Below are 57671 nucleotides of genomic sequence, written 5' to 3' on the forward strand. Positions count from 1 at the left end.
GACGAGTCGATGGAGAGACGGTTGGCGAAGGCAGAGGCACGGATCAAATACCTGACGGCAGAGAACGAGCTCTTAAAAAAGCTAGAGCAGTTAGAGGGGCAGGCGAAACGTACGAACTGACACCAGCAGAGAAATATCAGGCCATCAACACCGTCATCCGCATCGCACAGATTAAGAATCTCGTCTGCCCACTATGTGAGATTGCCGGAGTGAGCCGCAGTGGCTATTACGCTTGGTTGAACCGTGCCGAGGCGGATTCCCTTCGGGAAGAGCATGATTATCTAGATGCGACACTCCTCAAGAAAATCCATGATAGCCACAAAGGCAAAGTCGGTTATCGGGGGCTGTACATGGAGGTGTTCGCTACCCTCGGTTTCCCGATCAACCATAAACGGATTCTTCGGCTGATGCGCAAATATAACATCGTGACCAAAATCCGGAGGATGAACCCTTATCGCAAGCTCTCTCGGGCGACGCACGAGCACCGCGTCGTGCCGAACCGATTGAACCGCGAGTTCCGGCAGGGCGAGCCCGGGAAGGTATTCGTGACCGATATCACCTACCTCCCTATCGCCTCCGGCGAGAACGTCTATCTGTCTTGTGTGAAGGACGTCGCCACACGCGAGATCGTGGCACACCAATTGTCCACGAGTCTTCACATGGACCTCGTCTTTCAGACGATGAAAAAGCTCGAAGAGCATCTCCAAGAGAAGCGACATCCCGAGGCGATGATTCATTCGGACCAAGGCTTCCACTACACCCATCCGAGCTACCAGCGACTCATTGGCGACCTCGGACTGGTTCAGTCCATGTCCCGTCGGGGCAACTGTCTCGACAACGCACCGATCGAATCGTTCTTCGGTCATTTGAAGGACTATGTCACCAACCGTTCGTGCGAATCAATCGAGGAGGTCCGAGAGATGGTCGGGGACTACATCAGCTATTACAACTGCGAGCGCGGTCAATGGAACCTAAAAAAGACGACCCCGAAACAATATCGGGACCATCTGATCGCAGCGTAGAAAACTTGGTCTTTTTATTAAACTGTCCATTTTACGGGGCTCAGTTCAAACTATCCTTCTATCTACTTTATCTCAAGTTGAAATGTATAAAGTTTTTATTAGAAAAATCGTCATTTTGCGTGTAATTGCAGAAAAAGTCATCAAATCCATAAGGACTTGATGACTTTTTATTAAATATCTGTCGTCTTTTTTCTCTCTATAGTAAACAATTTTTCCCCTGAAATAATCAACAATATCCCAATCACGAACTCTAACCCAATGATCCACAAAACAAGATTTGGAACTGCTGAAAATCCATTTTCTCCAATACTACCATATACATCTAACTTCTTGAGCATATAAAAATCAGTTAGGTATATAGATAACCAAAGCTTTGAAAAGCTGGCTAATAGAAAAAGGAAGCCGATTTTTCGCAAAGAAGTACCCCCAATCAATATATATAACAATAATTAATGTAACACTCTTCTATTGAAATTTCCCCGAATTTAAAAAGGATATTACCAACTTACAATTGAACGATAGATTTCGATTTATAGAATACTTTCTCTGACTTCCTACAATTTTTAATGATACTTGAATATAGTTCTGCCTCCATTCAAGAATATCTTCATTTCGAAAACATATAAAAATGGAAATAGATTTCATTGTATATAGTGATTTTTTCTGACTAAGCTGTAAAATAAATATAACGTATACATTTCTTCAAGAAGGAGGTGAATTTATGCAGATTCGTAGAGGAATTCTACTTGTCGTGATTGCGATTGTATACCTTTTACTGTTTACGATCAGCTTCTGGAATATCATCGGTTTGCTGATCACTGTTTTAGGTCTATACTTCTATCTCAAACCGAGATTGCGTAATCCTATCAAACATCCTGTTGTTGTCGTTTGGCTGGGTGTTTTCATCGCTTTGGCAATTTCTATTTACATGGTGGATGGGAGAGAGACGCAAAAGATAGAAGCGGACTCCTCTTCACAAGATACGAAGACGTTGGTTGCCCTCAAAAAAGAAGCGAAAGAATTGAAGGCATCTTTGCAAGACGCAGAACTTAAGCTGAAAAAACAACAGCAAGAAACGAAGAAGCTGAAAGAGAAGTTAACACGCGAGGAAGCGTCACGTCTGCAAGCGGTTGAAAACTATCAGGAAGAAGCAGACAAACGTTCTGCTCTTGAAAGTGAATTAAAGGAAGAAGCGACCAAACGGATTACAGCCGAAGAGAAAGTAAAAGAACTTGAATCATCATTAGCAAGTATCGAGACATCAGAAGGATCAGATAACCTGGCTGATGCAGAAGCATACGAGGATATTCCCGACGAAGAATATGTAGAGGAAGAAGAAGTGGCAACCGATCTTGAGTACGATCCGTATGGCGCAGACCGAGATTGTGGAGATTTTTCAACTCCGCAGGCTGCTCAAGATTTTTATCTGGCTTCCGGAGGTCCTATGGATGATCCACACGACTTAGATCGCGATAACGATGGAAACGCATGCGACTGGAATTAATTTTTTTTACTTTATTTTTTCTGATATATCATGAATGAGCCTATTTCTCTTTTGACTTTGAATACAATTAAATATTTCATTTCTCTTGAAACAATTATCTGACAAGTTTAGGATCCTACTATAAGTAAGCAGTCAAAGTATTAAATATAGTAGAGATTTATCTTCTATTTCATCCAATTTGAGATTAATCCTCACTATGAACATGTCTTGTGTACTTTCATTTTCCTCACAAAGAGGAGGTAGCTGTTTAGCTACCCCCTCTTTGTTTTGCATTTATTATAGTCTATTGTTATCTTCTCGATTTAAATCGGATTTAGTAGCGTTACCTTCATCAATATCTGCTTCCTCACGTCGTACTGTTTCAGAAACTGTTTCTGTGTCACGCACCTTGCGTTTTCCGACGACGATTTCTTCGGAAACCACATCTTCTTTTGAGACGACGACTCGTTCCTCTGTGAGTGGGACGTGGATGGAGTCATTCTCATCCACGAATGCGTCTGTTCCCGACGTATTTTGATCCACTTTGCGTCGCTCTACATAAACTTCTTCACGCTCGACAGGTACTTCAATTGATTGTTCATCTTCCACTACATGCTTACTGACATTTACTTCTCCAGTTTGTACTTTTTCTTTATCAACATTTAGTCGTTCCTCATGCAAGCGGAGACGTTCTTCCTCTGTGTCACTATTCATTCCAGTGACACCCGCCCGATCGGCACCTGATGTGTGATCGTATCCTTGAGTCCGATTTACATCTGCAAGATGATCATTATGATCTTGATTTGCATCTACCCCAGTTCGGTCGTATTGATTTTCGGTTTCACCAGTAAACTGATTGTAACTTTGATTGTGTTTCTCGTAAGTGTCATTATAATCGTTGTCTACATATAGAACCAATTTACCAGTCTCTACTTGCCGACGATATTCTTCCGTTTCATCATGTGTTAAGCCCATTCCTCGAAATGCTTCAGTAGAAGAATCATCTGAAAAGGCAGCCATGAATTTCCCCATAAACCCTTGGTTCTGCTGTTCACCTGCAGTTTCTACATTAACGTTTGTTTGATTCTCTACCATAGAGAAGGAATGTTTATCTTGAGCTACAACATACATGTTTCTTTCATCATACCCTTGTGCTTTTAATTCATTTACTTTACTCAAAACTTCCGCCTGGGTATTAAATACTTCAATGAATGTATTTTCTTTTCTACTCATTTTCTTTTTCCTCCTTATAATAAATTTTCTAAAACGATAATTGACTGGCGAAGAAACATCTTACGTGCCAATATTTAATTTTCCCCTACTTTTTTTTAGGTTAAACATGAACAATCTTTACATCTTTAAGTCACTCAACACTTCTCTTTGTCTATTAAACCTTCTTGAAAACTCATAATAAGTTTTTATACCATCGAAGAAGAAATATAATAATTATAAGGTCAAATTATTTATAGTCCTTGGATGATCAATTATAAAATAAACTTGTACAATAAAATCGAAATGAAGAATAGTAAATCCTCTTCATGATAATTCGGATTAAGTTGTATTTTTCAGTATAAATAGTGTTGATGTTTCAATTTAAAAATTGGAATAATTTCCTTAAAAAAGAATAGTTATAATAGTCCATAGTCGCTTTAATCTTTAAGTTTTAGCTTCCTTTTATGTTTTATAGTGACTTTAGCTTATTAATAAAGAAAAAGATTTGAAAAGAAGCTGATTTCATTATGTAGACCAGCTTCTTTTTCAGAATTTTGCTTTCGTATATAATTAAGTAACACGCTTTAGTTAAACGAAACTAAGCTAGTAGCTAAAATATATGTATCATAGAATGCAGACTATGCTTATGGTGATTTCTAATACTTTGACAACTTAAGATATTTATTTAGTCGCTTGTGGTCTAGGAATGATATCAATGAAGTAGACGGAGATAGCGATGGAAAGGCTTGCGATCAAACCTAACACTTATATTGTAATGAACTTAGTTTTAGCACAGAAACTAAGAGAGAAGTTTTTTCTTTTTTATTAGTCTTAACGATTTAACTAAATGAATAAGATTGGATGGTAATAAAAGATGAATCAAGCTGTAGAAGATATCAATCACTCGGTCACTATTGAAGCTCCTATTGAAGAAGTTTGGGAGCGAATCTCGACCGCTCGTTCTCTATCTCAATGGTTTATGCCGAACGATCTCATTGCACGTCCAGGGTATCAATTTCATCTTCAATCTCCTTTTGGTCCATCTCCCTGCACAGTACTCAGCGTACTGCCAGAAAAAGAATTATCATTTCGTTGGGATGAGGACGGATGGATTGTGACTTTCTCTTTGAGTACAATGAATGACTTGACAACCTTTACCGTGAATCATGGTGGCTGGAAAAATGCTTATGATTTAGTCCCAAAGGCAAATCAACCACAAGGTCAGGTCCGTAATTTCATGTCTCAGGGTTGGTATGGGATGTTGCAAAAATTGAAAAAAACGTTTTAATCAAAGCGTGTACATTTTTTTCAGATAAAGTATAGTCTGTGATTTTAAGACAAGCTCTCTTATAGTTTCCTTAGGCCATTAAGACAGCAATAAAACTAAAGGGAGTGTCGTCGTTATGTTCGATCGGTTTAATACAGAACAGCAACAACAAATCATTCAATCCATTCAAGATTTTTTCTTAGAAGAGCGTGACGAAGAATTATCTGAGTTCGCTGCTGAACGTGTTTTCGATTTCATCAAAGAGTCCATCGCAGTCCATTTTTACAATGTTGGCATTCAGGATGCTCATGCAGCTGTATTAAATCAATTTTCATCATTAGATGATGAATTGTTAACGCTTGAACGTCCATCCTCTAAATAATGACGCTATAGACATCGTTTCATTTTGCTTTAATCAAAAAGCGTGCGCCGGCGCACGCTTTTTGATTTTTGTTATTCACTATTATACAAAACATATTATATCGAGTATTTTTTCTGTAAGTCATTACATCTTACTCATTTAATCTAAACTATATGTAATAAAGAGTCATTTCAGTCGAATGTATTGAATAACTTTGTAGATAAAATAGAAAACGATAATGATAAAAAAGACATTACCTAAAACCCCTAAGAACGAGACATGATCCATTTCCTCCACTCTCCTTTTAGCTTAGCTAAAATGTATAGCTGAATTGACCTGAATTCTAACATACATTGATTTACAAACGAAACCCTTGCTTTTAAATTTCCCATATAGAGTACACATTTTATTTTTATTAAGTATTCGTTTTAATTTTTACGGCGTTAAATGCTTATGCTTTACTACCTAATACATTCTAAAATGGAATAGGTATAATGAATATTTCGCGTTAGTGTATATTTAGCTATTTTTATTGAAAATATGGTAAGTGAAATAATGAAAGTGTGTGGCGATACATCTATTGTGTTTTGCATTCTTGTCGTTATTAAAATGCTTTTTAATTATTTTTTTGAAATAAATCTTATATACTTAAAAAAGGAAACACATAACAAAACTGTTACCATGCTTAGCGTAAAGGAGAATACATTGAAACTTGAACGTTTACTAGCTATTATTTTTAAATTACTTCATCGCTCTACAATTTCGGCTTCTCAATTAGCCGATGAATTAAATGTCTCTCAAAGAACCATTTATAGAGATATCGAAACCATTAGTGCAGCTGGCATTCCTATTACTTCTTATCATGGGACAAATGGAGGTTTTGGTATCATTGAGAATTACAAGTGGGATAGGACATTTTTAGATCCGTCTTCCATGGTCAATGTACTATCTCTAATGAAAAGCTTGTCAGAGCAATTACGTGATCAAGATCTAAAAAGTGCGCTGGAACGTCTATCCATTCTTACGCTAGAAGAACAAAAAAATCATTTACAGATTGATTTAGCTCACCAATCTGTTGCACCTGCTTTATTAATTGATTTACAAAAAAGCATCAAAGAATCAAAGAAAGTTTATTTTCAATACATTAGTGCTCAAAAGGAACAAACTACTCGAGAAGTAGATCCCATTACTCTCCGATATAAATTTCGTACATGGTACCTTTATGCTTATTGTTATTTAAGAAACGATTATCGTGAATTTAAAGTGTCTCATATACTCAATCTTCAAAGACTTACTACATCGATTAATAAAAATCATCCGATCCCTGAAGAGAAACCTTTCGTGCAACCTTTAAAAGAAAGTATAATTCTACGGGTACATCCTGATTTCATTCATTTAGTTTTAAATCATTTTCAACATCAATCGATGGTTCAAGAAACAGATGGTAGTTTTACAATGACGCTTCTATTACCTATACCATTACATGCAGAATGGTTAATTAACGTTTTGTTAAGTTTCAGGTCAGGGGTAGTTGTTATTCACCCCTTATACTTACAAGACGTTTTAAAAACTGAAGCAAAAAAAATAATAAATCTATATGAGGATATATGACAATCAGTTGTCATATATCCTTTTTTATAATGTATGTAGTCAGACAGTTATTACTAAATTCAAAGGAGCGATTTGAATGAATGTTGGAAAAACAATGTATGGATATCACGAGTGGGCAATACAATCGATGTTAGGTCATCTGAGTGGTTTACCGAAAGATGTCTTAAACAATGAGGTAAAAAGTTCTTATCCTTCTATCGCTAAAACGCTTAGTCACATTCTTGCTGTTGATACCATGTGGATTCATATTTTAGAAAGAGTAGAGTTTCAACAAGCGTTGCAGGATGCGATGAGTCAATTACCATTAACTGATGCATATACAATTGAAGAATTTAAATCGGCATTCAAAAATGTCGCAACAGAGTATCAAAGCTTTTTAAATGAAAACTCAGACCTTACTGTGACGTTGGATGTAAATAATTCTTGGTCTGGTTCACGAGAAACAACTTTTGAAGAAATTCTTTTACACGTATCTAATCATGGTACATATCATCTAGGTAATATTACTACCATGCTAAGACAACAAAATGAAACATCACTGATGATGGATTACTCTCTATTTTGGTATGAAGATACGACGGTGACATCCTGAAAGGATATATTAGTTTTAGTGATCAATTAGATATAACTACCAAACAAAAAGCGTGCGTCAGCGTACGTTTTTTTTTGCTTTATATATCTAATAATAATTAAACTCAGGATGAAACTGTATTATGAATTTTATCTATACAACTAATAGTAATACTAAAAAATAAACGTTTCACGTGAAACGTTTATTTTAAAAAGATCTCTAAAAATGTTTATACAGCTATCAATTAGATAAAAAGCGTGCGCCGGCGCACGCTTTTTATCTAATTTCCCACTCCTCTTCAGACATGCTATGCTAGCTATATCGAATTAAGGGGGCGTGCATTATGGACTCTACCTCATCCATCCAACATAGACAACTTGTTGTCTCTCAAGCAGCGAAGACATTGCTCGAGAACGATGTGACCGAACAACTAATCTCCATTAATATCATTGATGTCGAAGCCTATGTCAATCAACTTTATGAAGAATTTTATGAATTTCAAAATGAAGAAGATGTATATACCAAGCTTCGTTATTATTCCTTTAAGAAATTGAAACGGCGCTGGGTACGAGCAGCCGTAAAAAACTATGTTGAGAACAAAGGTCCGATGAAAGAACTACGTGGCCTTCATAAAATGTACCTTGAGTATTGGGACATTGCGGGAAAAGAAGGCTTTCAACGAAAGTTCTCTGCTGATAGTGTTGAGAAGTTGATGCAAGAACACATACAGGAACTTGAAGAATGGGCTGAAAATAATAACTTACTGATTCATACGTATCCGCATTGGGGACAAAAGACGAAGAACCAGCAAACGACAACGATGCGGACCGATATTCTAATGGTTATTGGCGAGGTTGCAAAGGAATTGAAACGTGCGCAACCAAAAGCACACGTTGCCACTTCTACCTCGATTACGGTACCGTTCTTTGGAATCGCTGATCGCATGAAAAATACGACGGAAAAGTTCAATCAAGGAGAGGGTATGTTGACGGACTTATCTCTTGACCTCCATGACTTCTCCGCTGTCGTTCCTAAATACAAACAAGGTATACCGACAAATTTATCGGTTCTCGTCAGTAATGAGTTTCTTGCAGAACTCGACGGAAAAGTCCCGGATCTTGATGCCCGCGATTTCGAAGCCTTTAACGAGATTCTGTCGTATCGCGATGTGACGTTTCAAACGAGTCGTAAAATCGTCTTCCCGATCTCAAAACTTGTCAAAAAGATTTATGGAAACGATAGCGGGAAAAGCTATACCCTCACAACCCAACGTCTTGTAAAACTCGGTTATTATCGCGTAGCTGTTAGAAATGAGGAAGGGGATCTCTCGATCTTTGGTCTCTTCTCCTCTGTTAAAATTAGTAATGCTTCTTCTGTTAAGCGGGACACACAAATTACTGTCACCGTCTCAGAGGAAGTTTATGATGATTTATTAAAACAACAGATCATCAGCATCTATGGAGAACAGATTGAACGATTAAAAGGAACATTCGCTTATCATTTATCCTTTGTACTTCAAAAGGAACGACTTAACTCGTATCAGTTAAACGAAGCAATGCCCGCGAAACGGCATTGGCGTCAGTTTACACACTCGATTCGATTTAATAAGAGTCGAAAAGCAGAAAACTTGAAAGAGCTTGAAACTAACTTGGATCGTATCAAAGAACTTGATTTTATCATTCAAGATTGGCATCGATCCGGTGACTACTATTTCTTATACTTCCATCCCTTGGAACGCTGGGAACATGATGATCGCCGCAATGCCCTTCTCCTATAAGGAGTATCGAGCAGATCAATAGAAAGTAGTCTTCCTCCATTCTTCATAGATTCAAATAAAAGAGCGTATGAGATCATGAATCTCGTACGCTCTTTTGAATACTAGTTATGATTCTCCTTGAAACTATATGATAGTAAATAAGCGTTTTTCCTCGTATGCCTAACCTACGTTGTCTTTGTCGTATTAAATCGAGATTAGCTATCGAGTCATGTTGCCATTGAAAAATATGGTCGCTTTAACAGCAATACAATAACCAAAAATAAGCAGCATCAAGCACTCAGCCATGCTCATGTACACTTCGCTAATCACAATCATATATTTATATAAACGATCATATCAAAAGATTTGTAATGTAGTACCAAGATAGATGTTTGTATTTGAAGTAACAAAAAAAATAGGAACATATATTCCGTTTAATTTTTCTCTTTTTCTTCTTGTTGTAAGAACTCACGTATAATTGAATTTCTCGTTCTCCAGAATATCTATTGATCGTACATGTCGAATCGTGTCGTAAAACGACCATTTTTCAAATTCAGACGTTATTTACCGTACTGAAACAGCACTTTTTCTTAAATTTTTAGCATTTTTGTCGGATTTGACCGTACTCAAACAACACTTTATGTATTTAGGTCGCCGATCACCGTACCAAAACAACAGTTTTGTGATTTTGGTCGTTGTTTCCCGTACCAGAATAACCTTTTTGCAGTTTAGAACACTTTTTAAAAAATAATTTAAAGCGGCTAACTTATCCGTTTGGTCGTCATATACCGTACTCAAACAACACTTTTGGACATTTTAGTCGCTCTATCCCGTACTGAAATGGCACTTTTAATCATTTGGTCGTCATTTACCGTACCAGAATGACATCTTGCATCGTTACATGTATGAATTTACTCAAGAAAATCCTCTAGAAAGCGCATCGTATAAGGATTTCAGAGATTCTGGTCGTTTTTGACCGTACTGAATTGACATCTTTTTTATAGCTGAAAACGGCTTCATATCAACGTTTTTAGAACATTGGTCGTTTTTGACCGTACCGAAACCGCGTTTTGACAGTTCCTTTTCTGAACAGGATACTAGTGATAATAGTTCAGAGTAGGGGAGGTGTAGGTATGTCATTTCAACATGAAAATCGTCATGTATTGGTCGCTAATAAATTACTGATCGCGATGAGCGGCTTAACACGTTGGACAAAACGTCAAGACAGTTTCTTATATGAACAGCATCACTATAACATTCCAGGACCTTTCCTGGCATTGAAGTGGACAAAATCTCGTATTCGTCATTTGTTGACGCTTTTATCGCATTGCGATGATCAAGGTGTTCTTTCATTAGTGGAAAGTGAAGCATTGGCTCACTATGCGCATACGTCAGTTCGATCGTTACACAATAACCTACGCCTTTTTGAATCAATTGGACTTATTCGTTATTCGATTCATTTCTCTGGAGTCGTCACCATTGAACTCGTAGATTATCTCGAAAACTACCGTGATCTTTTTGAAGAAGATGGTACGTATACATCGAAGACCGGTTATACGTCTCTTTGGTGTGGGATGGTGCGCCAACTGATGGATATTGAGCATGTGAATATCCTTCGTGTCGCATTACGTGCTCTTGTACAAGTAGAGCGGGACGTGAATGTTCAGTCTCAGGAGAAAGCGACTTTAACCTATGATGAAGTACGTGGATTCTTACCGCGTTACTGTGGACACCGTTTGGCTGTAAAAGGGATGCTTGATCAACTATCGCAGTTCTTTAATGTGCATTTGGTTGAGAATACGAAAGATTTCTTATCTGCTGTTAAAGAGAATGTCTCGCTTAAGAAGCGCATACATACCGTAACACGTCCTTTAATGTTTCACGTGAAACTCGAAGACCAGATCAACAGTAAGCGTATCCGGGAAGCGGAACGGGCGAGTACGTTGATCAGTTGGTTCGATCTTCGAGAAGTCGCTCGTGACTACGTAGATTTTGATGCATTGGAAGTTCCGCAAACATCGCTGCAGTCGTTAAGTGATACGTACGGATTTGCTGCCTGTGATGCAGTCATTCGTTCGATTCGAAACGATTTCTACCAATACGGGGACCGTCTCGAAGATGCAGAACTCTATCGCCTCTTCTTTGAATCACCAATTCTCTATCTAAATGAACGACTCCGAGTCGTATCGGAAAAATTGGCCATTGCATGATGGTCTATTTGTCATGTTTTTTTTTGAAAATAGTCGTGAAAAGACAACAAATCCGCGTCATTTTAAGTCTTTTTGATTGAATTCATTGTCATGATACTTGTTTTATTGATCCATCCAAGGACAATATGAATATGACATACTATTTAGGAAAAAAAACAAATTCTGTTGTTAAAAAAACTGCTTGTTGAGTTATTTAATCAATAGATTTTGTACGAAATCATTGAATGAATTCATAAAAACCAACACTTTTTGAATTTCTACAAATTATGCTGTTCGTTTACCGAATTGCAAAATATCTTGTTTTTGTTGGTATTGCAGGCTTGAGGCGGTGAAGTCTTTTTCTAATTCTTATTAATTCTTTATTAATCTATTTAATCTCTTCCAATGTGTTGAATCATAATAATCTGGTAGATCACGGTTTATTATGATGAAGAATAAAAATTAAAATAGGGAAAAGCATTTTAAAAACGTATACAAAAACATCTACGTAGGAAAACTTAAATATGCTGTAAACATTTCGATGTCGAAATGTTTACAGCATATTTAATAATGTATACATAAAATTATGTTCATATTATCTTTTGAGTGCTGATAACCATTGAAATTAATAATTTCATGTGCCATGATGAATAAAGAAAGGGGAGAGATGATGAATATTATGACGTTTTACATATCAAAGGGAGGATCTGGGAAAACAACCTGTTCGCTCAATATGGGTCATGCCCTTGGAGAAATCGGGTATCGGACGCTTCTCGTTGACTTAGATCCGCAGGGATCATTAAGTAAGTTAATGCTGAAAGAGTCGGATACGATTCAATACATGACACTGTACGACGTCCAGTCTAAAGGATTAGCGATAGAAGAAATCTTATTTGATGATGAAAAACATAATATTAGTCTTCTTCCCTCCAATGAACGAAATGCACGTTTAATCAATCTAATATCTGAACAAGATAAGATTTTTCTATTAAAAGACTTATTAGCTCCTCTTGCCGATGAGTTTGATTGGATCATTCTTGATTCAGTTCCTTCAATCAATGAATTATCTAAAGTCGTCTTATCGTGCGCAGACGAGGTGGTTATCCCATTCATGGCGAAAAAGCTCGTCTTTGATCAGTTAGGAAGTACGATTCGAACGATTCGACAAGTGAAGAAGTATTATAATGCTTCGCTTGAGCTAACAGGCATTATGCCAGTCGCAATCGATCTTGGTTTAAAAGGGGATCGCGAATACGCAGAGGCGATGGAGCAGTTGGCAACAACAGAACAATTACACGTACTTCCCTCTGTACGACGCGCTGCTTTTATTGAGAAAGCGGCAGATAGCGGAAAGAGTGTTTTACAGTACAAGTCGAAAGAAGGCATGGAACTGGCACAGCCGTTTCGTGAGCTAGCACTTTTGATGACAGGAGGTCCGAAACATGAAAGCGCGGAATAAACAAATTCATAAAGTAAGACCACAAGACCAACATCCTTATCGAAGTGGATTGACTGATCTGAGTTCTGTTGTTCAGAAGTTACCGGTTTCGCGCGATTTAGAAAATCTCGCAGTCGAGATCAAGGAGTTAGCTAAGATTCAAACGATCTCTGTTTTCGAGATTGGTAAGCGCTTGTCGATTGCTAAATCAGAAATGCATGACCAACAAGAATGGCGCACCTTTTTAGAAGTCGTTAACATGTCAAATTCACTTGCTTCCCGATATGTTAAAGCGTTTGACACTCTAGAACCATTTGAAGAACGACTCCAAACGTTACCAGCATCCAAAGTATTCGAACTGATGTATGTCGATGATCCAGAAGACGTTGTACTAAACGGACTTCCGATAGAAGAGGGAAGAAAGTCGCTCGACCAAGCAACTGTCCGAGAAATCCGTGCTGCTCGATCAACGACACCTAAAGTAAAAGTTAAGTCGTTTCAACAACCGGAAGTGACATCGACCGTCCTTTCTACACGAGTTCCTACAGAAACGTCAGAACAGATTCATGTGTTAGCGCGTGCTAAAGGACTCAGCATTAGTGAATACATTTCAAAGATGATCGAAGAGACAATTCAGCGAAACATTATTGAAGATCAGAGTGAGATCGTGGAAGGAGAGAAGGAACAGTGAAAAAAATTGCCTTATATAATCGAAAGGGTGGCGTCGGAAAATCAACAACCACGATTAATCTAGCCCACGCGTATGCTCGACAAGGATTACGCGTTCTCGTCATTGATGCAGATGACCAAGCATCGACGACAAACGGACTAGGCTTAACCGATGATTACGATGGAAAAGTGCTCCTTGATTGTCTGATTGAAGAATACGATCCGTTGTACGCACCGATTGAACAAGTGATTGTTACCTGTGATTATGAACTAGGAACGATTCACTTAGTACCCACGCGTCGCTCTGCTTCTCCTACCGGACTGACGAGTCAGATGGGATATGAATACCGCTTGATTGAAGAACTAGCGCGACTTGAAGACTTATTTGATATTTGTTTAATTGATTGCCCGGGATCAACGTCCGCTTTAAACCCATACGCTCGCTGTGCTCTCGTTGCGCAAGATCGGATCGTCATGCCGGTACAGATGCAGAAATTCTCGATGGATGCTGTCTATACAGCTCCGGAAGAATTAGAAGAAATGAGACATGGATATAAGGAAGATATTCATATCTCAGCATTTATTCCCACAATGGTGAATGCGCGTTCTAAAGGAGATATGACGACCGTTGACGAGTTAAAGGAGTTAGGGGAGGAAGTTGGTATTCCCGTACTGACGACAATTCCATACATCGTAAAAATTCAATCCCTACAACGAGAAGCGCGTCCGGTCCTTGACCATAAGAGCCCAGCGACAGATGCTTACTTACAGTTAGCAGAGGAGGTACTTGCCTTATGAGCAATCGACGTAAAAAAGGACAAGCAATATTCAAAAGCTTTCAGAGCACAGTAGCCGAAAAACCTGCTCAAGAACAGGCTACTGAAGCGTTACGGGAAGAGCAAGTCGAAGCAGTAAAGAAATTTGCTGCGCCTGCGATGTCAAATCCGTATCAGTCGCTTCCAGCTGTCGGCTTATCGCGTGTACTATCAAAACGACTTCCAGAAGACATGGAAGGTATTATTCAGTACTACAATCATATTGATACGATCCAAGCGACAAGTTTTGTTGAGAAGTGTCGTATTCTAGCACATGCAAATGCGTTGTTCCACGGAGAAGAAACAAAAGCTCAATTTAAAGAAGAACAAGGAAACTGGACTGATTTTTTAAATAAAATTGGACAGACTCGTCCACAAGTAAGTCGTTATGTTTCTTTTTGGAATGTATTTGGACCAACAATCTTAGACAAGGCGATTCAAGAAGATTTTAGTGCAACAAAGTTAGCTGAATTATTGACATGGCCAGAGGATCCAAAAATCGCGTTGCTCGAAGAGCGTAAGTATAGGATAAAAGATGGCGAGTTCACGGTCTACGAAATGACACGTGAGCAATTACGTGAAGTTAAAAAAATGTTAAATGAACGGAAAGAACAAAACGTGATTGATGCAACTCCTGTACAGCCAAAACCAGCACGTGTTCATGTTGATTTCTCTGATAAAAATGATCCATTGTACCGAACGCTGAAAAAGCGAGCGCAAGATCAGGGGATAAAGCCCGATCAAATCATTCGAGCAGCATTAGAACAATACTTACGCACGTAATTGGATAGCAAAGACCGTCCTACATCCTAGTAGAACGGTCTTTTTATGATTTCAGCTTAATCGATTACTCATTTTTACTATCGAGAGATGTCTGTGTACGCTCTCGTAAAACAGCAAGCTCAACTTGTTCGTGAAGGCGGCGTTCAAACGATTCTTGATCCCGCTCTGCAATGGTCAACGCTAACGACAGTTTTCGGTTTTCTTCTTCTAACTGCTCGGAACGCTCGGTACGTGCTTTTAGTTCATCAATTCGGTCGGTTAATGCTTTGTTTTGACGATACAATTGATCGCGTTCTTCCTCGAGCTTAGTGATATTTCCTTCCAAATGAAATACTTCTCTTTTTAATGAGGTGACTTCTTCCTTTTTAGATACTTCTAATTTTTCTTGTTGTTGTCTTATCTGAACTAACTCATGTTCTGTCTTTTCCAATTTTACTTTCAGGTCTTCAAGTTCTTGCTGATAGAGAGAAACTTTTTCTATATACTCTGCTTCTAAATCTTCTTTGGCTTGAAGCACTTCAGACTCTAACTTAGTGACTGTATCTAGATGACGAGATTGAATGCGTTGATTTTCATGTTGAAATGTCTCAAGACGTGCAGCCCGTTCTTGAAAGAGAAGCGTGATCTGCTTAATTGAGGCCTCTAATACAGCATCCTCCTCACTGAGTTTAGGATCAATTTCCTTTTGTTCAGCAAGCACAATAAACTCTTCGAAAAGCTGATTGGTTGTAATCTGACGTCCTTTTAATAATTCACCAATTTTTTCAGTGACTTCCTCAGAAAGGCGAAACGACTTATTCTTCATTTCATTAGATGTCATAAATGTACCCCTCTTAACTAAAAATTGTATCGTTATTATAGCATGATTATTTAAGATTAAATTTAAAAAGAATTATTGTATGCAACTAGCAGAATTAAAAAGTAATTAAATATAAAACAAAGAAAATAGAATCCTTTTTTTACAATATTTATTTTCCGTAGAAAATATAGTAAAATAACTTGTGGATACATATTTGTATAATTATTTTAAAGGAGATTAAAAGATTTGAATAAGAAAATATTTAGTACAGAAGTAAATCATGTTGAACACATTTTATGTGTTTTCATTTCTACTATAATTACTGCCATTTTTATTTCATATTTAATATATACAGGACCTTTTTCAGAAATTAATAAGTACTTAAAAAATTCTTTAGGATATAACTTTCATGATGGTTCAATAGCACTATCAATAGATTTGGTTAATTTAATTGGAATTTTATTTCTAATTATCATCTACTATCACACATTTTCTAATTTTATATTGTACAGAGGTGCATCGTATTATATAAGAAATGAGTCAAAAAAAATAATGAAATTTATAAGAAGTAAAAAAACTATTCTATATGCATGTCTAGTCATTATTTATCTAACGTTATTAAATTATTCTTCAAAAGAATTATATTTTAAATTAGCAATTATATACAGTTTTTTATTAATTATCTTTATGATATTCCAATTCCTTTACAGTATGTTTCGTTATAAAAAATGGAGAAAATTCCACTATATTTTTATGATATCGCTTATTATTTCAATTTTATATAACAACTCTTTACCTCATTCGTGGTGGTTTGTTCCTACAGTTCAAATTTATTTTTTTATTTCTTTATACTTAATATTTTTCTTTGGTCAATATTTTATTCCGGCTTTATTATCTGAGTATGATGCTGCTCAAAATGAAAAGCAACTTTTTATAAATAAATACATTATAGAAACTATTAGTAATAAGTTCAAAGGATACATGAAAAGAACAATTAAAAGTGAGTTCAATTCACAAATATATAAGTGTAAGTTTGAATTACACAAATTAGCTAGTTTTAAATCAATGTTAAACAGTACTATTTTAGAAGAAAAAACTAAAGAATCAATATTAACAACATTTAAAAATGAGATTTTAGATAGAAATCAAACCTCTAATATATTAGGCAATGTAATATTGAAAAGGAATAAAAGTAATCTACACATAGCTATAGTTTTATTAATTTCTACGTTAGTTATTGAATTGTATTTTTATGAAACTAGTTATTCTCATTATGGTTTTATTAAGTATTTTAGAGAATGCCTATATATATTGATCTTCTTAAGATTGATGCTTAGATCCACTGAAATTGGTTTAGCTTTTTATTACGACTTAAAAAGTAGCAAGATTAAATCATCTAATCTAAGCTCTAGTAAAAGAATAACTTTAGCAATTACAAGTATCTGCGAAGTAGTTTTACTGTCTAGCGCTATGTATTTTTTACAAGAAACAGAACTTCAAATTATGAACTCGTATTTAGAAATACTTTATATTTTTATTGAACAAATAAAGTATGCATTATCTGTAGCTATCTTTAATGCTTCTTTTCCAGAAACACATTTTAAATTAAGCATAATTTATAATCTTAGTTTAAATAATGTAGTTCATATTACTCAAATATTACTAAGTATTATTTTAATTTCATTATCGATTGCCAATTACAGCTCAAAGTCTTCTAATAATAGGAGTTTCAAAATTATTAAATCCATTGACTATATAATAATTGAATATACTTTTATAAATGGTAAGTATTCGGAAAAAGAAATTTTACGTGATTTTTCTTTAAATGAGCTGAAAATAAAATTAGAAGATTGTTGGAAGGATTCAACAATCGACTTAGAAACATTTAACAATATAAAATCATTAATCAGATTTAGCATACTTAAAGAATGAAATATTTATAAAACGACATTAGAAATAAAAGATCTGCATCCTCTCAGTTATGAACTGCTCCCTGTCAAGTAGACAGGACAAATAATAAAAATCCTTCAAACGGCTTGCGCTCTATATTCTAATGGAGCCAAGCCGTTTAATCGTTGTTGATATCGTTCTTCATTGTAGAAGTAAATATATTTCTGAATCGCGAGTCGGAGTTCGTCTAACTCCACAAACTTATGTAGATAATAACTTTCGCACTTCAACGCTCCCCAAAAAGACTCCATCGGACCGTTATCAATACATTTACCAACCCGAGACATACTTTGTGTGATGCCTGCCACGCGTGTCATGTGACGAAACGCATGAGACGTATATTGAAATCCTCGATCACTATGAAGCAAGGGACGACTTCCGGGTGCGCCCTGTAGGGCGAGTTCGAGAGTATGGAACACGAGCTGATTATTATTGGAATGTCCAAGAACGAAGGAACGTATGGATCCGTCATATAAATCTAGTATGGTGCTCAAATATGCCTTCTGAGAGGTGCCGTACTTCAATTCCGTGACGTCCGTCACCCATTTTTGATTCGGCTCTGCTGCGTTGAAATCACGGTTTAGAATGTTCTCTGCGGTCTGTTGAGGACGATTGCGAATATACAAAGGACGTTTCCGACGTATGACACAGTGAATACCAGCGACATGCATCAGGCGACGGACACGCTTTGCGTTAACGTTTCTTCCGAAACGACGTTTCAGGTTCAATGTCATTCGGCGATAGCCATAGATTCCTTTCACCGAAAGGTGGATCTCGTTCATCTCTTCGATGATTTTCATATTCTCAGTCTCACGTTTCTGCGGTATACCAATCCGACGTAACCACTTGTAATAGGCAGCGCGCGAGACACTTGCGAGATGACATAGGACGATGATCGGATAACCGAATTGCTCGACCGATGATTGGATGGCTTCATATTTATCTTGAAGACGAATTTGACTTAACGTGACCTCCTCTCGATCTCCTCTAACTTTTTTAAGAAATTGTTCTCCATGCGTAGACGCTCATTTTCTTTCTCGAGTCGTTTCAGATCCAACGCCAAACGGTCTGTATCCGTCAATTCTTCTACTGGCTTCTGACGTCCGCGACGGTCCATCAGTGCGTCGATTCCGTCCTTCTCGAACTTTCTTACCCAACTATAAATTTGTTGGTACGAGACCCGATGGGTCTTCATGATACTTTGGTAGTCTTTTCCGCTTTGTATACAGTCCATGACTGCATGGACACGCTCTTCGAATGTAGTGGTTCTACCTTTAGTCATAGTGGATCGCTCCTTCAATGGTTTCCCTTGAGTACTATGACTAGTACACTTCCCTATCCACTTCGCAAGTAGGCTTTTATCCGAGATATCAAACCGTGCCGTAGCGCTAATAAGCGATTCCTTTTGGTCGAGTACTGCATGTATAGCCTTCATCTTCAGTTCTTCCGGATAACGCGTCCACTCTGTTCGATTACGAAGTGCTATGGAGCCGCCCGTACGATATTTTGTCCTCCATCTATTTAAGGTGGTGACTGAAAGCTCGAAGAGCGAGGCAATCGATTTGATCGAGTCGATCCCGTCTTCACACATCTTAATGATTCGTAGTTTTTCATCTGACGAAAACTTAGATTTAGTCATAGAAAAAGCTCCCTTCAAAAAAGTAGACAGTTTTTGTTATTTCAACTGTCTACTTTTTGGGGAGCATATCATTATGATTAGAGACTGCAGATTTTTTTATTTCTATTTACTATGACTCTCGATGATTGGCTGCTTTTTTTGTTCCATGTCGAAAGAATATACCGTCGAGAAATTATCTATCATGAAAATAGGTTCATCAAGAATGATATCATTACATAATTTTATTGGTATTCAATTGACGTATATATAAATAAGGAACCTGTAAATCATTATCGTTTTTCGCTATTTCATAGTTAGGTCAATATACCTAACAGTATTGTAAGAAAGGAATAATTGATAGGTCGATTGTTGTATAAAGAGAACTCAGATATTCCTTAAATACAATGAAATGAGGAGACGGAATTGAAAAAAAGGGCTTTACAAAAGTGGACAAAAACGTTGGTGGCCAGCTCGTTGCTCGTGAGCTCCCTCCCGCTTCACATCAAGGATGTGAAGGCAGAAGAAAAATCAGGGCTCAAACTGAATGGTAGCTTCGAGAGTTCTCCCGCCTACATGCTCGACCCAGAAGAGAAGGTCGGCGAGACGATCAATACCCCTTTCATGGAATCCGAGAAGAAGGGGGAAGGCGATTATCGACTAACCATCTACAATGATGAACAATTTCTCAAGCGCGATGGTTCTTGGAAGGATGTCGACCTTCGACTAGCGGAAACGCAAGGACGGACGATCGAGCCGAAGAATTCGAAAATCGATGTACGATTCTACGATAGGATTTCCTCGCGAGTTCCTTTCATGTCGGTCGAAGGAAGCGACGGCGATGCCATCGACTTCCGGTTCGAGGGTACTCAGACGAAGGACGGATTCCAGAAAATCGAGGAGCGCCCGGGGGACACGAACGATAATCAAATCATCTACAAGGATATCCATCCCGGAGTTGACGTCCGTCATGTCGTGATGAACGAGGAAGTCAAAGAAGACATCATATTGAATCAGAAGAACATGGATATCGAGAAATTCATCTACCGAATCCATACGAAGCTCGATGTCGGGCTTGATGGGGCTGGGAACATCCTCTTCAAAGATCCGAGGGACGGTGAAGTGAAGTACACGATGCCAGCGCCCGTCATGAGTGATAGCTCGTTCGATGCGCGTTCTGGATTATCGAGAGAGAGCCGCGATATTCGTTATGAGCTGGTCAAGGAAGAGGATGGCTTCACCCTTGAGTTGATCCCGAGCAAGGAATGGCTCTCGGATGAGGATACGAAGTATCCGGTGTATATCGATCCTACGCTCAGCCGTGGTGCTGCACAAGATGCTTTCGTGACGAGCGCGGATCCGAAGGGGAACTATAATAAGTTCTGGAGTTCCGCACAGGGAGAATACGTCCTACGGGTAGGTAATTATGACGGCCAGACGGGGACGAACTATGCTTTCATGAAGATGGATGGACTTTCTGACATCAAGGGGGCTACCATCACATCAGCGAGTCTGAAGACTTACGTCAAGTGGAGCTATCATCCGACGACGAAGACCGGCATCTGGTTGGATAGAGTCAATTCGAAATGGTCGGAATCGAGCATCAACTGGGAGAACAAGCCGACGTCGACCAACATCACCTCGACTAAGGTGGCACGGGCGCAATGGGCCACGTTCAACGTGAAGGATACGATTCAACAGATTGCCGATGGGAAGATGGATGACTACGGCTTCAAGCTGCACGCGAACGGCAACGACGAGAATTATTGGAAACAACTTACAGCAAGCGAGTCCGGTAAGAAATCGAATGTCGTCATCTCATATAGCTATCCTCAGATGAAAGGATTGAAGGCAGAGCCTTTCCCGACTGCAGCGGGCGCATCGACCGGCTACATCAATCTATCTTGGGGGAAGGCGAAGGAAGCGACGAACTACCGGTTGCAGCTCTTCAACGGGAAAGGTTGGCGTACCATCTATAAAGGGACGGCGACTAGCTTCAGCACCAAGAACAAGAAGCTCTGGCCGACGACGAATCAGTACAAGGATAAAGATTCTCTGACGGGAGGAATCGCCTTCCGGGAAGGCGATGGGATGGAGCTCCCGCTCGACCCATCACCGATGTATCGAGCGAGCAACAACTCGAACACGAACACGAAAGCCTATCAGTTCCGTGTCGTCGCAGACTACGAACTAGGGTCGAGTGAGCCATCGACGACCGCGAAGCCGGTCCTCGATGGCATCATCCCCGAGAATCCTGAGACGCCTCAACTCGAAGGCATACATTCGAACCAGAAAGACGATAAGGGATGGGTCGAACTAGAATGGGATGAGGTCGAAGGAGCTACATCTTATGATCTTCTTATCTACAACGGTGATAAGTACGAACGTCTCCCAGTAGGGAACGAGACGAGCTGGTCGAGTAAGGGGAAGCGAGTGTTCCCTACCGATGAGCAACTCAATAGTGCATCCTCGGGCAATCTGTTCAGGAAAAATGGAGATGGACGTGATTTCTTAAGTGATCCGCGCACACTCTATAGTGCTACTGGGATCAAACACGAGAATACGACGAACTATTACGTCAAGCTAATTGCTAAATCGGACAAAGGGGAGAGCCTCCCGTCCTCTGCCCTTAAATTTTGGTTCCCTACAAAGTCACCTGTCACGAATGGTCGCGGGTTTGCATATAAAGGTGCGGATGAATCCCGTGGTTATTTGACGGCCGCCTGGAGTCCTGTAAAAGATGCATCGGGCTATCTCATCCTCATAGACAACGGAATCACTAAACAAATCGTGCAGCAACTCTCGGCAGACGAAAATTATTGGAGTAGTCGTGACATCGGGCTTTATCCAACGACTACGGCAGATGCTAGTTTCCGGACGGACTTCGAAGGTCTCGAGTTATTACGTGATGCGGGGAAGCTATATTCACTCTCTGACATGAACAGGGCTGACGAATCTTCCTATCATGTATACGTTCAATCATTTAGAGATGAGGATACTGAGAAAAAGGAATTATCCTCGAATAGATATTTAGGAAAAAGTGATATAGAATCAGAAGACTCTAGCTTGACCCTAGATATGAGCGATTTCGATAACGAACCTGTTGAGGTGGCTAGTAGTCTTAATCCTATGGAGGAACCGATACTTGAAGTCATCGAACGAGATGGCGACGAGGAGAAAGTCGACCTCGCAAGTGACCTTTCTGTCTCATGGAAACCCGTACCGAAGGCACTTAAATACCAGGTGATGATTTACAACGGACATGATTATACGTATTTTGATGTACCAGGTGATTTAAACAGTTGGACGACGCTTGATAGGAACATATATCCGACATCGGAGCAAATAAAAAATGGCGACTTTTCATATAGAGTGAACGAGGATGGACAGGCGATTCCTCCATCTCCTGAAACTCTATATGCTGCGGTAAGAAAGCATTATAATGAACCTGCATCCAGTAGTGATAGTTATCAGGTCCGGCTATCGGCCATTTTGGAAGAAGGGGCTACTCCTCCTTCAAAAATCTCAAGCATATCGATACCTTTAGAAGAACCTGAAGTATGGATTGAGAATGATGTGGTGCATCCGGATGGACACAGAGAAGTCGAGATGAGATGGAGAAAATCTCAGGATACTACTTCTGAGCTATTAGTTTTCAATGGACAGAAGTACATCTCTTATGGCTTAGGGAATTCGACAATCTGGAATTCAGATCAAGCTAAGATTTATCAGAATGAGGATAAGCTCTCTCTCCAGATGAACGGTCCTGCCAGTACGTCACTTCCACAGAACATGGATAAAATATATCAATTGAATGGTTTGTCGAAAGAACAAATTGACGAATTACCTGAGTATCAATTCATGGTCCGCACTACGGACGCTAAAGGACGTACGAGTGAACGAGAAATTGAACTTGAACGTCCATGGAACGAACAGGAATATGATGTAAATGAAGAAGATGATGAATCAAGTACGATTGAAGATGACTTTGAATTCGAGTTGTACAACAATGAATTATTTTTGGATAACCCAGTAGAACGGGCGACCGCTCAGAGAGCGGGAGCAATCAAGACTTTGGTCCGTGTCACTGTTTCGCTATTCAAAAGTAAAAAGAAAGTTGTTGTAAAAAAGAAACGTAAAGGAAAGAGAAGCCTGACGGCAAGCATCAAATTTGATCCTAAAAATGCTGGTGGAAAAGTGGCTATTGAAGATGCGGGACGTTATTTGATGCACAAAGATTTCGCCTTAGGAAAAAAATCATTGGGACAACCAGCTATTCTGACTCCCGAAAGATTTTCGCACATCCTTAGAAGACATCATATTGGAGTTTGGGATGGGAGTTTTGGACCGAATAATCTTCAGACATTTTTCCCAAATGGTACTTCATACGGTCAAATTATGAATATAATGAATGACGTAATGAAGCATCCGAAAGTAAAAGACAAATTGACGAAAAAGAAAATAAAAAATATGAGGACTGGTTATCGTATTTCTCCGACCGTAGAAATTAATGGTATATCTTATAAAATTGGAATCCACATGGATATGAACAGAAAATTAATCGTTGATCAGTTTTATCCGAAACACCAATTATGGAGGTTTTAAACGATGAGCACTATCAAATTAAAAATTGATTCGATAGAACTGAAATTTAAGTCTACAGATGGAACCATTCAATCAATCGAAAGTTTTTCTGCACAATTCGAGAGAGGTTTTTATCTGGTTGAACATCCTGAAAAGTTTAAAGACATCAAAATAGAGATGTATATAAATTCGAATTTAGGAAATCATACATGTGGTTTTGGTTTTAATCAAAAGGATGTTGAATGGGGCCATTATTTAGTAGATAAACTTGTTCAAAAATGGACGATTATTTGGGAGTGGTTTTATCAGGCTTGGATTGATTCAAAAATCAGTTTGGATGAAGAACAGTCAGAAATAAACCATGACAACCTAGATTGGGTGTTAGATTTTGATGATAAAAATTCGTTCTCTAAAATTAGAGATGAAAAATTGTATTACGACCATGATTTGAAAGCTTTGATTGATTTAGAATATTCTTTACCAGCGATACGTAAAGTCATTAGTCAAGTAGATTTATATGCAAGGAAAAATGATGTAAAGAATGATTAATATATATAGACCGATGTATTTATCGTGAACTTACGATGGATACATCGTATTTTAATTTATCTTATCTCAACTATTTTTATCGGTAGTGACTAACTCTATTATAAAAAAGATAAGGCTTTGACAGTCGAATAACTGATTGAAGTACTGGAAGTGAGGAAGTATTGAACATCACTATTGATGTTGAGCCGTATACAACTTCATTTCATGAAGCGGTTCAGTTGTGTACTCTGCGTCATAATTATAGTTCTATGGCTTTCTATCCATTCAATCAATTTATAAAAAGTTGTATACATTATATTCATTCAGCATAAAAAAAGAGGTTCACTTGTTCACTCGTATTTATTTTCTGAATTCCTTGTATATATGGCACGCCGATTTCTAATCTTAAGAAAAATCTACAATTAAGGAAAAAGATTGTATACGTTTCGATGTCGAAATGTATACAATCTTTTTTTGTTCTCTGATTCATTATGAACTAATACATTCAATCTCGAACATCACTTACGATTGAGTAGCCAATGAGTGCGATGTTCGAGACATTCTTTGACATGATCAGAATCAGCCGAGATGGGCAGCACCGATGACCCCCGCATGACCCTCCAATGTCGCGAGACGTACATCGATGCTCGGACGAAGAGCAGGATAGACGAGCTCGCGGACTCGGCAGATCAACTCTTCCCAGAACAAATCTGCAGATCCTGTGACTCCCCCTCCTATGATGATGACCTCGGGGTCGATCGTGTGGATGATGTTCGCGAGCCCTGTCGCCAAGTGGTTGATGAATCGGGTTCGTTCTGAGGGTACGGTGAGCAGCATCTCGATGGACGAGGCTTCCTGCTCCATGGCACGTGATTGGAGTGCGGTGCCGCTCGCCAACCCCTCGAGGGATCCGACGTTGAGAACCGGATGGACGGGCCCGGATGAATCGATGATAGTGTTGCCAATCTCTCCCGCATACCCATTGGCCCCGCGAATGAGCTTCTTCTCATGGACATAGCCACCCCCAATCCCGGTGCTGACCGTCACATAATAGACGGAAGAGGATGTCTGTCCGGCTCCGAACAACGCCTCGCCTAGCGCCGCTGCATTCGCGTCGTTCTCGAGACAGGTCGGGAGCTCGAATCGGGAGGCGATGGGGGTGACGAGGTCGACGTCGTCCCAGCCAGGCAGATTCGGTGGGGATAACAGGTGTCCGGTCCTCGCGTCGAGTGGACCAGGTGCGGCGATGCCGATGTTCGTCAGATGGAACTCTTCCGAGAAGTATCGGATGGCATGTTCGATGTGCGAGATGGTCTGCCCAGGGTCGGCGACCGGATTAGTCGGGAAGGACAACTGCTTGATGACCTTCTCCTGATCGACGACGGCGACGCGTGTCTGCGTACCGCCGAGATCGACACCGATCCGGAATGGCTTTATCGTCTTAGGAGCAGGTCCGGTGACCAACATGAGACCGTCCCCGGAGACGACATGCTCGCTGTCAGCAGGGAGGAGTGCGGTCGCCCCGACCGATAACACAACGTCGTCCAATTCGATGGTCCCCTCGACGACGGTGATGATACGGAACGTCGGACTCGGGTCTAGTGCATGGGTCTGACGGATGGTCCATTCCTCGACGAAGAAATCAGGATTCCGCGTCAACCGTCTTCTGGATGGGGACAACGGGACGGAAGGCTCTAAGTAACGATAGTGAGGGAACCGTATCACGCGGCGGGCCTGTTCGATGTGGAGTGTACGCAGAGTGCCGGTGACTGAATTGAGACGATCATAGTCATGCAGACGATAGGTCGTGTCCGAGTTCTGTTGGATTTCGAGGACGACACATCCTTCCGTCAGGGCATGGACGGTCCCCGCCGGTACATAGAGGAAATCACCCTTCGATACCGGTACGTGATGCAATGACTGCAACAATGTCCCCTGAAGGACAGCCTCGTCGAACTCTTCCTGGGAGGACAAGGAATGACCGTGGATGAGGGAGGCGTCCTCCGGACAATCGATGATGTACCAACATTCGTTCTTTCCGTAAGGTTGTTGCTCATAACGTCTGGCATCGGCGTCGTTCGGATGGACCTGGACGGATAGGTCCGTCGAGGCATCGATCCACTTCAACAGGAGCGGGAAATCAGAATCCGTCTCCATGCCGAAGATTTCAGGGTGGTTTGACCACAACTCTTCCAGATTGAGACCGACGAACGGTCCGGATTCGACGCGCGTAGTACCGTTCGGATGACTCGCGAGTGTCCAGACCTCGCCTGTTCGACTTGCGTCAGGGATGGGAAAACCATACTCGCGAAGTCGCTGTCCACCCCATATCCGCTCCTTGATGATTGGTTCGAAATAAATCGCTTCCTGCATGCTAACTCCTCCTTCATCCTATTTTCAAATACAACTCTACACTTTTATGAAATAAAAATAAACAAATTAAATATCAAGTATAGACATGGAATAATAAATGCGTATAATCAAATTTGTAAGCGATTACAAAAAAGGAGGAGATTTTAGGTGAAGAAAATCATGTTGGCGTGTAGTTCAGGGATGTCGACGAGCATCCTGGTGTCGAAGATGCAGGAACATGCGAAGGATATCGGAGAAGAAGCGAAGATTTGGGCGGTCGGACAGGACCAGGCAATGAAGGAGATGGATGGCGCCGACGTCATATTGATCGGACCACAGATGCGGTTCCTTCTCTCGAAGTTCCAGCAGGCGACGGACAAGCCCGTCGAGGTGATCGACATGATGGCGTATGGCATGGCGGACGGAAAAGCGGCCTATGAACAAGCCGTGAAGTTGATGGGGTGAACGACATGCAGACGAACGAACAGACAATCGAGCAAGTCGCATTCATGATGATCCTACACAGCGGGAATGCCAGAAGTACGATTCGTGAGGCGATCGAAGCCTATAAGGAAGGGACGTTCGAGGAGTTCGAGCGGTTGCTGTCGGATGCACGCGCTCAACTACAAGAAGCACATCAGGTCCATTTCGGGCAGGTCCAGAAGGAAGCGAGCGGTGAACCGGCGACGCTATCCTTGTTGTTGCTACACGCGGAGGACCATCTGATGTCGACGCAGACGATGCTGGATCTCACAGCCGGGCTCATCGAGCTCATGGAACATAAGTTCTCTAAAAAATGATAAGGAGTGTTTGAGATGACAGAGAATAGTAAGTGGTTCGACCTGTTGAGCCGTTTCCTGATGCCGATGGCGGCATTCTTGAACAACAGTCGCTACCTGCAGACGTTACGTGACGCATTCATGCTTGCTTTCCCGATTACGATGTTCGGTTCCTTGATCGTCGTCGTCGCCAACCTACCATTCCTCGACAAGTTCATGTCCCCTGGCGTGCTCGACGCCTTCAAGACGTCGCTCGGGAATGCACCATCTGCGACGATGGGCATCATGTCATTGTTCGTCGTGTTCGGTATTGGCTATTATCTATCCAAGAGTTATGAGGTCGAAGCCGTATTCGGTGGTGTCATTGCCCTCGTCTCGTTCCTATTACTTACTCCGTTCTTCGTCTCGGTCGAAAACGTCACGGAGCCGGTGGGTAACGTCATCCCGCTCGACCGACTCGGCGCGAAGGGCATGTTCCTCGCCATGATCACAGGATTCCTGGCAGGAGAGATCTATCGCTTCATCGTCCAGAAGAACTGGACGATCAAGATGCCAGCTGGTGTACCGACCGCGGTCGCCAAATCGTTCTCGGCACTCGTGCCGGCATTACTTACGCTCACTGTCTTCCTCGGGATCAACATCGCAGTCACTTCACTTTTGGACACGAACCTACATGACCTCATCTTCAATCTCGTCCAGAAACCACTCGTCAACTTAGGGAACGGTCTCGTCCCGACATTGATCGCCATCTTCTTCGTCCAATTGTTCTGGTTTTTCGGTCTTCATGGACAGGTCATCGTCAACTCGGTGATGGATCCGATTTGGAACACGCTGTCCCTCGAAAACCTGAACGCCTATACCGCGAACGGAGAGATCCCGAACATCATCAGCAAACAGTTCATCGAAATCTACACCGTTGGGATCGGGGGATCCGGTTCGACGCTGGCGGTGGTCGTCGCCATCCTGTTGTTCATGCGCTCCAAGCAATTGAAGCAGATTGGGAAACTATCGATCGGGCCTGGTGTCTTCAACGTCAATGAGCCAATGATTTTCGGTCTCCCGATCGTCATGAACCCGTTGATCATGATTCCATGGATCGTCGCACCATTGATTACGGTGACCGTGACATACTTCGCCATGTCGACGGGCATCGTCCCGCCTCCGACCGGCGTAGCCGTGCCGTGGACCGTCCCGATGTTCATCAGCGGCATGATGGCGACCAACTCCCTCGCCGGAGGTCTGTTACAGCTCGTCAACTTCGCCATCATTATGGCGGTCTGGTTCCCGTTCCTCGTCTTCATCGATCGACTGAACCTGAAGAAGGAGCGCGAGGAGGCGAACGCAACGCAGGAGAAGAAGGAACAAATCGGCTGAACGACGTCGGTTGAGTGAAAAACAACTATAGATAGGATGTGCATAGGATGAATCAGACAGAGAACACGACCATGCAGGAGAAGAAGTATACCTTCCCGACCGACTTCTGGTGGGGGACGGCAGCATCCGCGACGCAGATGGAAGGCGCTGCGCATGAGGACGGTAAGGGACCGAATATCTGGGACTACTGGTACGAGCAGGAGCCGAATCGTTTCTTCGACGGCGTCGGTGCGACGGTGGCGTCCGACTTCTATCACCAGTACGAAGAGGACATCGCTCTGATGAAGGAACTCGGGCACAACTCGTTCCGGATGTCGATCTCCTGGTCCCGTCTATTCCCGACCGGAGAAGGGGAGGTCAACCCGCTCGCCGTCGACTTCTACAATCGCGTGATTGACGAGCTGATCCAGTCCGGCATCGAGCCCTTCGTCAACCTGTACCACTTCGACATGCCGCTCGCGTTGCAGCAGCAGGGTGGCTGGGAGAGCCGGGATGTCGTCACACGTTACGTCGACTATGCCAAGGTCTGCTTCGAGCTGTTCGGGGACCGCGTGACGAAATGGTTCACGCACAACGAACCTATCGTCCCGGTCGAGGGAGGCTATCTGTACGACTTCCATTATCCGAACGTGGTGGATTTCAAGCGCGCCGTCCAGGTCGCCTATCATTCAATCTTGTCGAGTGCCCTTGCCATCGAGGCGTATAAGGAGTCGGGCCAGGCTGGCAAGATTGGCATCATCCTCAACCTGACGCCGTCTTATCCGAGAAGCCGGAACGAGGCGGACCTTCATGCCGCTCATCTGGCGGACATCCTGTTCAACCGTTCCTTCCTGGACCCGTCCGTCCTCGGGACATTCCCGTCAGAATTGATAGACCTGTTGAAGGAACAGGATGCGCTTCCTCTGATGGAGGAACTGGATCGACAGAAGATTGCGACACACACGGTCGACCTGCTCGGCATCAACTATTATCAGCCGAGACGAATTAAGGTGAAGGAACATCTCCCGAACCCGAAGGCACCGTTCATGCCGGAGCACCTGTTCGACTACTATGAGATGCCAGGGCGGAAGATGAACCGTCATCGTGGCTGGGAGATCTACGAGAAGGGCGTCTATGACATCCTGACGAACCTTCGTGAGAACTACGGGAACATCGAGTGCTTCATCTCGGAGAACGGGATGGGGGTCGAAGGGGAGGAACGCTATCGCGACGCGGACGGCAGCATCCAGGACGATTATCGGATTGACTTCATCGCGGAGCACCTGAAGTGGGTGCATCTGGCCATGGAGGAAGGTTCGAACGTCAAGGGCTACCATCTCTGGACCTTCATGGACAACTGGTCTTGGAGTAACGCCTACAAAAACCGCTACGGCTTCGTCGGCGTGGACCTTACGAGTCAGGGCCGGACGGTCAAGAAGAGTGGTCACTGGTTCAAGCGCGTGATCGAAGAGAAGGGGTTCGTGAGATGAGGAAGGATGATCAGGGTATATCTAGCCCTGGTCATCCTTTTTTGTTATATTATATGTATATGTCTATACATGGGGTGTAATCATGTCTATTAAAAAGAAACCAAAGTATGAGAAAATCGCAGATGAATTGCGCGGACGAATCCTTAACGGAGGTTATGATGTCGAGGAAGCGATGCCGGACGAAATTCAACTCGCGGAGGAGTTCGCGGTCAGCCGGATGACGATGAAGCGGGCCCTCGAAATCCTGGTGTCGGAAGGCATCATCTATCGTCAGCGAGGACAGGGGACCTTCATCTTGCCTTCGAGCTTCTCACAGGGGAGAATCAACGTGTTGAACAAAGAGTCCCAAGGGTTGACGAAGCTTCTCGGCGAGCGGACCGTCAGGAGTGAGGTCCTTCAGTTCGAGGTACGCTTTCCAGATGCGGAGGTCGCACGTCACTTAATGATTGAGAAGACCGATCCCGTCTATGAGATTCGGCGCGTCCGTTATGTCGATGACGAACCTTACGTGATCGAGCATACGTTCATGCCTTCCTCGTTGATTACTGGTGTGACGAAGGAGGTCCTCGATAGTTCGATTTATCGATACATCCAGGAAGAACTCGGTTACACGATCACGAGCTCACACAAGATGATTCGGGCGGATAAACCGAACCAGTGGGACCGTGATTATCTTGGGAATGAGGAGACCGATCCAATTATCGAGGTCGAGCAAGTCGTCTTCCTCGGGAACGGAAAGCCGTTCGAGTACTCGTTCTCGAGGCACCGTTACAATAAGTTCGTCTTTACTTCCGTTCACATCGGTCGATGAATGACGTTGGGGCAAGTGAATGATTACTTCTCGGTTTAATCAAATGAAGAATACTATTAAATAATTCGTGGTTTTAAATCAAAAAGGCGTATACATATTGCGACATCGTAATGTATACGTCTTTCTCTATACTCTTAAAAACTATTTTTACGAATATAATCGAGGATAACTAGATAGATGAAGAGATATGACTTGAATGAAGTTAATCTGAAGAGTATTGAGAGAGAAGGCTTATTCATGCGGTTGTTAGAAGAAAATTGAGTTAAGTTTTTTAACACGATATTACTATTTTGATTGGTTGGGTGAAATTATTTTTTTAATTTTTTATGATAACTATGGTCAAATAGTAGGTATTAAGCAGATGATTACATCTGAAAGGCTAATTGATAAAGAAGTTGGATGCATTATCATCTCTACGTCTTTAAAGATGGCAATAAAATGACAGATAAAGTATTAAAGACGGTATACTATTTCAAATCCGTATTGTATTTAGACCTACTTAAAAAATAGCCATAAAGAGAGCTCTCGATCATCGAGAGCTCTCTTTATCTTGATGTTTTAAAATTAAAATCTATACCGAGAAAACGGACATGTTGTAAGTGTGAGAGCTCTGATCCGACGAAGGTTATGATTTAAGCATCGTGCGATCCAGCTGATGTAAATACAACTTGGTAGTAAGGAATATAACAAACGAGAAACCGAACAATAAATAGAGTGGTGATTGATAAGCCAATATACACAATGTCGTGAGTAAAAGAAACGAAAACAATAAAACATATCCATAACGTATTGAGCTAAAAAGAGCTAACTTGAGAGCATCCTTTTTTTTCAGCTCATAATGCGAGAGGATTGGAAATAAAAAAACGGAAATAGCTAAAAAGAACAAGCTGACAATTGAGAGACCTGTAAATAAGAAAGTCTGTCCCGTTTCTAGGTGACGAATGATAAAAAAATCAATAAGTAAGAACAGTAAGGTAAAGGTCCACAAAATGCCGAACTTTAAATGGTACTGCAACGCTTCTTTGAAAAAATGAATGTAGGATCGAAAAACACTGTAATCTCGATGTACTGACCACTGTCTCGTGACGGCGGTTAAGGCATACAGAGCTGGGAAAATCGTGATGACTGGTAAAAGGGTGATGAAAAAAATGAAATTCAACTGCACAAGTCCAGTAGTGAATTCAAGAAGTTGAAATAGCTTGTTTTGTTCATGCTTTAAGTTCATAAGTACCTCCTCCGAAATTCTCCTCAAAAAATTAACCAGATTTAGATTCGAGACGATTAAATGGTGCTGTTGAGTTACGAATAATTAATTCCGGTTCATAAATGTGAGAGGGAGGGGCTTCTTTTTTCTCCACCGCTGCGATGATCCGTTCTGCTGCCGCGCGTCCGAGTTCTTGCTTGGGATGGATGATCGAAGTCAACTTCACTTCCGTTGCTACTGCAAGGACGGAATCATCATAACCTACAAGAGAGATATCTTGCGGAACAGATAGACGTAGCTTCCGTAACTGATCCAACACGTTTAGCGCCAATTGATCATTGTAGCAAACCGCAGCACTTGGCCGATGCTCTTCACTCTCGAAGAAGAGTCCAATCGAATCATAGAAACTTGAAACTAACTCTTCCGTTGTATAGGTGATGATCAATTCTGGTTCTAAAGGGATGTTGTACTCACGAAACGCACGAAGAAATCCACGCATGCGATAAACTCCCTGTAAATCATCCGTTTTAAACAAGCCCATGATACGTTCATGACCAAGATTGATGAGATGTTCTGCTGCTAAAAATCCACCTCTTTCGTCATCCATCATGAGATGAGGAGGCATCAATTGGGAGTAATACTGGTTAATCATCAAGTAGGGGATGTTTTGTTGCTCAAGTTCTAGATAATATTTGATGTTCGGATTATGATTACTACTTTTGGTTGGTTCAACAATTAATCCGTCAACTTGACGATCTAACATCATTTCGAGGCATTGACGCTCTTTCTCTACATCATTGTCTGTACACGAAAGTGTCAAAGTATATCCTTTCGAAGCTAAATGAGATTCGATTCCTCGAATGATGGATGGAAAGATGTAATCAGACATATAGGTTGTAATCACACCGATATTCTTGCCGTTATTAGAGCGCTCGATTACCTCAGCTTCTGGTTTAGGAAGTACGTGGGAGCAGTAAGTTCCTGAACCTTGTTCGCGGTACAAATAGCCTTCATTCACAAGCTCTCCAACTGCTTGGCGAATCGTGTGCCGACTAACTTGGAAAGATTGTACAAGTTCACTTTCAGGAGGAATTTTTTCACCAGGACGTACTATGCCATCCTTAATCCAATCAAGTATATGATCCTTCACGATGCTATATTTTGTCCGTTGTGCCATGAGGCGTCCCTGCTTTCTCTCTTGTATCAGCAAACTTATCCGTACAAGATATGATAGTACTTACATATTAGCAAAGATTTGTCTGGTTTGCTATGGATTTAAGAGAAAATCAATTGATAAATCATTTAAATGTACGTACAAAAAAGAAATAAATGACAAAAAATCAAATTGACATGCCCAAATGTGTGTAATAGACTCAAATTGTGCAGAAAACGCTTTCATTGTTCATTTAACTTGTTTTAACTGTCTTTTGTTATAGCGTTGTGTGGGCTTCGCTATAAAAATATCGTATTTGCTTAAATAAATATGTACGTACATCTTAATTCCGCTTTGACCCTGAAAATTAAAGCAATGGAGGAATTCACAATGAACCTTAAAACAAAGAAGATGTTTGCGCTAACCATGACCGCCTTGATGACAACATCAATAGCATTAGCTGGTTGTTCAGGAGATGGTAAAAGTGCGGATGGAAAAGTCGAACTCACATTCATGTTTCGTGGGAATCCTGAAGAACTAAAAGCGTACAAAGCAACAGTAAAACGATTTGAAGAAGCCAATAAAGACGTTAAAGTGACAATGGTACAAACAGCTCCAGATCAATATGATACAAAATTAAAATCTGCTATTGCAGGACGTAAAGTACCAGATGTCTTCTTCTATAATCCGGCTCAAGTCAAAGCTTACGTGAACTCGGGTGTATTACTAGATATTACAAAGAACGTCGAAGGATCGAAGAACATCGAGTTAGAGGATATCTGGAAAAAAGGTGTTGATAAGTACCGGTATGATGGAAAGGTGCTTGGCAAAGGCGCTATTTACGGTCTTCCAAAAGATTTAGGACCATTTGCGCTCGGTTATAATAAGACGATGTTCGAAAAAGCAAAGGTACCACTTCCGGATAAAGACAAACCATACACGTGGGATGAGTTTATTCAGGTAGCTAAGAAGTTAACGAAGGATACGAACGGTGATGGGAAAATAGATCAGTATGGTACTGGATTTAATGTGAACTGGGCATTGCAACCATTCGTCTGGAGTAACGGGGCAGATTGGATCAATGAAGAGGGAACGAAGGTAACGATTGACGATCCAAAATTCATCGAAGCCCTCCAATTTTTTGTGGACCAGCAGTTAAAACATAAAGTAACTCCATCTATTGGAGAGTCACAAACACTCGATACGTATCAACGGTGGATGAAAGGACAACTGGCGTTCTTCCCTGTCGGTCCTTGGGATATGGCGGCTTTCAAAGATCAATTAAAGTTCGAATATGACCTTCTTCCATGGCCAGCAGGATCAACAGGTAAAGCAGCTGGTTGGGTTGGATCACTCGGAATTGGTGTAGGGTCAACAACGCAACATCAAAAAGAAGCGACAGAACTAGCCATGTACTTATCTGCCAATCAAGAAGGACAACAAGCATTGGTAGATGCACAAGTCCAGCTACCAAATAGTATGAAAATCGCAAAAGATTGGGTGGAAGATACATCTATTAAACCTGCTAACAAGCAAGAATTCCTTGATTTAATCAATGATTATGGACGCGGTATGCCAGCAGAAAAAACATATACTGCTGAATGGTATGATGAGTTCTTCAAAAACATCCAGCCTGTCCTCGATGGAAAAACATCAGTGGAAGACTATGTGAAAAAAGAGCAACCAAAAATGCAAAAGTTGCTAGATGATGCCATCGCTCAAGAGAAACAGGCGAACTAACTAGAGATAATGAGTCGGGTGGCGTAAGTCGCCACCTGGAACTCTAGTGTAGAAAGGATGGAAGACAATGAAGACAAAACCGATTTCCAAGTTATATCGTACGGAGCAACGATATGCTTACCTATTCGTTGCGGCTCCGGTAATTGGGTTCTTTCTGTTTGCTTTAATTCCGTTAATGTATTCCTTCTATGGTGCGTTCACGAACTGGAATGGACTTGGACAAATGAAGTTTATTGGTCTCGAAAATTTCATTAATGTGTTCCAAGACGAGTATTTCTATAAAGCCATGTACAACACGCTGTTCATGATGATTGGGATTCCCATTGGTATCGTATTAGCGTTATTACTTGCCCTCGCGTTGAATCGAGGAATTTTTGGTACAAATACGTTCCGCGTTATCTATTACATTCCCGTCATTTCTTCCATCGCCGCTGTCTCGATTTTGTGGCAGTGGGCATATAACGGTGATTATGGTTTGGTAAATCAGTTCTTAGACTTAATCGGTATTGATGGTCCAAACTGGCTCCAAAATGCTAATACCGTCAAGCCGGCGTTGATCGTCATGGCAATTTGGAAAGGTCTTGGCTATACGATGCTCTTGTATTTAGCGGCCTTGCAGAGTGTCCCGCGTTCCTATTATGAAGCAGCGAAATTAGATGGTGCGAATGCCTGGCACTGTTTTTGGTATATTACACTCCCTATGGTTAAACCGGTCACCTTCTTCATCATCGTGACAAATATTATTGGTGGTGCGCAAATCTTTACGGAAATCAACGTTATGACACCGACAGGGGGACCGGAGTATTCATCTGCTTCTGCCGTCTTCTACATTTGGCAAAAATCCTTTGGAAACTTCCAGCTAGGCTATGCTTCGGCAATGGCACTCGTTCTCGGTCTTTTCATTTTCATCGTTACCTTGTTCCAATTCCGTATGAACGAAAAATCATCATTCGATTTGGATTAAGAAACTAATATCTTAGAAAGGAGAATAACCATGCAGTTAGCCCTTACACGAAAAAAAGAAAATGTAGAGACGATGTCCGTAAAGAAAAAAGACCGGATCACGGATATCTTTGTCTTTATCTTTCTGACAATGGGTGCCATCGTCATGATCGCTCCCTTATTGTGGATGGTGTCCACCTCTTTGAAATCGAAAGATGAAGTGTTTTCACTTCCACCGGTCTGGATTCCTAGCGACATATCGTTCAATAAGTATTTGGAGATTTGGAATATGGGTCCGCTCTTGTCTGGCATATCAAACAGTCTGATCGTCGCCCTATCTGTCACGATCGTTGGAACATTCACCTCGAGTCTCGCGGCATTCGCGTTCGCTAAGTTGAATTTTAGGGGCAAAAATAAAATCTTCCTTCTCTTGTTCGCGTCTGTCATGATTCCGTATCCTGTCCTGATGATTCCACAGTTTATGATGTTCTCAGAAATCGGATGGGTGGATACACTTCTTCCGTTGATTGTACCTGGTTTGTTCGGAAATATTTTCATGATTTTCTTCTTACGTCAGTTCTTGAACAGTATTCCGAATTCTATCATCGAAGCAGCAAAAATTGACGGGTGCTCCTATTTTCAAATTTTTTATAAAATCGTCTTCCCGTTGATTAAGCCCGCCGTAGCCGCACAATTGATTCTATGGTTCATGGCGATTTGGAATGATTATCTCGGTCCGATTCTTTATCTCAACTCTCCGGAAAAACAAACCCTACAATTGGTCATCGCTAATTTTAATGCATCCTATGCCATCCAAAGTGATTATCCATTAATTATGGCGGCATCTGTTGTCGCATTATTACCGATGTTGATCGTCTTCATGATTTTTCAAAAGCAAATCATCGAATCGATTGCTATTTCTGGTGTTAAAGGGTGAGGTATAACGAAAATGGAAACGCCCGTCTTGAGTAAAGGCGGGTGTTTTTAATTAAAGGAGGAAAAATTCGTATGAAAAAAATATTAATAGGATTCATCGTGTTGTTCATCGCAGGCTGCTCTTTCTTTTGGTGGTCCACGAGGGCATCTCTCCAGGATTTGAATTTACCGAAAGCGCCTTTTGATAAGAAAGCGGCTGATGTCAGACCAAATATTTTGAATCAAGAAAAGAAGTGGACGACAAACTTTACGCATGATGGGGCAATCATAAAGGAAGGTGATACCTACTATGTGTTCTCGACAGATTATATGGTAGGAGGTCCACCGACACCGGGCATCCAGGTTCGGAAATCAAAAGATCTCATTAATTGGCAATTCACAGGTCGTGTATTTGATGAAGTCTCTCAAGAAGCGTTCAAATGGACGGGAGGAAATACATTTTGGGCGCCCTCCATTACGAAAATCAAAGATACATTCTACCTCTACTATTCTGTCTCAAAAGTTGGGAGTCGTACTTCATACATTGGTATGGCGAGCGCTTCTAATATTGAGGGACCATGGCACGATCAGGGAGTCGTCATCGCTTCAAAAGAAGGGGATGGAAAAACGGTTAATGCGATTGATCCTCACGTGCTAAAAGACCAAACAGGAAAATGGTGGATGACGTATGGATCCTATTTTGGTGGTATCTTCTTAACGGAAATCAATCCGAATACGGGGAAATTGATGAAGAAGTCGTCAGAAGGTAAGTTACTTGCTAAGCGAAAAGATATGACGATGGGAATAGAAGGTCCAGAAATTCTTTACAACGCAAAAACAGGTTATTACTACTTGATGGTTTCATATGGTTGGTTAGAAGATTCGTATAACGTAAGAATCGGGCGATCAAAATCGATCGATGGACCCTATGTTGATTCTCGTGGGCGTGATTTACGGGATACTTCAGATGAATCATTTGATACTGGCTTAAAAATTGTTGGCTCCTACCGTTTTGGAGGAGACGACGGTTACGTGGGGACCGGTCATTCTGCATTTTTACAGGATGGAAAAGATACTTTTATTACCCATCAAGCTCGACCAAGCGAAGATATCTATTGGTCGCAATTGCAGGTCCGAAAAGTGTATTGGACAAAAGATGGGTGGCCAGTGGTTTCGCCTGAACGATACGCAGGTGAAAAGAATATCAGTGTTCAAAAAGACCAGATCGTTGGAGAATGGGAAACCATTATTTTTCCGCGATTTGATGATGGTCAGCAACAATCAAGAAAGCTGAAGTTGCAAAAAGACGGCACCCTTTTTGATGAGGAAGGTTCGTGGCAATTAAAGGGGAACATCCTTAGTCTACGCATTAGGCAAGAAAGGTATGAGTTACAGGTCGGTGCAGCGTGGGATTGGGAAAATTGGAAATCCACGATCATCATGACAGGTCTTAGTGAGGACGGAACAGCAATTTGGACAAAAAAAAGTTAAATCAATTATTTGTACGGACAAATAACTATATTGAAGGAGATTAAAAGTTTAATAAATAGAAAAAAACGTAAATAATTGCGTATTTTCTGAAAAATGATTGCTTATTCCTAAATAATTGATACAATCATAGTGTAAGTTATACGTACAAATTTATTGTTTGTTTAAGTTTTCTGCACAAATTTTGATTATTTGTCCGGATGAAAATGAGGGAGTGCCCACACACTTTATTTTTTCTTCTGAAATGTAAGCGCATTCTTTTTGGGAGTAGGGTGATGAAATGTCGAAATATACAATCGGAATTGATTATGGCACGCAATCAGGTAGAGCCGTCTTGATTGATGTCGAAACAGGTCATGAAGTGGCGACTGCAGTCAAACCATATACACATGGAGTAATGGATCAATTTTTGCCTGATGGAAAAACACGGCTTGAACATGACTGGGCACTCCAACATCCGCGTGATTATTTAGAGGTCCTAGAATTGACGATCCCCGCAGTTGTCAAAGAGGCAGGTATTACGAAGGAACAAGTCATTGGGCTTGGTATCGACTTTACAGCTTGTACGATTCTACCGATCGATGTCGATTTAAATCCGTTGTGCTTCCGTGAAGAGTATCAAGATAATCCGCATAGCTATGTGAAGTTGTGGAAGCATCATGCAGCTCAAGATGAGGCAGACGCTTTGAACCGTATTGCGAGTGAACGAGAAGAACCTTTCTTAAAACGCTACGGCGGAAAAATCTCATCCGAATGGATGATTCCGAAGGTCTGGCAAATTCTAAACGAAGCACCCTCCATTTACGAGGCTGCTCACGAAATTTTAGAAGCGACGGATTGGGTCGTTTCTCAGCTAACTGGAAAAGTGGTACGCAATAGTTGCACGGCTGGCTATAAAGCGATCTGGCACAAACAGGAAGGCTATCCTTCTAGAGAGTTTTTCAAAGCGTTAGATCCACGACTTGAGAACGTAGTCGAAGAGAAGCTTTCAAACGACATCGCACCCATTGGTGCCAAAGCAGGAGAATTAACAATATCCTTTGCAGAACGAATCGGTCTCCTTCCGGGAACTGCCGTTGCCGTAGGGAATGTAGATGCTCATGTTGCAGTACCTGCGGTCGGGATCACGGAACCTGGTAAGTTGTTGATGGTAATGGGAACGTCTACTTGTCATATCCTGCTTGGTGAAGAGGAACAGGTCGTACCCGGTATGTGCGGTATCGTCGAAGACGGAGTCCTACCGGGGTTAATGGGATATGAAGCTGGTCAGTCCTGTGTCGGAGATCATTTCGAATGGTTCATCGAAAACTGTGTACCAAGTGACTATTTGCAAGAAGCAAACATTCAAGGTGTTAGTACGCACCAATTATTGACTGATAAGGCAACGATGCAACGCGTCGGTGAACATGGATTGATCGCTCTTGATTGGTGGAACGGAAATCGTTCTACACTGGTAGATACGAATCTGACGGGCGTACTTTTAGGTGCAACATTACTGACGAAGCCAGAAGATATTTACCGCGCATTGATCGAATCGACTGCTTATGGCACGCGAACGATTGTAGAAGCGTTCCGAACAAGTGGTGTTCCCGTCCACGAAGTATACGCTGCAGGAGGAATTGCGGAGAAAAATGCCTTGATGATGCAGATTTATGCCGACGTCCTAAACATGGAAATCAAGATTTCAGCCTCTTCTCAAACTCCAGCTTTAGGATCTGCCATGTTCGGTGCTGTAGCCGCAGGAGCAGAACGAGGTGGTTATGCCACCATCACCGAAGCAGCGACGAAGATGGGACGCGTAAAAGAAAAGACATATCTTCCGATTCCAGAAAACGTTGAAGTGTATGAGGCGCTGTTTGCTGAGTATACGAAACTATACGATTATTTCGGTCGCGGAGAAAATGATGTGATGAAGCGATTAAAGAAAATTAAGGCGGAAGCGTCGCGTCAGAAGGGGGAACCTGTATGGTGAGTCGTCAATTAAAAGAAGAAGTGCTTGAAGCGAACCTAGCATTGCCGAAGCATGACTTGGTCACCTTCACGTGGGGGAATGTCAGTGGGATTGATCGAAATGCAGGTTTGGTCGTCATCAAACCGAGCGGTGTTCCATATGATGCTTTGACGATAGAAGATTTGGTCGTAGTCGATTTAGAAGGCAACGTCGTCGAAGGCGATCTTCGTCCATCTTCTGATACGCCAACACATTTGGCTTTGTATCGGGCTCTGCCTGAGATAGGAGGCATTGTCCATACGCATTCCCCTTGGGCGACGAGCTGGGCGCAAGCAAAGCGAGCGATTCCTGCATTTGGGACGACACATGCCGACTACTTTTACGGAGAAATTCCGTGTACACGTGAATTATCTGATGAAGAGATCGAGACGGCGTACGAGTTGGAAACCGGAAACGTCATCATTGAGACGTTGAACGAACTACACTTGGAACCTGTTGCCGTACCCGGTGTACTGGTCGCAAATCATGCACCTTTTTGTTGGGGCAAGGATGCGGATGAAGCCGTACACAATGCAGTCGTACTTGAGGAAGTAGCCAAGATGGGTATTCATGCCTTGAATCTGAATCCAGGATTAGCACCCATCAAACAAAGCATCTTAGATAAACACTACTTGCGCAAACATGGAGAAAACGCCTACTACGGTCAGAAATGATAGGTGCACATAGCTAGATGAGGGGGATTTTAAATGTTGACAGCAAACACACACGAATTTTGGTTCGTGACAGGAAGTCAGATGCTCTACGGTGAGGAGGTACTTCGTCAAGTCGAAACGCATTCGAAAGAGATGGTCTCAGGATTAGATGCAGCGGATGTCTTCCGAAATCGAATTGTTTACAAGGGAGTCGTCAAAAATGCAGAAGAAATTCGGCAGATGATGTTGCGGGCGAATGCTGATGATACCTGTGCCGGTGTGATCACATGGATGCATACCTTCTCACCATCGAAAATGTGGATCAGTGGGATGCGTGTGTTACAAAAACCTTTGCTTCATTTTGGAACACAGTTCAATCGTGACATCCCGTGGGATGCGATCGATATGGATTTCATGAACCTCAATCAGTCAGCGCACGGTGATCGTGAACATGGTTTTATCACAAGCCGGATGAACGTGAAGCGAAAAGTGCTAGTCGGTCATTGGGAAGATGAACTCACACGTCAAAAGATGTCATCTTGGATGAATGTGGCGCACGCATTAGCGGAAAGTAAGAACTTAAAGGTCGCGCGTTTCGGTGACAACATGCGGAATGTAGCGGTGACAGAAGGAGATAAGGTCGAAGCACAAATCCAACTGGGCTGGACGGTCAATGGGTATGGTGTCGGTGACCTCGTCACCTATATGAATGCGGTCGCGGAGTCAGATTTAGATGACTTGATGGAAGAATATCGCACGCGGTATGAAATGACGAATACTGGAATGGAAGAAGAAGCATTCCAGGAATCGGTCCGCTATCAAGGGCGCATCGAACTCGGTATGAAAGCTTTCCTGGAAGCAGGTGGATACACAGCATTTACGACAACCTTTGAAGACCTACATGGCATCAAGCAACTACCAGGGCTAGCCGTCCAACGATTGATGGAGCAAGGATACGGATTTGCGGGAGAAGGAGACTGGAAAACCGCAGCGCTTGTTCGACTTATGAAAATCATGGCGAGCAACGAACGGACATCTTTCATGGAAGACTATACTTATCATTTTGAACCAGGCAACGAAATGGTACTGGGAGCGCATATGCTCGAGATCTGTCCGACCATTGCGGTCGATAAGCCTAGAATCGAGGTTCATCCTCTCGGAATCGGAGATCGTGAAGCGCCAGCGCGGATGGTATTCGAAGGACAGAATGGCAAGGCATTGAACGCTAGTCTGATTGATTTAGGACATCGCTTCCGTCTCTTGGTAAACACAGTCGAGGGCATCCAACCTGATGAAGCAATGCCGAATCTTCCGGTGGCACGTGTTCTATGGAAAACAGAACCATCGATGGCTCAAGCTGTCGAAAACTGGATCCAAGCCGGGGGAGCGCACCATACTTGTTACTCGTATGAAGTAACAACTGAACAATTGCGCGACTTCGCAGAACTTTTGAACATTGAAATTGCAGTCATCGATAAAGAAACGGAGACAGTTCGATTTAATAATGAGTTACGTTGGAATGAACTGTACTATCGACCATAATTTATTGGGACCTTACTAGGTCCCTTTTCTTGGAGGAGATACTATGAATAACCAACTCGTCACATCAACGTTAAATACAAAAGAAGCGGCAACACAATTGATCGTCAACGTGGATTTACCAAAAGGTAAAATCAGTAAACATATCTATGGACACTTCGCGGAACACCTCGGACGTTGTATTTATGAAGGTCTTTGGGTCGGTCCGGAGTCGACCATACCGAATACAGATGGCATTCGGAACGATGTACTAACAGCTTTGAAGAAATTGAACATTCCGGTCTTACGCTGGCCGGGTGGGTGCTTTGCAGACGAATACCACTGGAAAGATGGTATTGGACCGAATGAAAACCGAAAACGGATGGTCAATACACATTGGGGTGGCGTCGTCGAAAACAATCATTTCGGAACCCATGAATTTATGCGTCTGTGTGAACTACTAGAGTGTGAGCCTTATATTTGTGGAAACGTGGGGAGCGGAACCGTCCAAGAGATGTCTGAATGGGTGGAGTACATGACGTTCAATGGCGAGTCACCGATGGCGAATTGGCGTCAGGAGAATGGTCGTACAGAACCGTGGTCGCTTACGTATTTTGGTGTTGGTAACGAGAACTGGGGCTGCGGTGGAAATATGCGTCCGGAATATTACGCTGATCTATATCGACGCTATCAGACCTATGTACGCAACTATGACGGCAATCAACTTTATAAGATTGCTGGTGGTGCAAACATTGATGACTATAAATGGACCGAAATTCTTATGCGTGAAGCGGGTACGATGATGGATGGCCTCAGTCTTCACTATTATACGATTCCAGGCGATTTTTGGTTAGGGAAGGGTTCAGCGCTAGATTTTACGGAAGATGAGTGGTTCATAACTTTGAAACGTGCCTATTATATGGATGAACTGATCACAAAGCATGGACAAATCATGGATCAATATGATCCAGAGAAGCGGGTCGGTCTCATCATCGATGAATGGGGAACGTGGTTCGACGTTGAACCAGGAACGAATCCGGGCTTCTTGTATCAACAAAACTCTATTCGAGATGCGCTCGTCGCAGCAATTCACTTCAATATCTTCCATAAGCATAATGATCGTGTTCACATGGCGAATATCGCGCAAATGGTCAATGTGCTTCAAGCGATGATCTTAACGGAGGGGGACCAGTTCATTCTCACGCCAACATACCATGTCTTTGAGATGTATCGCGTCCATCAAGATGCTGAACGTGTCGAGCTAGCAGCTATCACGCGTGACTATGTAGCCAAAGAAGAATCGATTCCCTCTGTAAATGCGACAGCTTCTCGCGATGCTGATGGTGTATTGCACATTAGCCTCTGCCAGCTTGACCATCAAAACAGCGATAAGGTCGAAATTGATCTGCGGGGAATGGGGACGATTTCGGACGTATCAGCGCGCATTTTAACAGCAGATCATCTCAATGCTCATAATACGTTTGAACAACCAGACGTGGTTGCGCCACGTGAGCATGAGGTCAAGGTGACGGAAGACGGGAAGCTCATCATGGATGTTCCAGCGATGAGCGTCATCACACTGGCGGTTCGCTGAGATGAAAGTCGTCGAGACAAGACGGTGTCGTACTTGTCCTCCAATAGAAGTAGACACTGATTGGTTATTGACCATCGACGCGGAAGTCATGGCACAAGTCACGGACGCTGAATATCAGGAACGTCTTCGTCAATGTGCAGTCTGTTCGTTTTACCAGGACGATACCTGTTTGAAATGCGGATGCTATGTCTCTTACCGGGCACGCCTTGCAACGAAGCACTGTCCGGTGAAGGTTTGGTGAAAAAGGAGCGACTTGAGATGGAACGACAAGAAGTAATAGATCAGACAGCGTTTACGCTCGAGAACGATATGTGTCGTTTGCGTATTTTGACATATGGAGCAACCCTGCAAGAGTTTTCGATTCAGGATGAGGGGTGGAAAAACCTCATCTTGTCATACGATACGGTTGAAGAATATAAGACAGATACGTATTACTTGGGCGCGACCATCGGACGTGTTGCTGGTCGAATCGAGAACGGGACATTTGATATGGACGGTGCGACGTATCATTTGCCTCAAAACGAAGGGAAGCATCATCTTCACGGAGGAGATGGTCTCCACTGTCGATTCTGGAAAGTGGAAGACGTATCCAACAATCATCTCATTCTTCGGTATGTAAGTTCTGATGGTGAGAATGGCTATAAGGGTGCACTTGATGTTAGAGCTACGTTTGTGTTGTTAGAAGACGGCGTTAAGATTACGTATGAGGCAATCAGTGACACGGATACGGTGTGTGATATGACAAATCATACGTATTTCAATTTAAGTAGTGGAAAACGAGACATCTTACAGCATGAGCTAACGTTACCGGCTAATCAAATTGCTGAGCTTCAAAACGATTTGATTCCTACAGGTCGCTTATTAGATGTCGATCAGACCCCATTTGACTTCCGTTCAGGACGAATGCTAGGGAATGGTCCAGCTTCAAGCCATCCACAAAATCAACTCGTCAATGGTTATGATCATCCTTTCTTGTTCGACGACCAACGAACAGCGACGCTGTACGATCCTGAAAGTAAGCGCTCCTTGACGTTGTCTACGACTGCGCCTGCTCTCGTGCTCTATTCAGGGAACCAGATGAATGAAGAAACGATGTTACGTGAGGGACGATCTCGAAAATATTATGGTGTTTGTCTGGAGCCGCAACATCTTCCCGATGCCGTTCATCACAGTAATTTTCCTTCTATCCGATTATCAGCGGGGCAGACGTATCACTGGGAAACGGAATATCGTGTCGGGAAAGGAGTCAGTCGATGAACCTCGAACAGATACAAAAGCAGGTTGCCACATGTTCTTGTGGAAATTCACACCATCCGATTTCGATTGAGCAAATCAATGCCTCGGAAAAGGTGTGGCAATCGCTAGTCAAGTTTGTGCAGAAGAAAGAGTGGCGGCGCCTTCTCGTCATTGCTGATGTCACTACGCAGACGGTCGGTTATTCCCCGTTGCAGAAAGCATTGATGACGTTAGGAATTGATGTAACCTTAGTCACGCTCTCACCGAACAAACAAGGGGACGTCTCAGCTGATGAACTATCAGTTGTACAAGTAATGCTCGAATTGGACAATAGTGTGGATGCATTAATTGCACTCGGAGCAGGTACGATTCATGATGTGACGCGGTTTTGTGCTGCGAAAGCAAAAATCCCGTTTCTATCTGTTCCGACCGCTCCTTCAGTGGATGGATTTACTTCAAAAGGAGCCCCCTTGATTATAAGAGGGAAAAAAATCACCTATCAGCTCGTCTCACCAATTGCAGTATTCATCCCAAGCGACATTATCCGTGATGCACCTCGGTCGTTAGTGGCGGCAGGTGTCGGGGATATGCTCGGAAAGTACACCTCCTTACTGGATTGGCGTTTTGGTGCCTTTGATGGACAAGAACCTTTTTGTCCTGTAGTTGCTCGATTGACAGAACAAGCCTTATTCGATTGCGTGAAAGCTCTACCAGATATCTATGAAGAAAAAGCGGAAGGTTTAGATCAGCTGATGAATTCATTGATCTTATCAGGAATCGCGATGTTAATTTTTGGACATTCACATCCTGCATCTGGTGGCGAACACCACCTCTCTCATTACTGGGAGATGGACTTCTTGACACACGAACGTCCGGCGGTCTTGCATGGCACTAAAGTTGCAATTGCGACGATGGAACTCATCGATACCTATAAAACGATGATTCAAGAGCACTCTACTGTACCGAGGGAGCTAGAGGAGTGGGCGAATCAGCTTCCGACACGACCGAAGATGGAGTCCGTTTTTAATGCATTACAAGCCCCGATTCGACCAGAGGAAATCGATATTTCACCCCTTCTCCTAGCGAGTAGCAAGAGAGAAGCGTATCGGCTTCGCGAAAGGCACACCTTGTTAAAACAGATGAGCTTACAGACGACCTACTTTGACACAGAGGAGCGTTCATTATGACAGAGGCAATCGTAAATCCATTCGTAGAACAACGCGCGGACCCATGGATTATGCATCATACAGATGGCTATTACTATTTTACGGCTTCCTTACCTGATTTTAGCGGGATTCCACTGCGTCGCGCTCAAACGCTCGAAGAATTGACTGAAGCAACAGAGAAAGTCGTATGGCAGAAACGTTCGACCGGAATCATGAGCGCCAACATTTGGGCGCCAGAATTGCACTATATCCAGGAAAAATGGTACCTCTATTTCGCGGCCGCGCGTGAAGATGCGATTTTTGATCATCGCATGTACGTTCTCGAGAATAGTTCCGCCAATCCCTTGGAAGGCGAATGGGTGGAAAAAGGACAAATCAAGACATGGCAAGAATCGTTCGCCCTGGATGCGACTATCTTTGAACACGAGAAACGTTTGTATTACATCTGGGCTCAGAAAGATCCTGAAATCGAAGGGAATTCAAATCTCTATATTTCTGAAATGGAGAATCCTTGGACCTTGACAGGACCTCAGACAATGATTGCGACACCTGAATATTCATGGGAAAAAGTCGGCTTTCTTGTAAACGAAGGACCTGCTGTTATGAAGCGGAATGGACATATATATGTGACGTTCTCGGCAAGTGCAACAAATCATAACTATTGTGTAGGTCTTCTTCGTATCGATGAAAAAGAAGATATGTTAGATGCCACTCATTGGAAAAAATACCCGCAACCCGTTCTTACGACAAATGAGTCAATTCATGAATACGGACCAGGTCATAACAGTTTCACGACACTCGCAGATGGGACCGATATAATTGTCTATCACGCGCGGAACTATAAAGAAATCGAAGGTGATCCATTATGGGATCCGAATCGCCATACGTATATACGACCATTTTCTTGGCAGGGAGATATGCCTGTTTTTAAAAACAGGATGGTCAACGAGGAGGTCATACGATGAACCAGATAGAGGATCGCAATCTTGTTTTAGAGCAACGGGCAGATCCATGGGTGTATCTTCATTCTGATGGTTATTATTATTTCACAGCATCCGTTCCCGAATACGATCGAATCGAATTGCGTCGTGCTAGATCTCTTTATGAACTAAAAGATGTAAAAGCGGTGACAGCTTGGGTCAAACCTGATAGTGGTCCTATGAGTGATTTGATTTGGGCACCCGAGTTACACTGTATTCGCGGGAAATGGTATCTTTATTTTGCAGCTGCGAAGTCACGTGAGATTGTAAATGGGCTCTTTGATCACCGAATGTTCGTTTTAGAAAATGGTTCCGATAACCCTCTAGAAGGCGAATGGATAGAACGAGGACAAATTCAAACACAGTGGGATTCATTTGCGCTTGATGCGACCGTCTTTGAACATCGAGATGTTCATTACTTAGTTTGGGCGCAAAAAGATTTTTCCATCGAAGGAAATTCGAACCTCTACATTGCGATTTTAGAGAACCCATGGACCATTCAATTGCCGCAAGTTATGTTGACAAAGCCGGAGCTTAATTGGGAGACAAAAGGTTTTCTTGTAAACGAAGGACCCGCAGTTCTTAAACGCAATGGACAGATTTTCATTACGTATTCTGCCAGTGCAACGGATGAGAATTATTGCATGGGTATGTTGAGTGCTTCAGAAGACGCAGATCTATTGAATCCGAATGCATGGAGAAAATCATCGTCTCCCGTATTTGCGACGAACGAAGAGGCTGGTCAATATGGACCAGGACACAATAGCTTTACGGTCGATGAACAAGGACAAGATGTTATTGTTTATCATGCACGGACATACACAGATATCGAAGGTGATCCTTTATACGATCCGAATCGTCATACACGGGCACAAATCTTTACGTGGACCATGGATAAACAACCGTACTTTGGTAAACCAACCTAATTACGTTAAGTATTAACTTCTTTAAGAAAATATAGTTAATCTTATAAAGTTGGTAATTTTTTATTTAAAAACCACGAGCTCATAAAAAGCATCCCTTACGTAGAATTATTCTACTGGGCTAACCTAAAATTTTGAGACAATATAAAACACCTTCGGAGTGGTACACTTTTAAAAAGTACTAACATCGGAGGTGTTTTTGCATGGGCAAAAACGTATATTCAAGTGAAGTGAAATGGGCAGTAGTCAAAGATAAGCTGAGTGGTAAGTTAACGACGAGAGAAATCATGGAGAAGTACGGAATCAAAAATGAATCTCAAATCAAAACATGGATGAGATGGTATCGCTCTAACGAACATTATCGATTTGATCAGCCAATCGGTAAACAATATACCTATGGACATGGTACAGATTCTGCGAGTGAGGATGACAAGAGAGAACGACAAATGTCACATCTGAAGATGGAAAATGAGATCTTAAAAAAGTACATGGAAATCGAAAGAGAGTTGAGAAAGAAGTAGTCATAAAAATTGTAGAGTTTCTTCGGAGAAAGTATACAAGCACCGCCATTCTTAGCGCTTTGAATGTACCAAGAGCAAGCTATTACCGTTGGATTAAGGAATCTGTGAAAGCACCTTCGGTGCTCGAAAAAACCGTCATTAAACTAAGTAAACAGACGAAGTATCGGAATGGACATCGAAAAATAAAGGCATTATTACAGCAAATCTATCAGTTAAAAGCCAATCGGAATACCGTACAGAAAATCATGCAAAAACACCATCTCCAATGTCGGATCAAGCCGAAGCGAAGGAAGATGGAAGTCTCGAGCGCATCATAACGGCACCGGATCTCATCAAGCGCGATTTCACAGCAAGTAAACCGAATCAAAAGTGGGTGACGGATATCACCTATATCCAATACGGCAGCACGACGAAATATCTTTCCACCATCATGGATCTTTTTAATAACGAAATCGTCGCATACAAGTTATACGAGCATCAACAAACGTCTCTTGTGATTGATACGTTGAAGATAGCGCTTGAGAATCGAAACTATCCCGAAGGGGTCATCCTTCATTCGGACCAAGGAAGTGTCTATACGTCATACGCCTTTCAAGAATTCGTTAAAAGGAATCACCTAACAAGCAGCATGTCTCGTAGAGGAAACTGTTGGGACAACGCAGTTATCGAATCGTTCCACTCTAATTTAAAGTCCGAGGAATTCCAGTACGTCAAATTTAATTCACTAAGAGACCATGAGGTCTCTGAACGCGTTATTAATTACTTAAATTACTATAACGAAGAACGAATCCAAGAAAAATTAGGCTACCTGACACCGAAAAAATACGGTGTACAGGCAGCCTAATCAAGGTGTTTTATATGTGTCTCATAGTGCTAGGTCAGTCTACTACAGAAGGGATGCTTTTTTTTGTAAATTAGATCTTAAAACGGTTTGTCCCTTGTTCTAGGGCATCTGTCGTTTCGTTTAGAGTGATGACTAAATCATGCAGAGCAGTCACCGTACCAATCATCTGCTCTGATGCTGCAGCGACTTCTTCGTTCCCAGCAGTATGCTCTTCTGCGACGGAGGCAATTTTGCCTAGTGCATGCCGAATACGATTTTCTGAGAGAAGGACATTTTGCATTTGCAGAGCCATATGTTGAGAAGACTGAGAAACGACTTCGACATGTTCTGTCAATCGGCTAAAGGATTGATCCGTATCAAGGATTGATTTTTTACCAGCCTCTGTCTCGTAAACTGTCTCCGTGAAGCTTTTTTCCATCGATTGAGTACTCACGAGTACACTATTGACTATGGAAGAGATTTGACTGACGTTTTCAGCGACGTGCATAGAGAGATTTTTGACCTCAGAGGCGACGACAGCAAATCCTTTTCCTTGCTCACCAGCTCGTGCTGCTTCGATTGTTGCATTTAAGGCAAGTAAATTGGTTTGTTCAGAGATATCACGGATGATGGAAATAAGACCTTGGATTTCCTCCGATTGTCGATTCAGCTCCTGAACTTGGTTTGTCGAACGTTGGACGTGAGAGTGGATGACGTTCATTCGTTCGACAGACTGGTGCATGTGCGCACGACCCTCACGAGTCAATTCGTTCATCTCGACAGTTGCTTGATTGATATTTGCACTGACATGATCTGTACTCTGAATCAAATCCGCGAATGCATTCATCTCTTCATTGAGAGAATGAGTCACATGAGTCTGACTCTCGGTTCCTACGGCAATCTCTGTCATTGTATGCGCGATTTGTGTCGACCCATCGAGTACTTCCTGTGAACTGGAGTCGATGGTTTCACTAGTTTGAGTAATCAATGTAGAAGTTTTTTTTATTTCACCAATCATCTTACTCAGCATGTCATTCATGTCTTGCATCGATACTGCAAGGGAGTGGATCTCATCGTTGGCGCTCACTCTCAAGTCTTGCAATTGAAAATCAGCGTTTTTTAAATCTCCTGCTGCAATGGATTGAGCGACCTCTTGGAGTATACGAATCGGATCAAGCTTACGCATAAGAATCCATCGTAAGTATATCAATGTGATACTAAAGAATAAAACGAGACCTAAAAAGAAGAGCGGGAAGTTTTGTTTGGCAAGAGCCATCGTTAATTCGTGTACCTCGTCTGCTGAAATATCCCCTCCTAAAATGCCGATAACGTTACCATCAGGAGATTTAATTGGAACGAAGACACTGATATACTTTCCGTATTTTTCGTCTTCAATGATGTCAGTTGCATGTGTCTTGCCTAAAAGAACGTCTTTGACGTCCTTATAAGAAGCACCGGTTGCAGGTGCTCCAATGTCACTAGCACTCTCTGAAGAGCTACCATCTACCATGAGTTTGACGTTTTCATCCTCTACGAGTGCCGTATACGTATAAAGAAGTCCATTTTGCTGACGAAGGTTATCTAGCTGAGAACGAAGCTTCTCATAATCTGTTCCTTTTTCAGGTTGAGTGAGAAACCGCTCATATGTTGTGGGATCAATTTGATTTGCAATCCGCTGTACATCTTGGATAGCTGTTTTTTTTAGAGTAGAGAGTGCCGTTTGTGTAGTATTGAAATAAAGAGCAACGTTACTAAATAAGAAAAACAAGAGTAGAATGATACCGATGATTTGAGAAAGTCTGTTTTTTAGTGAGTGCTTACGTTTGCTTTGCATACAATCCTCCTGAGTTTGTTTCATACAGACAGTAGTATCGGTACAAGCTAAAAGTTGTTTAGTCTGTAGTCAGAAGTAAAAATTTTCAGAAGTGTTTTGATTTTTATGTTTTGTGTACACAATTTAACTTCTAAGTAGGCTCAACAATTCTGAATCATAAAAAAAGCGACTTCTCAGTTCGATTAAAAAAGTTCTTGCTCATAGTGAATTTCGCGCAAAAATAAGTTTTGAGATCGTATTAACTTTTTTTAAGTAGCAAAATGGGTGTCTCGTTAGATTAAGAACCAAATGAGAAAGAAGCGTAAAAAAAGAGCCTGATGGCAAGTATCAAATTTAATCCTAAAAATGCCGATGGAAAGGTCGGAAAAAATGCGTATCGTTATTTGATACATAAAAATTTTCATTAGGTAAAAAATCTCTCGGACGACCTGTGTATCTAACTCCAGAAAGGTTAGAGCATGTACTAAGAAGACATCATACCGGAGTATGGGATGGGACGTTCGGAGCATATGACATGCAAACTTTTTTCCCGAACGGTACGAGCTATAGTCAGATAGTAGACTGGATGTCAAAATGTTTAAAGGATAAAGAGTTAGTCAAAGAGGTACTGTTAAAAAGAAATACCCTAGGAAAAAATCGATTGACTTTTAAAGTCGATTATAATGGTATGCGCTTTAAAATAGGTCTTAAAAAGGGACCGAATGGAGAATTGATCATTGATCAATTCTATCCAGTTTATCAACTATGGAGGTTTTAATCACGTGAATGATCAAGTTTTAAAAATTGATAAGATTGAACTGCAATTCAAATGTCGGGATGGACGAATCCAATCGATTGAAGAATTTTCAAGGCAGTTCGAAAGAGGAATTTTATTTTTTGAACATCCTGAAACGGTGAATGACTCAGTGGTCATCATGGATATAGTCTCAAATTATGGGTCACATTCATGCTATTTCAAATTCGATAGAATGGATATTGATATGGGCCACTATCTGATTGATGAGCTCGTGGCTAAATGGTCGCTTATTTGGACATGGTATAATCAAGCTCATTTCGATTCTAATAAACAGCTTAGAAAATATCCGTCAATTTTTGAAATGGTAAAGAGCCGTTTTGGTGAGACGAGTAAAGAATATGAAGCGGTTCTCAACTCATCACCTGAAGAAGTCCGGATGTACATGGATGCCGGAGAAGTCGATGAAATCGATGACATTCACAAAAATATGGACTGGATGATTGAATTTGATAATAAAAACTCGTTCGAAAAAATGAGAAGAGAAAAGATTTACTTTGAGCATGATTTTCAAGTTTGGGTCGACCTTGATCATTCACTCCCAGCTATCCGAGAGATAATCTCAGAGTTGGAAGGAACAGAAAATTAATCACTCTATGAATAAGTAAGCGAATCGCCCTCTCTAAGAAAATAGGTTTATGAAAGATTGGATTACAGAGGAGCATATACATTTCGACATCGAATTGTATACGCTCTTTTCATATGTCTCATTAGAATAGAAAATTGATTATGGATCAACTTTATCTGAAATAACCGTTATGGAGGTATGGATAGTGGATGACATCGTTCTAAAAATTGATTCGATAGAACTGAAATTTAAGAATGAAGATGGGAAGATTGAATCCTTGGATGAATTTTCATCTAATTTTGATCAAGGTTTTTATTTAGATGTACACTCAGAAACATTTAAGGATACTAAAGTAGTTTTATGTCTACAATCAAATTTAGGAATTCATACATTCAGTTTTGGTTTTAATCGCAAGGATGTCGTATGGGGACATTATTTAGTGGATAAGCTCGTACAAAAGTGGAAAATTATTTGGGAATGGTTTCATCAGGCCAGTATAGACTCCAAAAGTAGTTTTGATGATATGGAATCTCAGATAAACCACGATAATCTAGATTGGGTTATCGATTTTGATGACAAAAATTCATTTGGGAAAATCAGAAATGAATCTTTGTACTTTGATCATGATTTAAGAGTATGGGTGGACCTGGAATACTCGTTATCGGCTATTCGAGAACTGATTAGTAAAGTTGATGTGTACTCAACGTATATTCACGTTTATAGTCTTTTCAAATGAGGTTTTATGAGATACATCAATAGGTCGGACTGGAGTTGAGTCGACATGGCGTGAACCGGAAATCGTAAATAGTGATTACTTCATTAAACGTCACGACGATTTCTAACCTCAAGAAAAATATACACTTAAGCAAGAAAAAAGATTTATTAGCAACTAACCCATTCAATTTTAAGATAGCTTACGATTGATTAGCTGATAAGTACGACGCTTGAAACCCTCTCTACATGATCAGCTGAGATAAGCGTATGACCCGCGTATACCCCTTTAATGTCGCGAGACGAACATCTATGCTCGAATGAAGATTAGAAAACCCCTAAAAGGGGTTTTCTGTGAGTCCCTACCATTCTGTTTCAGTTCAATTAAAGGTATTTAGCATGGTGTTTTAAATTGAATAAGCATGAAGTTCTCTATTTTTCTTTTATTAAAGATTAGTATGTTTTATGAGAAAGGTAATGCAATTAATGTAATGATTAAAGTAATAATCATAAAAGTAAGATTAATTAAGAGATTAATTGTAAGCCCAATTTTTTGTTTTATAGTTGTTTTAAACATTGCTAAAAAAGAAAGCAAAACAAAAAATGCGCTTAAAAAAACTGAAAACATAACAGGGTTTATTGAAAAATTGTCTAAAAAGAATGAATGAAAATCTTTGTTAAAAAATGAGTTGTAGATAAAGAAAAATACCAAGATTGTTGCTAGATATAAAGTAAAAATACTTTTTTTCATTTCTATCCTCCTATTACAAATATTTAAAAATAGATATACTCCTTTTGTAAAAAACAGTATTTCTATTAATAATTTTATCCTATAGCATATACCAATGAAAGGGAGCTTAAATTGAAAAAAAGTATTTTAATATCGTCTTTAGCTTTGTTAGCTATTACATTAAGTTCGTATTCAAACGTTAAAGCTGAAGAAGTAGAATCTGCTGAGGGCACGGTAAGTGCTTACGGTGTAGTAAATCCGGGAGGGAATGTCACTTCTTCATTCTCATCAATCATGTTAAAAAATGCTGCAAGAGCTTATCAATATAAGATTGCAGATATAACTTTTCCTGTTGGAACGGGTCGTTTTTTTGCTAGCAAAGTAAAGAGTAGAGGACCATGGGATTACAAGCATGCTTATGGAACGACCGAAAGATATGTTTTCGGTGGTCGCACAATGAAAGGCGAAGATTTAGGGAATATGCATTATGGTTATGTAGGAAAATTTGCAGGCTTTACTACTACTCAATTGAAAACTGCTGCAGGTGTTGTACAAATCTATAGTGAAACTGCCAAAGTTAAATGGTACAAATCATATTTTTGATGATCCTAATGATCAGGCAAGTATAATCAGAGGAATCAATTACTATAATAATAAAAATTTACCTACAAAATCATCTAGTTCAAGCATGCAAGTTCAAGCATTCATGGCTAAGGGAAATGACTCTAATTCGATGAAACTTGTATCCCTTAATAATATTGAAGAAAATAGTGGGACATCAGAAGAGTCTGCATTTCCAAACGGAATGACTGAAAGTCAATTTTTAGGTCAGTTATCGTTAAAGGAAAGAACAAGTATCATAAAAGAAGCTAAGGAAACAGCTGAAGAAATTTTAGATGATCCAGCTTATGATTCTGAATTAGAAGATCTCGGAATAGAAGATTAATAGTTGCTTTTGAAGCAAAAGAGGGAATACCTAGGTGATGTCTTCTCAGATTGTAGACGACCCGTCATTTTGTAATTGAAATGGGGGGACGTTATAGATGTGATCTACTAAAAGGAAAAGATTGTATACGTTTCGATGTCGAAGCATATACAATCTTTTCCTGTTTTCTAATTCATTACCGATTAATCCATTTGATCTTGAACATCGCAAAATTACTGCATATGACAGCCGAGACATTACGGCATTACGATCGGATTGGTTTGATCAAACCGCATCGTATCGATTCAATAACTGGCTATCGTTATTATTCCATCCATCAGTACGAAGTATTAGGAACGATTCGAGAATTAAAAGAGATTGGACTCAGTTTAGAGGAAATCCGCTCTTTCCTAGATGAACGAAACTTGGAAAAATCCTTATCCATTATGGAAAAGCATCAGAACAAGCTACAACAAAAAATTCAACAATTGATTCGAATCGAGAGTAGTCTGAAGCAAAAAACAATGTATCTCAAGCGAATCGCAACAGAAGGCGCAACACCCCGACCTAGCGTTCGCTATATAGAAGAACGTCACTTCTTAACGACGCATATGGAAGTCTCAAATGACATCGAATTAAACTACGCTGCGATCAAGATGGAGGATTTATTAGAACGACATGTCCCCTTTGTGGCAGGAAGTTTTTTAGGATTGTTGTTTGATGCGAAGAAACAAATGATAGAGAATGCTATTCCTTCCTCCACTTTGATAGCGCAGACGGCATTCCTGAACGATTATCCAGCATCCCAACTGATCCGTGTTCCAGCGGGCTATTTTGTGTGTCTCCGTCATTTTGGACAGGTATGGGATCGTAAAGGGAGTATAGGCGAGTTAAAAGCTTACATCGAAGAAAATCAACTTTCGATTGATGGTCAATCCATCCAAATGGTAGAAGTAGATGTCTCTGTAACAGATCGCTTGGATGAATCTTTGTTTGAGATACAAGTTCCTGTATTATTTCAATAAACTTATCAATAACAAGAACTGCGTATACATTTCGATGTCGAAACATCCACATAGTTCTTGTTTGTTTTATTTACGTATAATCTGTTACTAAAAAACATATTGATAAAAAGATGAGTTTATAGATTTTGAATATCATGATTGATTAACTAGATACACACTTGTGAAAGAACAATCATTTTTGTATACAAAACGGTCGTTTTAAAAACAAAAAAAGAAAACTCACATATTTCCTCAGATGTGAGTTCTACCTGTCTTATTTATAGATATCACGACGATGCCCGATCTCGAGAATCAAAATCACGACTTTTTCATCTTGAATGTCAGCAATCAGACGATAATCACCGATGCGATACCGCCATTCACCCGAGCGATTCGAGACGAGTCCTTTACCATGACGACGCGGATCATCCGTCCCGACCAGATTCTTCTTGATCCAGGACATGATGATCCGCGCTTGTTGAGGATCCATCTTCTTGAGAGACTTTTGAGCTCCGCGCTCAAACTCTACCGTAAATGCTGTCATTCTAAATCAAGTTCCTTCATCATATCGTCGAAAGAGATCGCTTCTGATTTTTTACGGTGTGCTGCCATCGAATCATGATAGAGTTGTAAATCGATTTCGTCTTCGATGCGGTCGAGGACGGCATCGCGAACGAGTGTAGAAATCGTGATGTTTTTTGCCTTCGCATATTCTTTGATGAGTCGTGTATCCTGGTCATCCAGACGTACGGAAATGGTACTCATGATTATCAGCTCCTTTGTAATACATTGTAATACATATTCCAGTAGTAGTCTAGAAAT

50 protein-coding genes and 2 pseudogenes are annotated in these 57671 nt (G+C 41.3%); 39 read left to right on the forward strand and 13 right to left on the reverse strand.

From position 1 onward, the window contains the following. The first annotated feature begins 47 nt into the window (after positions 1 to 47). Entirely contained in the window at positions 48 to 1022 is a 975-nt protein-coding gene (locus KNQ06_RS15570) for an IS3 family transposase (RefSeq protein ID WP_353049209.1), read from the forward strand. Between the two features lie 170 nt (positions 1023 to 1192). Here the strand turns inward: KNQ06_RS15570 and KNQ06_RS15575 are convergent, their stop codons facing one another. After that, complete coding sequence (locus tag KNQ06_RS15575) at positions 1193 to 1438, reverse strand: hypothetical protein (RefSeq protein WP_215148751.1); 246 nt, start codon at positions 1436 to 1438, stop codon at positions 1193 to 1195. A gap of 305 nt (positions 1439 to 1743) precedes the next feature. On the opposite strand from KNQ06_RS15575, the gene KNQ06_RS15580 reads away from it, so the two are divergent. Next, positions 1744 to 2526 (forward strand): hypothetical protein, encoded by a 783-nt coding sequence (locus KNQ06_RS15580; RefSeq protein WP_215148753.1) that lies wholly within the window; start codon positions 1744 to 1746, stop codon positions 2524 to 2526. A 276-nt stretch (positions 2527 to 2802) separates the two neighbouring features. Here KNQ06_RS15580 and KNQ06_RS15585 read toward each other — a convergent pair whose 3' ends face one another. Further along, entirely contained in the window at positions 2803 to 3738 is a 936-nt protein-coding gene (locus KNQ06_RS15585) for a DUF2382 domain-containing protein (RefSeq protein WP_215148755.1), read from the reverse strand. Positions 3739 to 4591: 853 nt separating this feature from the next. Between KNQ06_RS15585 and KNQ06_RS15590 the strand changes: the two genes are divergently transcribed. From KNQ06_RS15590 to KNQ06_RS15635, 10 genes are all read left to right on the forward strand, one after another. Next, entirely contained in the window at positions 4592 to 5005 is a 414-nt protein-coding gene (locus tag KNQ06_RS15590; RefSeq protein ID WP_215148757.1) for an SRPBCC family protein, read from the forward strand. 115 nt (positions 5006 to 5120) lie between these two features. Next, complete coding sequence (locus KNQ06_RS15595; RefSeq protein WP_215148759.1) at positions 5121 to 5366, forward strand: DUF2164 family protein; 246 nt, start codon at positions 5121 to 5123, stop codon at positions 5364 to 5366. Positions 5367 to 6050: 684 nt separating this feature from the next. Next, positions 6051 to 6956 (forward strand): helix-turn-helix transcriptional regulator, encoded by a 906-nt coding sequence (locus tag KNQ06_RS15600; protein WP_215148761.1) that lies wholly within the window; start codon positions 6051 to 6053, stop codon positions 6954 to 6956. Between the two features lie 76 nt (positions 6957 to 7032). Further along, positions 7033 to 7548, forward strand: a complete 516-nt coding sequence (locus tag KNQ06_RS15605; protein WP_215148764.1) for a DinB family protein — start codon at positions 7033 to 7035, stop codon at positions 7546 to 7548. A gap of 322 nt (positions 7549 to 7870) precedes the next feature. After that, complete coding sequence (locus KNQ06_RS15610) at positions 7871 to 9304, forward strand: hypothetical protein (RefSeq protein WP_215148766.1); 1434 nt, start codon at positions 7871 to 7873, stop codon at positions 9302 to 9304. Positions 9305 to 10416: 1112 nt separating this feature from the next. Further along, entirely contained in the window at positions 10417 to 11493 is a 1077-nt protein-coding gene (locus KNQ06_RS15615) for a hypothetical protein (protein ID WP_215148768.1), read from the forward strand. 649 nt (positions 11494 to 12142) lie between these two features. Continuing rightward, a complete protein-coding gene (locus tag KNQ06_RS15620) occupies positions 12143 to 12931 on the forward strand; it encodes a ParA family protein (protein WP_215148770.1) in 789 nt (262 codons plus the stop codon). Beyond that, the gene (locus tag KNQ06_RS15625) at positions 12915 to 13601 is read left to right on the forward strand and encodes a DUF3102 domain-containing protein (protein WP_215148772.1); all 687 of its coding nucleotides are present in this window, start codon (positions 12915 to 12917) and stop codon (positions 13599 to 13601) included. Before KNQ06_RS15620 ends, KNQ06_RS15625 begins: the two co-directional genes overlap by 17 nt. Next, complete coding sequence (locus KNQ06_RS15630; RefSeq protein WP_215148774.1) at positions 13598 to 14377, forward strand: ParA family protein; 780 nt, start codon at positions 13598 to 13600, stop codon at positions 14375 to 14377. Before KNQ06_RS15625 ends, KNQ06_RS15630 begins: the two co-directional genes overlap by 4 nt. Next, the gene (locus KNQ06_RS15635; protein WP_215148776.1) at positions 14374 to 15177 is read left to right on the forward strand and encodes a hypothetical protein; all 804 of its coding nucleotides are present in this window, start codon (positions 14374 to 14376) and stop codon (positions 15175 to 15177) included. Before KNQ06_RS15630 ends, KNQ06_RS15635 begins: the two co-directional genes overlap by 4 nt. Positions 15178 to 15241: 64 nt before the next feature. Here the strand turns inward: KNQ06_RS15635 and KNQ06_RS15640 are convergent, their stop codons facing one another. Next, a complete protein-coding gene (locus KNQ06_RS15640; RefSeq protein WP_215148778.1) occupies positions 15242 to 15997 on the reverse strand; it encodes a coiled-coil domain-containing protein in 756 nt (251 codons plus the stop codon). A gap of 225 nt (positions 15998 to 16222) precedes the next feature. Between KNQ06_RS15640 and KNQ06_RS15645 the strand changes: the two genes are divergently transcribed. Continuing rightward, positions 16223 to 17908, forward strand: coding sequence for a hypothetical protein (locus tag KNQ06_RS15645; protein WP_215148780.1), 1686 nt, complete (start codon positions 16223 to 16225; stop codon positions 17906 to 17908). Between the two features lie 95 nt (positions 17909 to 18003). Here the strand turns inward: KNQ06_RS15645 and KNQ06_RS17055 are convergent, their stop codons facing one another. The 3 genes and pseudogenes from KNQ06_RS17055 to KNQ06_RS17150 all read right to left on the reverse strand — a co-directional run. Beyond that, the gene (locus tag KNQ06_RS17055; protein ID WP_353049210.1) at positions 18004 to 18882 is read right to left on the reverse strand and encodes an IS3 family transposase; all 879 of its coding nucleotides are present in this window, start codon (positions 18880 to 18882) and stop codon (positions 18004 to 18006) included. Positions 18883 to 18887: 5 nt separating this feature from the next. Continuing rightward, positions 18888 to 19208: a helix-turn-helix domain-containing protein gene (locus tag KNQ06_RS17060; RefSeq protein WP_251133586.1), complete on the reverse strand. Its 321-nt coding sequence runs from the start codon at positions 19206 to 19208 to the stop codon at positions 18888 to 18890. Between the two features lie 246 nt (positions 19209 to 19454). Then, positions 19455 to 19565 (reverse strand): annotated as a pseudogene (locus tag KNQ06_RS17150) (transposase); the annotation flags it as partial. A 402-nt stretch (positions 19566 to 19967) separates the two neighbouring features. Between KNQ06_RS17150 and KNQ06_RS15655 the strand changes: the two are divergent. Then, positions 19968 to 24146 carry a DNRLRE domain-containing protein gene (locus tag KNQ06_RS15655; RefSeq protein WP_215148782.1) on the forward strand — a complete coding sequence of 1393 codons (4179 nt, stop codon included), beginning with the start codon at positions 19968 to 19970 and terminating at the stop codon, positions 24144 to 24146. Between the two features lie 3 nt (positions 24147 to 24149). Continuing rightward, positions 24150 to 24674 carry a hypothetical protein gene (locus KNQ06_RS15660; protein ID WP_214859097.1) on the forward strand — a complete coding sequence of 175 codons (525 nt, stop codon included), beginning with the start codon at positions 24150 to 24152 and terminating at the stop codon, positions 24672 to 24674. Positions 24675 to 25232: 558 nt separating this feature from the next. On the opposite strand, the gene KNQ06_RS15665 is transcribed toward KNQ06_RS15660, so the two are convergent. Continuing rightward, positions 25233 to 27026: a type I phosphomannose isomerase catalytic subunit gene (locus KNQ06_RS15665; RefSeq protein WP_215148784.1), complete on the reverse strand. Its 1794-nt coding sequence runs from the start codon at positions 27024 to 27026 to the stop codon at positions 25233 to 25235. Between the two features lie 147 nt (positions 27027 to 27173). Here KNQ06_RS15665 and KNQ06_RS15670 point away from each other — a divergent pair, with 147 nt between their 5' ends. From KNQ06_RS15670 to KNQ06_RS15690, 5 genes are all read left to right on the forward strand, one after another. Further along, entirely contained in the window at positions 27174 to 27470 is a 297-nt protein-coding gene (locus KNQ06_RS15670) for a PTS sugar transporter subunit IIB (RefSeq protein WP_215148786.1), read from the forward strand. Positions 27471 to 27475: 5 nt separating this feature from the next. After that, a complete protein-coding gene (locus KNQ06_RS15675; protein ID WP_215148788.1) occupies positions 27476 to 27805 on the forward strand; it encodes a PTS sugar transporter subunit IIA in 330 nt (109 codons plus the stop codon). Positions 27806 to 27820: 15 nt separating this feature from the next. Continuing rightward, the gene (gene celB / locus KNQ06_RS15680) at positions 27821 to 29158 is read left to right on the forward strand and encodes a PTS cellobiose transporter subunit IIC (protein WP_215148790.1); all 1338 of its coding nucleotides are present in this window, start codon (positions 27821 to 27823) and stop codon (positions 29156 to 29158) included. Between the two features lie 47 nt (positions 29159 to 29205). Beyond that, a complete protein-coding gene (locus tag KNQ06_RS15685) occupies positions 29206 to 30627 on the forward strand; it encodes a glycoside hydrolase family 1 protein (RefSeq protein WP_215148792.1) in 1422 nt (473 codons plus the stop codon). A gap of 82 nt (positions 30628 to 30709) precedes the next feature. Next, a complete protein-coding gene (locus KNQ06_RS15690) occupies positions 30710 to 31438 on the forward strand; it encodes a GntR family transcriptional regulator (RefSeq protein WP_214859093.1) in 729 nt (242 codons plus the stop codon). Between the two features lie 625 nt (positions 31439 to 32063). Here the strand turns inward: KNQ06_RS15690 and KNQ06_RS15695 are convergent. Beyond that, entirely contained in the window at positions 32064 to 32663 is a 600-nt protein-coding gene (locus KNQ06_RS15695) for a DUF624 domain-containing protein (protein ID WP_215148794.1), read from the reverse strand. Between the two features lie 31 nt (positions 32664 to 32694). Beyond that, entirely contained in the window at positions 32695 to 33819 is a 1125-nt protein-coding gene (locus KNQ06_RS15700; RefSeq protein ID WP_215148796.1) for a GntR family transcriptional regulator, read from the reverse strand. A 366-nt stretch (positions 33820 to 34185) separates the two neighbouring features. Between KNQ06_RS15700 and KNQ06_RS15705 the strand changes: the two genes are divergently transcribed. The 14 genes and pseudogenes from KNQ06_RS15705 to KNQ06_RS15765 all read left to right on the forward strand — a co-directional run bounded on the left by KNQ06_RS15705 (position 34186) and on the right by KNQ06_RS15765 (position 50305). After that, complete coding sequence (locus tag KNQ06_RS15705; protein ID WP_215148798.1) at positions 34186 to 35535, forward strand: ABC transporter substrate-binding protein; 1350 nt, start codon at positions 34186 to 34188, stop codon at positions 35533 to 35535. Positions 35536 to 35602: 67 nt separating this feature from the next. Then, positions 35603 to 36499 carry a carbohydrate ABC transporter permease gene (locus KNQ06_RS15710; RefSeq protein WP_214804756.1) on the forward strand — a complete coding sequence of 299 codons (897 nt, stop codon included), beginning with the start codon at positions 35603 to 35605 and terminating at the stop codon, positions 36497 to 36499. Positions 36500 to 36571: 72 nt separating this feature from the next. Beyond that, positions 36572 to 37414, forward strand: coding sequence for a carbohydrate ABC transporter permease (locus KNQ06_RS15715; RefSeq protein ID WP_214859112.1), 843 nt, complete (start codon positions 36572 to 36574; stop codon positions 37412 to 37414). A 71-nt stretch (positions 37415 to 37485) separates the two neighbouring features. Beyond that, positions 37486 to 38883 (forward strand): arabinan endo-1,5-alpha-L-arabinosidase, encoded by a 1398-nt coding sequence (locus KNQ06_RS15720; RefSeq protein WP_215148800.1) that lies wholly within the window; start codon positions 37486 to 37488, stop codon positions 38881 to 38883. A gap of 277 nt (positions 38884 to 39160) precedes the next feature. Continuing rightward, entirely contained in the window at positions 39161 to 40852 is a 1692-nt protein-coding gene (gene araB / locus KNQ06_RS15725; protein ID WP_215148802.1) for a ribulokinase, read from the forward strand. Beyond that, a complete protein-coding gene (araD, locus tag KNQ06_RS15730; RefSeq protein WP_058265990.1) occupies positions 40846 to 41544 on the forward strand; it encodes an L-ribulose-5-phosphate 4-epimerase in 699 nt (232 codons plus the stop codon). Before araB ends, araD begins: the two co-directional genes overlap by 7 nt. Before the next feature lie 33 nt (positions 41545 to 41577). Beyond that, positions 41578 to 43065 (forward strand): L-arabinose isomerase, encoded by a 1488-nt coding sequence (araA, locus tag KNQ06_RS15735; RefSeq protein WP_215148804.1) that lies wholly within the window; start codon positions 41578 to 41580, stop codon positions 43063 to 43065. A 43-nt stretch (positions 43066 to 43108) separates the two neighbouring features. Then, positions 43109 to 44635 (forward strand): alpha-N-arabinofuranosidase, encoded by a 1527-nt coding sequence (locus KNQ06_RS15740; RefSeq protein ID WP_215148806.1) that lies wholly within the window; start codon positions 43109 to 43111, stop codon positions 44633 to 44635. Positions 44636 to 44723: 88 nt separating this feature from the next. Further along, the gene (locus KNQ06_RS17175; RefSeq protein WP_483298096.1) at positions 44724 to 44876 is read left to right on the forward strand and encodes a DUF6171 family protein; all 153 of its coding nucleotides are present in this window, start codon (positions 44724 to 44726) and stop codon (positions 44874 to 44876) included. A 17-nt stretch (positions 44877 to 44893) separates the two neighbouring features. Next, positions 44894 to 45892, forward strand: a complete 999-nt coding sequence (locus KNQ06_RS15745; RefSeq protein ID WP_215148808.1) for an aldose epimerase family protein — start codon at positions 44894 to 44896, stop codon at positions 45890 to 45892. Continuing rightward, positions 45889 to 47058 carry a sn-glycerol-1-phosphate dehydrogenase gene (locus tag KNQ06_RS15750; RefSeq protein ID WP_215148810.1) on the forward strand — a complete coding sequence of 390 codons (1170 nt, stop codon included), beginning with the start codon at positions 45889 to 45891 and terminating at the stop codon, positions 47056 to 47058. Before KNQ06_RS15745 ends, KNQ06_RS15750 begins: the two co-directional genes overlap by 4 nt. Next, positions 47055 to 48002, forward strand: coding sequence for a glycoside hydrolase family 43 protein (locus KNQ06_RS15755; RefSeq protein ID WP_215148812.1), 948 nt, complete (start codon positions 47055 to 47057; stop codon positions 48000 to 48002). Before KNQ06_RS15750 ends, KNQ06_RS15755 begins: the two co-directional genes overlap by 4 nt. Beyond that, positions 47999 to 48943, forward strand: a complete 945-nt coding sequence (locus KNQ06_RS15760) for a glycoside hydrolase family 43 protein (RefSeq protein ID WP_215148814.1) — start codon at positions 47999 to 48001, stop codon at positions 48941 to 48943. The genes KNQ06_RS15755 and KNQ06_RS15760 overlap by 4 nt, the downstream gene beginning before the upstream one ends. 200 nt (positions 48944 to 49143) lie before the next feature. Continuing rightward, positions 49144 to 50305: pseudogene (locus KNQ06_RS15765) on the forward strand (IS3 family transposase). Between the two features lie 70 nt (positions 50306 to 50375). Here the strand turns inward: KNQ06_RS15765 and KNQ06_RS15770 are convergent. Then, positions 50376 to 52118 carry a methyl-accepting chemotaxis protein gene (locus tag KNQ06_RS15770; protein WP_215148816.1) on the reverse strand — a complete coding sequence of 581 codons (1743 nt, stop codon included), beginning with the start codon at positions 52116 to 52118 and terminating at the stop codon, positions 50376 to 50378. A 761-nt stretch (positions 52119 to 52879) separates the two neighbouring features. On the opposite strand from KNQ06_RS15770, the gene KNQ06_RS15775 reads away from it, so the two are divergent. Beyond that, on the forward strand, positions 52880 to 53500 hold the full coding sequence (locus tag KNQ06_RS15775; RefSeq protein WP_215148818.1) for a hypothetical protein: 621 nt from the start codon (positions 52880 to 52882) through the stop codon (positions 53498 to 53500). A gap of 184 nt (positions 53501 to 53684) precedes the next feature. Continuing rightward, complete coding sequence (locus tag KNQ06_RS15780) at positions 53685 to 54215, forward strand: hypothetical protein (RefSeq protein WP_215148820.1); 531 nt, start codon at positions 53685 to 53687, stop codon at positions 54213 to 54215. A 438-nt stretch (positions 54216 to 54653) separates the two neighbouring features. On the opposite strand, the gene KNQ06_RS15785 is transcribed toward KNQ06_RS15780, so the two are convergent. Continuing rightward, positions 54654 to 54941, reverse strand: coding sequence for a hypothetical protein (locus KNQ06_RS15785; RefSeq protein ID WP_215148822.1), 288 nt, complete (start codon positions 54939 to 54941; stop codon positions 54654 to 54656). Positions 54942 to 55052: 111 nt separating this feature from the next. Here KNQ06_RS15785 and KNQ06_RS15790 point away from each other — a divergent pair, with 111 nt between their 5' ends. The 3 genes from KNQ06_RS15790 to KNQ06_RS15800 all read left to right on the forward strand — a co-directional run bounded on the left by KNQ06_RS15790 (position 55053) and on the right by KNQ06_RS15800 (position 56870). Then, a complete protein-coding gene (locus KNQ06_RS15790) occupies positions 55053 to 55523 on the forward strand; it encodes a polymorphic toxin type 44 domain-containing protein (RefSeq protein ID WP_215148824.1) in 471 nt (156 codons plus the stop codon). Then, entirely contained in the window at positions 55483 to 55866 is a 384-nt protein-coding gene (locus KNQ06_RS15795; RefSeq protein ID WP_215148826.1) for a hypothetical protein, read from the forward strand. The genes KNQ06_RS15790 and KNQ06_RS15795 overlap by 41 nt, the downstream gene beginning before the upstream one ends. 80 nt (positions 55867 to 55946) lie before the next feature. Beyond that, a complete protein-coding gene (locus tag KNQ06_RS15800) occupies positions 55947 to 56870 on the forward strand; it encodes a MerR family transcriptional regulator (protein ID WP_285800523.1) in 924 nt (307 codons plus the stop codon). 253 nt (positions 56871 to 57123) lie between these two features. Here the strand turns inward: KNQ06_RS15800 and KNQ06_RS15805 are convergent, their stop codons facing one another. Further along, positions 57124 to 57393, reverse strand: coding sequence for a type II toxin-antitoxin system RelE family toxin (locus KNQ06_RS15805; protein WP_047395636.1), 270 nt, complete (start codon positions 57391 to 57393; stop codon positions 57124 to 57126). After that, positions 57390 to 57614, reverse strand: a complete 225-nt coding sequence (gene relB, locus KNQ06_RS15810) for a type II toxin-antitoxin system RelB family antitoxin (protein WP_026829710.1) — start codon at positions 57612 to 57614, stop codon at positions 57390 to 57392. Before relB ends, KNQ06_RS15805 begins: the two co-directional genes overlap by 4 nt. Positions 57615 to 57671 lie beyond the last annotated feature (57 nt).

Origin of the sequence: Exiguobacterium sp. s91 (assembly GCF_018618915.1) — a bacterium.
Lineage (GTDB): Bacteria > Bacillota > Bacilli > Exiguobacteriales > Exiguobacteriaceae > Exiguobacterium_A > Exiguobacterium_A abrahamii.

Bases quoted from the DNA above. Each gene is read 5' to 3' on its own strand.
- KNQ06_RS15760 (WP_215148814.1), top strand. From the start codon at position 47,999: ATGAACCAGATAGAGGATCGCAATCTTGTTTTAGAGCAACGGGCAGAT.
- KNQ06_RS15660 (WP_214859097.1), top strand. From the start codon at position 24,150: ATGAGCACTATCAAATTAAAAATTGATTCGATAGAACTGAAATTTAAG.
- KNQ06_RS15625 (WP_215148772.1), top strand. From the start codon at position 12,915: ATGAAAGCGCGGAATAAACAAATTCATAAAGTAAGACCACAAGACCAA.
- KNQ06_RS15770 (WP_215148816.1), bottom strand. From the start codon at position 52,118: ATGCAAAGCAAACGTAAGCACTCACTAAAAAACAGACTTTCTCAAATC.
- KNQ06_RS15615 (WP_215148768.1), top strand. From the start codon at position 10,417: ATGTCATTTCAACATGAAAATCGTCATGTATTGGTCGCTAATAAATTA.
- KNQ06_RS15705 (WP_215148798.1), top strand. From the start codon at position 34,186: ATGAACCTTAAAACAAAGAAGATGTTTGCGCTAACCATGACCGCCTTG.
- KNQ06_RS15605 (WP_215148764.1), top strand. From the start codon at position 7,033: ATGAATGTTGGAAAAACAATGTATGGATATCACGAGTGGGCAATACAA.
- KNQ06_RS15690 (WP_214859093.1), top strand. From the start codon at position 30,710: ATGTCTATTAAAAAGAAACCAAAGTATGAGAAAATCGCAGATGAATTG.
- araB (WP_215148802.1), top strand. From the start codon at position 39,161: ATGTCGAAATATACAATCGGAATTGATTATGGCACGCAATCAGGTAGA.
- KNQ06_RS15675 (WP_215148788.1), top strand. From the start codon at position 27,476: ATGCAGACGAACGAACAGACAATCGAGCAAGTCGCATTCATGATGATC.
- KNQ06_RS15620 (WP_215148770.1), top strand. From the start codon at position 12,143: ATGAATATTATGACGTTTTACATATCAAAGGGAGGATCTGGGAAAACA.
- KNQ06_RS15595 (WP_215148759.1), top strand. From the start codon at position 5,121: ATGTTCGATCGGTTTAATACAGAACAGCAACAACAAATCATTCAATCC.
- KNQ06_RS15665 (WP_215148784.1), bottom strand. From the start codon at position 27,026: ATGCAGGAAGCGATTTATTTCGAACCAATCATCAAGGAGCGGATATGG.
- KNQ06_RS15580 (WP_215148753.1), top strand. From the start codon at position 1,744: ATGCAGATTCGTAGAGGAATTCTACTTGTCGTGATTGCGATTGTATAC.
- KNQ06_RS17060 (WP_251133586.1), bottom strand. From the start codon at position 19,208: ATGACTAAAGGTAGAACCACTACATTCGAAGAGCGTGTCCATGCAGTC.
- relB (WP_026829710.1), bottom strand. From the start codon at position 57,614: ATGAGTACCATTTCCGTACGTCTGGATGACCAGGATACACGACTCATC.
- KNQ06_RS15720 (WP_215148800.1), top strand. From the start codon at position 37,486: ATGAAAAAAATATTAATAGGATTCATCGTGTTGTTCATCGCAGGCTGC.
- KNQ06_RS15610 (WP_215148766.1), top strand. From the start codon at position 7,871: ATGGACTCTACCTCATCCATCCAACATAGACAACTTGTTGTCTCTCAA.
- KNQ06_RS15740 (WP_215148806.1), top strand. From the start codon at position 43,109: ATGAATAACCAACTCGTCACATCAACGTTAAATACAAAAGAAGCGGCA.
- KNQ06_RS15805 (WP_047395636.1), bottom strand. From the start codon at position 57,393: ATGACAGCATTTACGGTAGAGTTTGAGCGCGGAGCTCAAAAGTCTCTC.
- KNQ06_RS15800 (WP_285800523.1), top strand. From the start codon at position 55,947: ATGGGGGGACGTTATAGATGTGATCTACTAAAAGGAAAAGATTGTATA.
- KNQ06_RS15715 (WP_214859112.1), top strand. From the start codon at position 36,572: ATGTCCGTAAAGAAAAAAGACCGGATCACGGATATCTTTGTCTTTATC.
- araA (WP_215148804.1), top strand. From the start codon at position 41,578: ATGTTGACAGCAAACACACACGAATTTTGGTTCGTGACAGGAAGTCAG.
- KNQ06_RS15585 (WP_215148755.1), bottom strand. From the start codon at position 3,738: ATGAGTAGAAAAGAAAATACATTCATTGAAGTATTTAATACCCAGGCG.
- KNQ06_RS15785 (WP_215148822.1), bottom strand. From the start codon at position 54,941: ATGAAAAAAAGTATTTTTACTTTATATCTAGCAACAATCTTGGTATTT.
- celB (WP_215148790.1), top strand. From the start codon at position 27,821: ATGACAGAGAATAGTAAGTGGTTCGACCTGTTGAGCCGTTTCCTGATG.
- KNQ06_RS15640 (WP_215148778.1), bottom strand. From the start codon at position 15,997: ATGACATCTAATGAAATGAAGAATAAGTCGTTTCGCCTTTCTGAGGAA.
- KNQ06_RS15700 (WP_215148796.1), bottom strand. From the start codon at position 33,819: ATGGCACAACGGACAAAATATAGCATCGTGAAGGATCATATACTTGAT.
- araD (WP_058265990.1), top strand. From the start codon at position 40,846: ATGGTGAGTCGTCAATTAAAAGAAGAAGTGCTTGAAGCGAACCTAGCA.
- KNQ06_RS15590 (WP_215148757.1), top strand. From the start codon at position 4,592: ATGAATCAAGCTGTAGAAGATATCAATCACTCGGTCACTATTGAAGCT.
- KNQ06_RS15755 (WP_215148812.1), top strand. From the start codon at position 47,055: ATGACAGAGGCAATCGTAAATCCATTCGTAGAACAACGCGCGGACCCA.
- KNQ06_RS15710 (WP_214804756.1), top strand. From the start codon at position 35,603: ATGAAGACAAAACCGATTTCCAAGTTATATCGTACGGAGCAACGATAT.
- KNQ06_RS15685 (WP_215148792.1), top strand. From the start codon at position 29,206: ATGAATCAGACAGAGAACACGACCATGCAGGAGAAGAAGTATACCTTC.
- KNQ06_RS15695 (WP_215148794.1), bottom strand. From the start codon at position 32,663: ATGAACTTAAAGCATGAACAAAACAAGCTATTTCAACTTCTTGAATTC.
- KNQ06_RS15750 (WP_215148810.1), top strand. From the start codon at position 45,889: ATGAACCTCGAACAGATACAAAAGCAGGTTGCCACATGTTCTTGTGGA.
- KNQ06_RS17175 (WP_483298096.1), top strand. From the start codon at position 44,724: ATGGCACAAGTCACGGACGCTGAATATCAGGAACGTCTTCGTCAATGT.
- KNQ06_RS15745 (WP_215148808.1), top strand. From the start codon at position 44,894: ATGGAACGACAAGAAGTAATAGATCAGACAGCGTTTACGCTCGAGAAC.
- KNQ06_RS15635 (WP_215148776.1), top strand. From the start codon at position 14,374: ATGAGCAATCGACGTAAAAAAGGACAAGCAATATTCAAAAGCTTTCAG.